Genomic DNA, 57,671 nt, shown 5'->3' with positions numbered 1-57,671 from the left:
CCGGGCACGGCCAGACAGCGCGACGCGCAACAGGGTTTGTCGCCGCGCGAACGGTTCCGGCAATGCGGCCTTCAGCGCTTCAACACCGTCTTCCGATGCCAGCAGAGGAAGGTGCAATGTCTGCCAGGAAAAGCTGGCGGTCGTCACCGCCGTCGTTGTCGGCATCGCCCCCTGTCCGGCAATGGAAACGACCATCGCCTGCCCTGGCCGGTCATGCTTGAAACGGTCCGGCTCGGGAGCGCCGCTGTAGTATGTTCTGGCGTCCACCGTTACCGATCCGTGCCAATCGCCAAGCGCCATATAGTCGAGGCCGGCCAGCGCCGCGCGGTTCGGCACAATCACGTTCGTGGCCGTGGCATCCTCCGAAAATTCCTGGATAGGGCCATGGGCGAGGCCGATGCGGATAGCGCCGTCCGGCGTGGCGGCACCCGTCATCCATTCGGTCAGGTCGCGGCCCGGCCTCCTGGTCGTGCAAGGCGCCGGCAGCAGGACGGCGTCAGGTCCAAGCGCAAGGGGTGCTGCTTCCGTCGCCAGAATGACATTGTCGGGCAACACGCCGCGCGCCGCGCTCCAGAGCTGGTCCGCCAGCAGCGAATCGTGATTGCCCGGAAGCAGGACCCAGCGCAGCGGCGTATTACGGGCCATCTCGCCAAGCGCCTGCCGAAGCACGGCGGGTGTCGGCGTCTCGGTATCGAATGTATCGCCCGCGAGCAGGACAACGCCCGCCCCATGCTCTCGCGCCGCATTGGCAAGCCTGGTGATCACGCCATGCCGGGCCTCACGCAGGCGCCCTCTCAAATCCTCCGGAAGATTGCCAAATCGCTTGCCAATATGAAGGTCCGAACTGTGCAGAAAGGAAAACATTAGCCAGCCATGTCTACGATGTGCCGCGAGCTTCCGAGCATGGCCAAGGGCTTCGCCCGCAGTGTCGTGATTCCGTTGTTCAGGGACAGACCATGCCTCCCGATAACTGGCGAGGCAAGCTTATCCTGGACAAACGCACTGTTATCCAATGCTTGTCTAACTCTCAGCGATATACGACATCGCATTGCCCAGCCGCCACCGTCCCTTGTCCGCTATTGTCAGCTGCCAACAGCGACGGAATGCCGGCGTTGAGGAACCTGGTCGAACACCACCAGCGCTCAGCTCACCTGCTCGTCCTGCCAGGAATCGAACGTTGCCGCCTGACCGTGACGGCGTCCGTTGCGGTCGACGAGATTCCAGACGATGGCTTTCTCGATATAGAAACGCCGCCCTGACTTGGCGATGCGAAGTCCGCGGTAGTCGGCGATAAAGCCGTTGGCTGCCACGGCATTCAGCAATCTCTCGCGCTCCGCACGGTCCGGCGCCTCTGCGGAAAGACGCGACGGCAAAGTGATGAACTCGTCCCATGAATATTCAAAGCAGGCCTGGGCCGCACGGTTGGCGTAGATGAAGCGTGGATCGGCTTCGGTGTTGTGAGCAAGGACCACGGCCGGCGACGTGTGGTAAAGCCATTCGGCCCCTTGGCCCTCCGGCGCCAGGCGGCGTCCCACGTTTCGTTCGAAGCTTTCCGCCATCAGGGCGTAAAATTCGAGATCGCAGGACAAGTCGAGTCCGGCGTCGTGATAGTTGGCAATCATGCTGCGCATCCTGGATTGCGACGAGAGATCCTGAAGGGAAGTTCTCGCATGAAAAGGGACTAGGAAATCCTTTCGCGCTACAAAAAAGTGCAAGCTCCAAATGGGACGCCGTAAAAGCTGGGCATCCGGGATTTCAGGTGTCGTCCCGGAGGTAACGCTCCGCGAGCCTTGCCCACATTGCCGCACCGACCGTCAGGCTGGCATCGGCGAAGTCATATTTGGGGCTATGCAGAATGGCGGAATTCATGCCGTTGCCGAGGCGCAGGAAGCTGCCCGGCTTGTGCTCGAGAAAGTGTGAAAAATCCTCGCTGCCGGGAATGAGCGGGCAGGTCGCGACCTTGTCTTCGCCGATTAATTCTCTAGCGACGATGCGGGCAAAATCCGTCTCGGCAGGCGAGTTGACGACGACAGGATTGCCGCGATCGTAGTCGATGTCGATCGAAGCACCGTGACCCTCGGCCACCGAGTGGGCGAGCTTGGTGATGCGCTCCTGTAAGAGATCGCGAATGCCAGGCTCGAACGAGCGCACGCTCAAGGCGAGCTTGGCATATTCCGGAATGACGTTGACGGCATCGCCGGCATGGATGGTACCGACGGTGATGACCGCCGTCTGGGTTGGATCGAGGTTGCGCGAGATGATCGTCTGCAGCGAGACGACGAGGTTGCACGCCACGACCACCGGATCGATGGTCAGGTGCGGCCGTGAGGCATGGCCGCCTTTGCCCTTGATGGTAATCTCGACGGTATCGGACGCCGCCATCATCGGGCCGGATCGCAGCAGGATGGTGCCTTCGGGAGCACCGGGATGATTATGCAGGCCGAAGATGGCGTCGAACGGAAACCGCTCGAACAGGCCGTCGGCGATCATCGCCTGGGCGCCGCTATTCTTGCCCGCCTCTTCCGCCGGCTGGAAAATCAGCGTCACCGTGCCGTTGAAGCGACGGGTGCGGGCAAGATATTCGGCCGCCCCAAGCAGCACAGTGGTGTGGCCGTCATGGCCGCAGGCATGCATCTTGCCGGGCGTGCTGCTGGCATAGGGAAGTCCGGTTGCCTCGATGATCGGCAATGCATCCATATCGGCGCGAATGGCGATGCCCTTGTTACCCCGGCCTGCGCTGAGCCGCGCGACGACGCCATGGCCACCGACATTGCGGGTCACATCATAACCCCAGCCTTCCAGCTTTTCCGCGACGTAACGCGCCGTTTCCGCCTCTTCGAAGGAGAGTTCCGGATGGGCATGCAGGTACTGGCGGGTCGCCTTCAACTCCGCTTCCATGGCTTCGAAATCGGAAAGGCGGGCATAGGCATTGTCGAGCGTGGGCATGAAAACATCCAGTATTGATCGAAAGAACCGTTGCTCCGGCCCGAGGGTCGAAGCAACCGACTGACATCGCTCAGAGAAAACGGGCGAGAAAGGCCTGGGTCCGGGGATGTTGCGGATTGCCGATGACATCCTCGGGCTTGCCCATCTCGACGACATTACCGCCGTCCATGAACACCACCCGATCGGCCGCCTCGCGGGCGAAACCGATCTCGTGGGTAACGACGATCATGGTCAGGCCCTGTTTGGCGAGATCGCGCATGGTGGACAGGACTTCGCCGACGAGCTCCGGGTCGAGCGCAGAGGTGGGTTCGTCGAACAGCATCAGCTTCGGCTTGATCGCAAGGGCACGGGCGATGGCGACGCGCTGCTGCTGACCGCCGGAGAGCTGGCGGGGATAGCTCCCCGCCTTTTCCGACAGGCCGACCCGCTCCAAAAGCCGCATGGCGTTCTCGGTCGCGGCCTTGCGGCTTTCTCCGTGCACGCCGACCGGGGCCTCGATGATGTTCTGCAGCACCGTCATATGCGGATAGAGATTGAACTGCTGGAACACCATGCCGATCTTGCGCCGCTGATGAGCGATCCTGTTGCTGGACAGCTTTTCCAGCCGGTCTTTGCGCAGGCGATAGCCGATCTGTTCGCCATCGACTTCGATGAACCCTTTATTGATCGCTTCGAGATGGTTGATGCAGCGCAGGAAGGTCGATTTTCCCGAGCCGGACGGGCCGAGCACGACGACGACTTCACCCGGCATGACGTCGAGGTCGATCCCCTTCAGCACTTCGAGCTGGTCGAAGGACTTGTGGACGTTGCGGGCTCTGACGAGCGGCTTTGCAATCGCGGCGGCGGTCAATGGCTTGCCTCCTCGACAAGAGTCTCGGATTTGGCGGCGACGGCATTGTTGCGCCGTTCGCTGCGGCCGTAATAGGCCTCGATATAGCTCTGGCCGAGATTGAGGATCGAGGTGATGAACAGGTACCAGAGGACCGCGACAAGCAGCATCGGCACGATCTCGAAGGTGCGATTGTAGATCGACTGGACGGAATAGAGCAGATCGGCCATGGCGATGACGCTGACGAGCGAGGTCGCCTTGATCATGCTGATCAGCTGGTTGCCCGTCGGCGGCACGATCGAGCGCATCGCCTGCGGAATGATGATCCGCCACAGCGCCCTGCCCTTGGTCATGCCGAAGGCTTCCGCCGTCTCGAACTGGCCGCGATCGACCGAGAGCAGGCCGCCGCGAATGATCTCGGCCATATAGGCCGCTTCGTTCAAGGCAAGACCGACGATCGCCGCCGTCATCGGCGTGATCACCGAATTGGTCTCCCAGCTCGCCAGCGTCGGGCCGAACGGAATGGCGATCGAAAGTTCAGGAAAAAGGGTCGAGAGATTGTACCAGAAGATCAGTTGCACCAAGAGCGGCGTGCCGCGAAAGAACCAGATGAACAGCGATGCCAGCGAACTTGCGAGCCGGTCGTTCGACAGCCGGGCGATTGCCAGCCCGAGGCCGAGAACGATGCCGATGGCCATTGCGATCACAGTCAGGCCCAGGCTGACATAGAGGCCGCTGATGACAGTCGGATCGAAGAAATAGGCCGCGACGACGGGCCAGCCGAAATTCTCGTTATGGGCGACGATCCACAGAAAGTTCGCCGCAATGAGGAGCACGGCCATCCATAGGACGAGCCGACCCGTTCGAAAGGGCTTGTGGGCGTGGGCAACGTCCCGGAAGTCCGCACCGCCCGAAGGCGATGCGGCAGTCACGCCGTGATTGCTCATTTCGGCAGGGCTCCACCAAGATTGAGGCCGGGCTGCTTGATCATGTTGTTCTCAAGACCCCACTTCTTCATGATGGCGGCATAGGTGCCGTTATCCATCAAGGCCTTGATCGAGTCGAGCAGAACGGGGCCGAGCGGCGAGCCTTTCGGCACGACGGCGCCCTGGTAGAGATCGTCGAAGCCGTTCTTCTGGCCGACGCCGCTCAGTTCCAGCTGGCCGTTTGCCTGAGACACGAAATAGGTCAACGGTGCCTGCGACGAGAAGAAGGCATCGGCGCGTTTGGAGCGGACCGCCAGGATCGAGCTCGGCTGGTCCGTATAGGACTGCACTTCGGGCGCGGGCTTGCCTGCCGTCTTGCACTTTTCGACCTGGGCCTGGATCACCTTTTCGGCGGAGCCGCCGGCCATGACGGCGATGCGATTTCCGCAGGCGCTGTCGAGCGAAGCGATGGCCTTCGGATTGCCCTTCTGGACGGAGAAGACCACGTATTCCTGAACCCAGTCGACGAAGTCATTGGCCTCTTCACGGGTCTTGAAGTCACCGATCGGGCCGAAGGCGAACTGGTATCGGCCGGAATTGATGCCGGCGAGCAATGCGGTCAGTCCGCTGACGGTTTCGTGCTCGATCGTGACGCCGAGCATCTGGCCGATCGCATCGGTCAGATCGGCGCTGGCGCCGGTCAGTTCCGTGCCGGTGACGATCTCATAGGGAGGAAAGGAACCATTGTTGACGGAGATCATCTTGCCGTCCGTGCGGATCTTCTCCGGCAGGCGGGCGCGAAGCGCGTCGTTGACGGTCTGCTTGGCAACGGCGGACTCCTCGGCGAAGACCGACGTCGTCATCATCAAGCCCATCAGGGCGGCGGAAGCGATCAGTTTCGAATGCATGTCATTCCCCTTTTTTGGTTTTGCGAAAATGTTAATTCAACGTCGAGGCCTGTGAGGGAGTTTCGCTGGCCTCGTTCACCGGGCCTTGGCGTGCCACGGAAACAGCTCGGCCGGCGTCAAACGGCGCGGCATGATCTTCTGTTCGTAAAGTTCTTCGGCGAAGTCGGCGATCATTGCCTCGTTTTCGGCAAGCCCGCTGACGTTCCAGTTCGGCGGCAGATCGGCCGCGCAGCGGCGCAATTCGTCGATCATCCAGGGCGTGGTGTCGGCATATTTCTCACGCTTCTCCAGCCAGAGACGCTGGGACTCGTCGATCAGCCCGCTGAGTTCATCTATGATCCAGGGATGCTCCCTGACGATATCAGCCTTGAAGCCGATCAGATGCATGCCCGGGACGTAACCGACCTCGTGGAAGTAGGCGACTTCAGCGGCGCGGAAATCATCCAGCACTTGGCGCAGGGGCGATTCCTGATCGAAAAAACCCTTCGGCATGAAAGGCGTGAAGACGGCATCCAGCCCGCCATCCAGCAAGAGATCGACCATCGGGCGCTCGCCGGGGGCCGCCTCGATGCGGCCGGGCCGTCCAAAGCCATCGAGCCGGTCGGCGATCGGATGGGCCTCCGTCAGGCGTCCGGCATACCACATGGCATCCTCGACTCCGACGCCTTCGCGGCGCAGCGCGGCCCGGGTCCATGTATTTCCGGAATCGCGCCAGCCAGTCACGCCGATCTTCTTGCCGGCCAAATCGGACAGCGTGCGGATCGGGCTGCCCTTGGCGGTGATGATGCAGCGATGGCGGAAGCCGCGCATGATGAAGTTCGGCATGCCGAATATCCGATCATCGCCGTCATGACGCATCTGCGAATAGCGGCTGAAGGACATTTCCGCGGCGTCATGAGCCTCGTCATCGCCAAGGCTGGAGACCAGCGTGCCGACGCGATCCACTTTGATGTCGAGACGGGACGAACTGACATCTCCGAGAACAAGCGGCGTCATGTAATCCCAGTCTCTGAGGGCGATGCGAAGCGTCACAGGCATGCAAAAACTCACTGAAATGGCTCGACGAGCGGGAAATTAAATGTTCAAAATGGTGAGTACAAATGTTATTACGTTATTGAACATTTAAAGTGAGAGAAAAATGGGCGACACGGTCGAGGCTTCCTGGTTTGCCGAAAAAATAGCCGATCGCAGCATCCGGGGGATCGCCCTCGAAACGAGTGCGCTGATCCGCGCCGGCACCCTGCCGGTCGGCACGCGCATGCCGGCGATCCGCGATATCGCCTACGAATTGCGTGTCAGCCCGGCGACGATCTCCCAGGCCTGGAGTGAATTGCGGCGACAGAAAATTATCAGCGGCCGGGGGCGAAACGGCACCTGGGTCAGCGGCGACCGCTTTGTCGCCAGGCCGGAGCGTCTTGCGAGCTCGGGAAATTATGCCGCAGGTGTGCTCGACCTCACCTTGGCCGGGCCGGATGCTGCACTTCTTCCCCGCCTTTCCGAAGCCATGGCCTATGGCGCGTCAGCCGCCGACCTCAACAGCTATGAGCGCAGTCGTATCGTGCCGGAGCTGAAGGACGCCGTTTCTGTGCGATGGCCCCATGAGGCGGAAGCCTTTCTGGCCACCAATGGCGGCTACAACGCCGTCTATACGGTATTGCATGCGCTGGTCTCTCCGGGTTCGTCAGTCGCGATCGAACATCCGACCGCGATGCGGCTGCTCGATATCCTGGAAGATCTCGGGGTAAAAATCATCCCCGTCGCCTGCGACAGCGACGGCCCCTTGCCGGATTCGCTGCGCGAGGCGTTGCAGCAACGTCCGGCGGCCTTCCTGTTCCAGCCGCGGCTGCATTCCGTGACCGGCACGACGGTCAGTGCATCCCGCCTCCATCAGCTCGGAGATGTGCTGGAAGGCAGCGACACGCTTGTCATCGAGGACGACGGCGTCGGCGACGTGTCGGCGGCACCTCCGCATTCGCTCGGCGGCCGATTTGCGGAGCGGACGATCCATATCGTCTCACTCTCGAAAAGCCTCGGTCCGGATCTGCGGCTCGCCGTCCTGTCGAGCTCCGCGCCGATCGTCGACCAGATCCAGTCCTACCGTTCCTTCAGCGCCGGCTGGACCAGCCGCATCCTGCAGAGTGCCGCCGCCTGGCTGTTGCGCGATCCGGCAACCTGGCGCCTCATCGGCGAGGCGCGCGCGATCTATCAGCAGAGGCGCGACGCTCTTGCCGACGCACTCTGCGAACGGGGAATGGCGATACCCCCAGGCCAGGGCCTGTGCCTGTGGGTGCCCGTCGTCTCCGAACCATTCGCGATGGTGACGCTCGCCGCACGCAATATCGCCGTCAATCCGGGCAGCAAATTCTCCGTCCTGCCCAGCAGTCATATTCGCGTTGCGACCAGCACGCTTGTGGATCGTTGCGAGGAAGCTGCCGACGCGATCGCGCTGGCGCATGCGCCGTGAAAGGCAGACGCCGCGGGGACACTACTTTCCGTCAAGCCACTCCTGCAGCTCTGCCTCCGCCCGCTCCAGCGCGCTGTAATTCAGCAGTTTGCGCAGGAAAGCGACGGTGACGGCGCGGGCGCGCAGATTGAAGCGGCCGTCCTCGTGGTCGTCGCCGGCGCTCTGGTAGACGTCGAGCTTGTCGTAGAGCTGTTGCAGGCGGTTCTGGACGCTGCGCAGCGACAGACCCCGGCGTTTGGCGATGGCCCGGTCGGTGAGGCCGAGCGCGATATCAACGAGGATCTCATATTCGGAGTCGGTGAAGCCGTTCGTCTGGCCGAGGCTCTTCTGCTGCAGGCCCCGCACCTCGCGGTCGATGACGCATTGGCTCTCGATGAAGATCGAGCGCAGCGCAAGCTTCAGCCGTTCGTCGGAGGCGGACTTCAGCACATAGCCATAGGCGGCGCCATCCGGCACGATGCGCGAGACGCCGCGCACATAGGCTTCGTCCGAATAATTCGACCAGAACAGGATGCGGGTCTCCGGCCGCTCCTTCCAGATGGTGCGCGCCGCCTCGATGCCGTTGCGGTTCGCCATCTGCAGGTCCATGACGATATGCGCAGACTTGTGGTCGCGGGCGAGCTTCTCGCCGACGGTTCCGTTCTCCGCCTCGATCACCGTGTCGCATTCCGGCAGGGCCGCGTTGACGGCCTCGTGCAGATAGGACCGGTGCAGCGGGTCGTCCTCGACGATCAGAACTTTCATCGTGCCCTTCTCCTCAGTTTGGCCCGTTCGCCGGGTCATGTGGGCCAAGCGGCAGCACGACACGCACCACGGTGCCGCGATTGTTGTGGCCAGGCCCGGTCGTGAAGCGCGCCGAAATCAGCCGCGCCCGGGTCTTCATATTGTCGATGCCGCCGCCGATCCGTCCCCGCGCCTTGGCGAGCCCGGTTCCGTCGTCAAAGATTTCGATCGACAGCCGTTCGTCGTCGGCCTCGAGCCGCACCGTGACGGTGAGCGGAGCTGCATGGCGCACCGCATTGTTGATCGCTTCCTGGGCGATGCGAAACAGCGCGACGCTGACGGTCGGCTCCAGTCGTTCCAACGCGCCGTGGGTCTCGTCGACGAGGCCCCATTCGATGGCCGATCCGGTGTCGCGGGTCGACCGGTCGAGATGATGCTCGATCGCCTGGGCGAGGCCGAAGAGCTGGAGCACCGAGGGTTTCGCCTGCTCGATGATCTGCCGCAGATCCTGCATGCAATGCTGGAGCGAACGGGAAACGGGCTCCAGTGCCTCGGACGCCACTTCGCCGTTGCGCGACAGCCGATCGATCCGCCGGGCAAGCCGCGTCAGGTCGGCAAGCGTTTGGTCGTGCAGGTCCATGCCGATGCGTTGGCGTTCCTGCTCCAGGGCTTCGGTAAGCTTCAGCGCACCTTGCCGCAATCCCTCCTCGCGGGCGCGGGCTTCGGCCTCGACGATGGCCGAGCGTTGCGCCTGCTCGGCCGCCTGCAGCGCGAAGAAATAGGGCGTCAGCAGGTCGGCGATGATGCGGGCGCGTTCAATATCCTCCATCGTATAGACGCCCGCCCGGTGCGACGAACAGGACAGTGCCGCGATGATCGTGCCCTGCACCTTCATCGGCACATGCAGGCGGCTCCTCAGCGATTGTTCGACGATCGGCCGCTTGAACGCACCCTCGAAGTGGAAACGCGGATCCGTCATGGCGTCGTCCGCCAGCAGAAAGTCCACCTCGCCCCGGAGCAGCGAGCGGATGGGGCTGTTGACGACGGGCGCGCCGGCCAGATCGCCCCAGGCGGTCTCGATCCCCGTCTCGTAGGCCGTGTGGTAATTGCCGCCCTCCAGCAGCACGCAGACATCGAGATGGTCGTGCGGGATGATATGGGCGACCTCGGCGGCGACGGAACGGATAGCCGAGCGGAAGTCGAGCTGGCCCGCGAGCAGCCGGGAAATGCCGAGATAGTGGTCGAACATGACTGCGGGTGAAAGATGCAGCATCGTCAGTTCCTCCCCGAGATGGCAGCAGGCTCCTCGACCCGCAGCGATCCCTTCCCAGTAAGCGCCCGCGGAAGGGCCGCCGTCTTGCGTAAACCCGCAGCTTGTTGCGCAAAACCCGCAAACGACTTGCCGCCTTGCCACTGTACAGGCCGGTCGATCTCCCGCATCCTGCCCTTACTGAGAGGAGGAAGCTCAGTGCAAGAACAATTTTCACTCGGGCCCGATTGGGCCGGCAGGAGTGAAGCGATCCGCCGCCGGCGCGATCATCAGGGAGGAAGACATGACAATCCGCAAGATGCTTCTGGCATCGGCCGCTATTGCTTGCGCCGCGATGCCCGTTTCCGCCTTTGCCGACACGTCGGCCAAGAAAATCGCCCTTTCCAACAACTATGCCGGCAACTCGTGGCGCCAGGCCATGCTGACGAGCTGGGGCAAGGTGACGGGCGAGGCCGTGAAGGCCGGCACCGTTGCCGCAGCCGACCCCTTCACCACCGCCGAGAACCAGGCGACGGAGCAGGCCGCGCAGATCCAGAACATGATCCTGCAGGGCTATGACGCCATCGTGCTGAACGCCGCCTCGCCGACGGCGCTGAACGGTGCGGTCAAGGAAGCCTGCGACGCCGGCATCACCGTCGTTTCCTTCGACGGCATCGTGACCGAACCCTGCGCCTGGCGGATCGCCGTCAACTTCAAGGAAATGGGCCGCAGCGAAGTCGAGTACCTGTCGAAGAAGATTCCGGACGGCGGCAACCTGCTCGAGATCCGCGGCCTTGCCGGTGTCTTCGTCGATGACGAGATCTCGGCCGGCATTCACGAGGGCGTCAAGCAATTCCCGCAGTTCAAGATTGTTGGCTCCGTTCACGGCGACTGGGCGCAGGACGTGGCGCAGAAGGCTGTTGCCGGCATTCTGCCGAGCCTGCCCGACATCGCCGGCGTGGTGACGCAGGGCGGCGACGGTTATGGCGCCGCACAGGCGATTGCCGCGACCGATCGGAAGATGCCGATCATCATCATGGGCAACCGCGAAGACGAGCTGAAATGGTGGAAGGAGCAGAAGGACGCGAAGGGCTACGAGACCATGTCTGTGTCGATCGCGCCCGGCGTCTCGACCCTCGCATTCTGGGTGGCGCAGCAGATCCTCGACGGCAAAGAGGTGAAGAAGGACCTCGTCGTGCCCTTCCTGCGCATCGACCAGGACAATCTCGAAACCAACCTCACCAATACCCAGGCCGGCGGCGTCGCCAATGTGGAATACACGCAGGCGGACGCAATCAAGGTCATCGAGTCGGCAAAGTAAATCTCCCGGCGACTGCCGCGCGGCCGCAATTGGCCGCGCGGCATTCTTTGCGAAGCAGGCATGGCGGGCAGCATGGATGAGGTTTTGAAGGCGGTGATCGCCGTCGAGGGCGCCAAGGTGAGCTTCGGCGCGGTCAGGGCACTCGACGGCGTGACCCTCCGCGTCATGCCGGGCGAATGCGTCGGGCTGGTGGGACACAATGGCGCCGGCAAGTCCACCATCGTCAGCGTGATCAACGGCGGCCTCACGCCGCACGAAGGAAGCGTGGCGAGCGACGGCGAGCGGCTGGAGCGCTACGGTATCAACGCGGCGCGTGCCCGCGGCGTGCGCTGCGTCTTCCAGGAGCTATCGCTCTGCCCAAATCTTTCGATCGTCGAGAACACGCGTATCATGCATCGCCATCTCGGCGGCTTCGGCTGGCGCAGGCGCGCCGCAGAGATCATCGAGAAAAGCCTCGATGCCGTCTTTCCCGGCCACGGCATCGACAGCAGCCGGACTGTGGGCGATCTTTCGATCGCCGAGCGGCAGATGGTCGAGATATCAATGGCCTTTTCCGACGCCGGCATTGCGCCGCGTCTGGTGATCCTCGACGAACCCACTTCGTCGCTCGATGCAAGCCTTGCCCGGCAGATGCTCGATCATGTCCGCCGCTTCATCGCCACGGGCGGGTCCGTCATCTTCATCTCGCATATCCTGCACGAGATCCTCGAAACCTCCGATCGCATCGTCGTCATGAAGGACGGCCGTGTCGTCGCCGAGCGCCCGGCGCAGGGCTTCGACCATCACGGCCTGGTGGAAGCGATGGGCACCGTTGCGAAGGAGGAGACCAAGCAGCGCTCGGCGCGCGAACAATCCACCGCCCCGCTCATTCTCTCCCATCAGGCGAAAGGCCTGCCCTTTGCGGCGCGCAAGGGTGAGATCATCGGACTGGCGGGTCTGGCCGGCCACGGGCAGACCGAGCTGCTGCTCGCCCTGCATGCCGCCCAATCCGGCAATTGGCTGCCGGAGCGCGATCCGCTCGTCACCTTTGTCGCCGGCGACCGACGCCTCAACGGCGTCTTCGAGCTGTGGAGCATCCTGCGTAATTTCTCCATCGCCTCGCTCGGTGACCTCTCCCAGCGCGGCCTCATCCGCGCGGGCGAAGAGGAGACGAAGGGCGCTGACTGGAAGCGGCGGATCGAGATCCGCACGCCCGATATGGACAATCGCATCCTGTCGCTTTCCGGCGGCAACCAGCAGAAGGTGCTCTTTGCCCGGGCGCTGGCGACACGCGCGCCTGTCGTCTTGATGGACGATCCGATGCGCGGCGTCGACGTCGGCACCAAGCAGGAGGTCTACGCGATTATCCGCGAGGAAGCGGCGCATGGCCGGACCTTCATCTGGTACTCGACCGAAATGGACGAGGTCCGCCTCTGCGACCGTGTCTATGTCTTCCGCGAAGGCCGCATCACGGCCGAACTCGCCGGCGACGCCGTCAACGAGAAGAATATCATCGCCGCCTCCTTCGAAGGGGTCGCCGCATGACGGTCCGGCTGTCGTCCGACGCCATGCGTCTTGCCATTCCCGCCTTGTCGCTGACGCTACTGCTTGCCGCCGTCTTCTGGCTGCAGCCGCGCGCCATGAGCTATGTCGGACTCAACCTGCTGTTCAACCTGGCTGTGCCGATCGCGCTGGCGACGATCGCCCAGATGATCGTGATGGCGGTGAACGATCTCGATCTCTCGATGGGCACATTCGTCAGCTTCGTCGCCTGCGTCACCGCGACCTTCCTGCGGGATGCGCCTCTGATGGGCGTGCTGATTCTTGCCGGGGCGATCGCAACCTATGCGGCGCTTGGCGTCGTCATCTATCTGCGCGACCTGCCCTCCATCGTCGTGACCCTCGGCATGAGCTTCGTCTGGGGCGGCCTTGCCGTACTGCTGCTGCCGGCGCCGGGCGGACAGGCGCCCGATTGGGTACGCTGGCTAATGACCGTCAAGCCGCCGCTGGCGCCGATGGCGATCGTCGCCAGCATCGTCATCGCCGTGGTTGCCCATCTCCTCGTCATGCGCTCCTCGCTCGGCGTGCTGATGCGCGGCATCGGCGGCAACCAGCGCTCGGTCGAGCGCGCCGGCTGGTCGATCGTCGCGGCGCGCGCTGCCGCCTATGGGCTTGCCGGCCTCTTTGCGGTGCTCGCTGGCATTGCCCTTGTCGGCCTGACCACCTCGGCCGATGCCAATATCGCGCTGCGCTACACGCTGCTGTCGATCGCCGGCGTGATCCTCGGCGGCGGTGAGTTCATCGGCGGCCGCGTCTCCCCGATCGGCGCCGTCATCGGCGCGCTGACGCTGACGCTCGCCGGCTCGTTCCTCTCCTTCCTGCGGATCTCGCCGGACTGGCAGATCGGGGCTCAGGGCGCAATCCTGATCATCGTGCTCGCACTTCGTCTGATGCTGAACCGCCTGGAAAAGCGGGAGAAGCGCCGATGACCCCTCTCCTTCGCCTCTTTCGCAAACCCTGGATCTGGTCGTGGCTTGCCGCCTTCATCGTCTGGTTCCTGACGATCATGGTGACGCTCGGCGCCAGCACGCTCGGCCTGTCGCAGGCAGCCCTCACCTTCGCGGCCTTCTCGGTCATCGTCGGCATCGGCCAGATGTTCGTCATCACGCTCGGCCCCGGCAATATCGACCTCTCGGTTCCCGCCACCATGACGCTTGCCGGCACGGTGGCGCTGAAGCTGATGAACGTCGAAAACGGCATGATCCTGCCCGGTCTTCTCGTCGCCATCGTCATCGGCCTCGTGGTCGGCCTCGGCAACTATGCGCTCATCAAGGCGCTGCGCATTCCGCCGATCATCGCCACGCTGTCCATGAGCTTCATCGTGCAGTCCGCCGCGATCTGGACGAACCGGGGACTGCGCATCAAGCCGCCGAGCATGCTGGCGGAATTCACCACGTCGCACACGCTCGGCGTGCCGAATGTGGCGATCGTCGCACTCCTCATCTCGCTGCTGGCCTGGTTCCTGCTCGAGAAGACCATCTATGGGCGCTGGATCTCGGCGATTGGCCAGAGCATGCCGGCAGCCCGCATGGCCGGCATTCCGGTCGACGGCACGCGTTTCGTCACCTACCTCTTCTGCGCCGTTCTTGCCTCGGTCGCGGGCTATCTGCTCGCCTGCTTTTCCGGCGGCGCGGCGCTCAACATGGGCTCGGAATATCTCTTGATGTCGATCGCCGTCGTCGTGATCGGCGGCACGGCGGTCGCCGGCGGCGATTCCAACGTTCCGGGCATCTGGGGCGCATCGCTCTTCATGTTCCTGGTCGTCTCCATGCTCAACACCTACGGGCTCGGCGCGGGCATCCGCCTGATCATGACCGGCCTCATCATCATCAGCGTCATCATGCTCGCCGGCGGCCGCCGGGCCGGCATGCGATAATTGGGAAGACCGCCATGGCCGAGGCCAGCATCTACGAAATTCACGACCCGCGCTTCCGGCAGTTGATCGTCACAAGCGCCGGTCTCGACGAACTCTATTCCGGCTGCCGGTGGGCGGAGGGGCCCGTCTGGTTCAATGATGCGAACCAGCTCTTATGGAGCGATATTCCCAACCAGCGCATGCTGCGATGGACGCCGGAGGCCGGCGTCTCCGTCTACCGCCAGCCCTCCAACTTCACCAACGGCCATACACGCGACCGGCAGGGACGGCTGATTTCCTGCGAACATGGGACGCGCCGCGTCACCCGCACCGAGGTCGACGGCTCGATCACCGTGCTCGCCGATCGTTTCGAGGGCGCCAGGCTCAATTCGCCGAACGACGTGGTGGTGAAGTCGGACGGCACGATCTGGTTCACCGATCCCACCTACGGCATCATGTCCGACTATGAAGGCTATCGCGCCGAGCCGGAGCAGGCGACCCGCAACGTCTACCGGCTCGATCCGGCAACCGGCGCGCTTTCCGCCGTCGTCACCGATTTTACCCAGCCGAATGGCCTCGCCTTCTCGCCCGACGAGACGATCCTCTACGTCGCGGATTCGGCAGCCAGCCACGACGAAAACCTGCCGCGCCACATCCGCGCTTTCGACGTGGTCGACGGCCAACGGCTCGCGAACGGCCGCGTTTTCTGCCTCATCGACACCGGCATCCCGGACGGCATCCGCACCGACGTGAGCGGAAACCTCTGGTCGAGTGCCGCCGATGGCGTGCATTGCTTCGACCCCACAGGCAAACTGATCGGCAAGATCCGCGTCCCCCAAACCGTCGCCAACCTCACCTTCGGCGGGCCGAGACGCAACCGGCTGTTTATTGCGGCAACACGGTCTGTTTATGCGGTGTACGTTGCTGTGAGTGGGGCTCAGATGCCGTGAGGGTTTGGCCTCGACCGTATTCGAACCGCGGACCCTCAGTGACAACGTTCGCGGCTAGCCAGTTCTTTGTTTTAGGCTACTACCTTATCTCTAACCTCACCAGCATATGACGAGGCCTCAGGCGATCGCCCGAGGCCCGATAATATCAGGCGACTATGTGTTCTGCGCCATCGCTAATGCGAAAAGCCTGGCTTGTCTCTCAGCAAACGCGCGCGGGTTGGTCGGCCTGTCGCCGTCCAAGATTCGCGCTTCATCGAGGAGAAGCCAGGCAGCATCTTCCCGAAAGGCCTGATCTTTCATCGCGGCGATGGCCTTCACCAGACTACTCTGCGCATTGACCTCGAGGACCGGTTTCGATGCGGTCTGTAGCCTGCCTGCCCCCTGGAGTATTTTCTCGAGTTGTCGATCCGGGCCATGTTCAGAGGCGACAAGGCAAACCGCACTCTCGGTCAATCGGCCAGAGACGCGGACATCGGCGACTTCCTGCCCAAGGAAACCTCGAGCAAAGTCGATAAACGCGGCAACTTCCGGAGAGGCTTCATGCTTGCTGTCGCCGCCCTCATCGTTGCCGGCTATGTCGTCCAGATCGGACAGGCCCTGCGTGATCGATTTGAATGGCTTGCCTTCAAAGTCCCGGGCATTTGTTGTCCAGAAGCTATCGACGGAATCTGTGAGCAGGAGGACTTCGATCCCCTTGGCGCGGAAGCCTTCGAGCTGTGGCGACGCATTCAGTTGATCAAGGGAAAGGCCCGTGATGTAGTAGATCGCCGATTGCCCTTCTTTCATGTCACGCAGGTAGTCGGCCAGACTGCGCGTTGCCTCGCTCGACGCGGTGCTGCGGAAACGAGACAGCTTGAGCAGCTGGGAGCGGCGTTCAAAATCGTCGTAAATCCCCTCCTTGACGATTGCCCCAAATAGATCCCAGAATTTGCCGAACGTCTCGGCATCACCCTCGGCCATCTTTTCCAGCGCCGTTAGCACGCGACTGGTGACACCTTTGCGGATGGCAGCAAGGATCGGGCTATCCTGGATCATCTCGCGCGAGATGTTCAGCGGCAGATCCGACGTATCGACGATACCTCGCACGAACCGCAGATAGCGTGGCAGCAACTCTGCTTCATCGGTGATGAAGACGCGCTTCACGTAGAGTTTCATGCGACCGTGACGATCTGCATCGAAAAGATCGAACGGCTGCGAGCCGGGTATAAAGGCAAGCGCCGTATATTCATGGCGGCCCTCGGCGCGGAAATGGATATTGGTCAGCGGCTCGTCGTACTGGCCGGATACACCGCGATAAAAATCGTCGTAATCCTGCTTTGATATCTCGCTCTTGGGCTTGGTCCAGAGCGCCGCACCATCGGTGACTTGAGAAGCCTCGGCACCTTCCTTCTCCGCGAGGCGGATGGGAACCGGCACATGGCCGGACTGGTCGCGGATGATCTTTTCGACCGTCCATTTGCTGGTATATTTTTTTGCGTCGTCCATCAGATGCAGCACGACACGCGTTCCCGTGACGGGCGCTTCGCTGAGGTCAACAGCCACGATCTCATAGCTACCCTTGCCATCGGACGACCATTTCCAGGCTTGCCCCTCCCCGGCGCGCCGGGAGATTACATCGACCTTGTCGGCAACCATGAACGAAGAATAGAAACCAACGCCGAACTGGCCGATCAACTCGGCTTTCTCCCCCGCTTTGGCCGCCTCCAGCCGCTCCATGAAAGCGCGAGTTCCAGACCGCGCGATCGTGCCGAGCGCGTCGATCATCTCGTCGCGGCTCATTCCGATGCCATTATCCTCGACGACAAGGGTCGAAGCCTCATCATTGAGCGTGACCCGAATTTCCGGCTCAGCTCCATCTGTCGAGAGCTGCGGCCGGGAAATCGACTCGTAACGCAGCTTTTCGCAGGCGTCCGCCGCGTTGGAAATCAGCTCTCGGAGGAAGACGTCCTTGTCCGAATAAACCGAGTGCACCATCATGTGCAGCAGCCGGCTGACATCAGCTTCGAATGCATGTTGCTCAGGCTGCCGTTCTTGTACTGTGGTCATCGATAATCCCCATTTCGCAGAAACCGGGCGTCAGATGGTTTTTGTGCCGGTAATTGTCAAGCGGTGGCGGCGGGTAACTTATCGGTCGCCAGCGATGGCCTATCCTGCACCGTGAGCCTACCAGTTCGCGCCGTTTCGCAATGGCGCGCGAGACCCGCGAGCGCTCTACCTTGAACCCGACATCGTCGCTCTTGAAGAGATTCGAACTGTGGCAGCAGATCGCCGCGCAATTGGTCCATTCGATCAACTGAAGGGCCAAACACCCAAAACCAAGACGCAAGGCTGGATGGTACCGGAACCGAACCGCGCCCGTCAAATGACGGACGCGGCTCAGCGGGAGGCGCCGGAGGATCAGTCTATCCGATTGCCTTCGGCGGAGAAGAGGTGGATTTTCTCGGATTTGGGCGTGAGGTGGATTTGCTGGTCGGGCTTTAAATCGACCCGCCGGTGCAGCACGATGGTTGCCGTCTGCGTGCCGACACGCACCGAAAGATGGGTCTCCGCACCAGTCGGCTCGACAGTCAGCACGGTGGCCGGAATGCCTGTCTCAGCAATGTCGAGGTCTTCCGGGCGGATGCCGTAGGTGCACGCCGCGCTTTGGCTCAATTGCGGCGGAAGCGGTAGGGAAACGCCGCCTTCGATACGGAAGCCGCCGTCGCTGACGCCACCCTCGAAGAGGTTCATCGACGGCGAACCGATGAAGGCGGCGACGAAGGTGTTATCCGGGCGGTCGTAGAGATCGAGCGGCTTGCCGATCTGCTCGATCCGGCCGGCACGCATGACGACGATCTTGTCGGCCATGGTCATCGCCTCGATCTGGTCGTGGGTGACGTAAACGATGGTCGTGCCAAGGCGCTGATGCAGCTCCTTGATCTCGCTGCGCATGGTCACCCGCAGCTTGGCGTCGAGGTTGGACAGCGGCTCGTCAAACAGGAACACTTTCGGATGGCGTACGATGGCGCGGCCCATGGCGACGCGCTGGCGCTGGCCGCCGGAAAGCTGTTTCGGCAGGCGCTCCAGCAGGGGTTCAAGTGCGAGAATGCCGGCGGCTTCGCTCACCAGCTTGTTAATGGTCGCCTTGTCGCGTCCCTGCAGCTTGAGGGCAAAGCCCATATTTTCGCGCACCGTCATGTGCGGATAGAGCGCGTAGGACTGGAACACCATGGCGATATCGCGCTCCTTCGGCGCGACGTCGTTGACGACGCGGCCATCGATACGGATTTCACCGCCGCTGATATCCTCCAGCCCCGCCAGCATGCGCAGAAGCGTGGACTTGCCGCAGCCGGACGGTCCGACGAGCGTGACGAACTCACCGTCCTCGATATCCGCGGAAACCCCGTGGATTACCGAGGCTGCGCCGTATTGCTTCAGAACCCGGTCGATTGCTACCGATGCCATTGTCTGTCCTCCCTCACAGTTTCAATTGCCAGACGCCGGCCTTGGCAACGGCGCCGGTGAGCGTTGCCGAACGTGCGGCGGCAAAGCCCGGAATGCGTTTGGACCCCGTCCAGCGGCCGTTGTCAGCGAAGACCTCGATCGAGCCGGCATCGAGGAAGACGCGCAGGCTCGACGGTTTGGCGCCGGTGGCGATGTAACGTGGCGGCGTCTTATCGGTGCGGGCGTCGAAGACAATCGCCAGACCATCGGCATCGAGTTTCACGCCTAGATCGACATCCGGATGATCGAAGGTGAGATCGAAGGCGGCGCCCGGCTCGGTGAGATCAAGTGTGATCTCGACGGCGCCGGTGCCGAACGGCACGGTCTTGCCGGCGGCAAGCGCGGTGTCGTCCAGCAACTGATGGCGCAGGCTTTCGACGGCTGCGACCGGCGGGGTCAGCACGGTGTCGCCATCGAGAAGCACGCGGCGCGGCAGGGTCATGGCCGTCGGGAAATCGTCCTTCTTGGAAAAATCCGTCCAGTTGGCGAGCCAGGCGATGCCGACCGGCTCGTCGCCATCAACGAAGGCCTGGAAGGCATAGGCATCCGAACCGAAATCCAACTCCTGTTCGAACTCCGCGGTGAAGGTGCGGCCATCGAAACCGCCGACGGTGACGGAGGTGAGGTTGCGGCGGCCGGTGGCCGGGTCGCGGCTGGTGAGCAGACCGAAGATCAGCGCCCAGCGGGTTTGTCCGTTTTTCCAGGAAAGCGGCACCATGCAGGGGCATTCCGCCGCCGTCATGCCGAAACCGTCCTCGCGATGGATGATGCCGAGGAAGGTCCAGCCATCGGCACCTTGCGCGTCTGCGGTTTCGTAGAGCAGGACGACGCCGCCCTGCCTGTCGCGGCTGCCGAGCAGCATCTTCCAGCGGCCGTCCGGGCCTTGGAAGACATAGGGGTCGCGGAAATCGGTGGTGAGGTTCAAGCCTTCCGGACGCAGCGGCAATATGGTTTCCGGCGGGCCGGCGACGATGCCGTCGCGGCTGACGGCGGAAAGCTGGATTTGCTCTTCCGGTTGCCGGTCACGCACATGCTCGGTGTAGAAGACGCGGATTTCCTCGCCTTCCGGGCCGGTGCCGGGGATCGCTGAGCCGGAGAAGGCGCCGCCACGGCCATCGTCCTTTTCCGATAGATGCGCCGCCGGGAAGAGGAAGATGGGCAGATGCGTCCAGCGGACGAAATCCTTCGAGACGGCATGGCCCCAGTGCATGGTGTTCCAGCGCGGCTCATGAGGATAATGCTGGTAGAAGAGGTGACCGTTTCCGCCGAACCGTCCAAAACCGTTCGGATCGTTCATCCAGCCAAAGGGCGGGCGGAAGTGGTAGCTGTCGGGCACGTCGGGAGCGGCGGTGCGGGCATCGCTGTGGAGGACGCTGATGCCCTCCTTCATCACGGTTTCCGGCCGGAAGGCATAAGCGACGGAGAGCGCTGTGGTTGCCGCATCATAGGACAGCGTGGCCCAACCGCCTTTCGCGAGCGTCACAGCGAAGAATTCAAATTCCCCCGTGCGGCGGGTCGAGGGCTCGCCGATGTCGTTGCCATCAACGGCGACGAAGAGCTTCGCCTCACCGCCGGCATGGCGCGCCTTCAGCCAAAGATGCAGCACCGTGCCTTCGGGGAGCGCCGCTTCGATGGTTTCAGGTGCTGACGTTTCGGACTTGGCCTGCAGAGACATAATCAACCTTTCACGGCGGAGCCGACGAATGAACTGACGAACCAGCGCTGGAAAGCCAGATAGAGAATGAGGACCGGGATCATCATCAGCACCGAGGCGGCCATGGCGCGGTCCCAGTAGATGCTGTCCTGTCCGAAGAAGGTGGCGATGGCGACGGCAATCGGCCGAGCATAGTCGGTCTGGGTGACCAGCGTCGGCCAGAGATACTGGTTCCAGCTTTCGATACCCATGAGGATCGAGACCGTGGCGAGCGCCGGCAGGCTGAGCGGCATGTAGATCGACCGGTAGATGCGGAAGGCCGATGCGCCATCCATTTCCGCCGCTTCATAGAGTTCCTTCGGCAGCTGCGCGAAGAACTGGTAGAAGAGGAAGACATAGAGCGGGCTTGCCACCCAGGGCAGGATCTGCACCGCGAAGGTATCCGTCAGCCCCGCCCGCGACATCATGACGACGAGCGGCATGATGATGCTTTCCTGCGGGATGACATAGAGCGCGACGACCAGCGCCAAGAGGACCGCCTTGCCGCGCAGCGAGCCCCAGGCCAGAACGAAGCCCGCCATGGAATTGATGACCAGACCCGAGACGACTGTGGCGACGAGGATCACCAGCGAATTGAAGAGATATCGGCCATAGGCCAGCTCGCCGGAGAAATGGGCGATCTCCTTGTAGTTCGACAGCGTCGGGTCGCTGACCCAGAAGGCGCGGAAACTGCCCATGTCGGCGAGGATGCGGAAGCGGTCGTCCTTCAGGCTGGCGATCAGCAACATGAACAGCGGCGAGATCATCACCAGCGCGATGACCAGGATGCAGAGGCTCTGCACGATGCGCAGGCTTCTCTTGCCGCTGCCCGTTGCGATTGCCAGCGGGGCTGGCTGGCTCAAAGCGATATCAGACATCGAAGCGCCTCAGGAGTTTGCGTTGCAGGAGCGCGATCAGAAGAACGATGACGAAGAGGATGACGGAAACGGCCGATGCGTAGCCGAGTTTCTGCTCCTCGAAGCCGGCGCGCACCATGTAGTGGACAACGGTTTCGGTGCTTTCCTTCGGGCCACCCTGGGTGAGGATCGCCACCTGCGTATAGAGCTTGAAGGCCTGGATGGTGGTGATAACAAGCACGAAGACATGGGTCGGGCGAAGGCCGGGCATGGTGACGTGCCAGAAGCGGCGCAGCGCGCTTGCCCCGTCGATGCGGGCGGCATCGTATAGTTCTTCGGGAATGCCCTGCAGGCCGGCGAGATAGATGATCATCTGAAAGCCATAGGCCTGCCAGGCCGAAAGCAACACGATGGAGAACATCGCCCAGTTGGGGTCGCCGAGCCAGTCGATCGGCTGGATCGTGCCGCCGGAAAGTAACCCGACGATCTGGTTGAGCGGGCCGCTCGGATACTGAAACAGCGTGCCCCAGATGACGCAGACCACCACCATGGAGGTGATCGCCGGCAGGAAGAACAGGCCGCGCAGCAGGTTCTGCATCGGCAGCTTCTGATGCAAGAGCAGCGCGGTCAGGAAGGCGAGGCCGCACTGCACCGGCAGCACCCAGATGGTGAAGCGCGTAACGTTCCACAGCGCGGTCCAGAACAACGGATCGGTGAAGACGCGCTCGAAATTCAGGAGGCCGACGAAGCGCACCGGCGTCGGGCGCGGCACGAGCGGCTGGTTGGTCATCGCCGTCCAGAAGGACAAAAGGAACGGCGTGATCAGGAATATCGTCAGAAGCAGAACGGCAGGCGCGATCATCGCCATTTCCTGCCAGAGCCGCTGCTTGTCGCGGCGTCTTGCCGGACGCCGCAAAGCGGGCGTGGAGGTCTGTTGCAAAGTCACTGTTTCCTCCTCATCGGTATCGTCCGGAGATGGTGTAGGGCCGGCCCGAGAACCGGCCCCGTCAAAACCTCTTACTGCTGCTCGTCGAAGGGCGGGTAGCCGGCGTTGTCCTCGATGTCCTCGTCGATCTTCTTGGCAGCGGCCGTCAGCGCTTCCTGCGCGTCACCACCGTTGAATATCTTGTCGACGGCCTGCATGAAGGCCGAGGTGATCGTCGGATAGGCCGGGTGCGGCGGACGGGCGATCGCGGTCTTGGAAGCCTGCTCAAAGGCGATGGCGAGCGGACCGCCTTCCGCATAGAGCGGGGATGCGGCGGCGAAGCTCTTCAGGCCCGGATAGGCAGACTGGGTTTTGGCGTACTCCCGGTACTCCTTGTCCTTCAGCAGGAAGCTCAGGAACTTGCCGGCGATCTCAGGGTTTTCCGAGGTTGCGGAAATGCCCCAGATCCAGGTTCCGTTCGGGCTCACGCCCTTGTCGCCGATCTTCGGCAGCGGCATGACGACGATATTGTCCTTCATCGCTGCCGATGCCTCGGCGTAGAACCAGTGGCCGCCCATGGCGAGTGCGGCCGGCTGTCCCTCGGCGTAGAACTGGTTGGTGCCCGACGACGTCGGTACCACCCAGCCCTTCTTCACCCAATCCTGCATCATCGTCAGCGCCTTGACGCAGGCCTCGCCATCGAGCGTGCCGCTGGCCTTCCAGGTCTTGCGGTCGATCAGGTCGCAGCCGGCGCTTTCGAGCAGGGGGCCGTAGGCATAGGTGATCCACTCGGTCTTGATGCCGTAACCCCGGAAGGTGTCGATCGGCCACTTCACGCCGTCGAGCTTGGACAGCTTTTCGAGATAGCCTTCGAACTCCTCGCGGGTCCAGGCATCGTCGACCGATTTCGGAATGCGGGCGCCAATGGCTTCTAGATATTTCTTGTTGCCGTAGAGCACGACCGAGGAGTCGGTGAGGCCGAGCGCATAGAGGTCCTTGTCGATCGGATAGGTGCCCTGGGCGATATTCGAATCCGTCATGTCATCGAGCAGATCCTTGTCAATGAGCGGCTTGACGGGCTGCAGATAGCCGGACCAGACATAGTTGGCGAGGAACGGAGCATCGAGCTCCATGATATCGGGCAGCTGCTTGGCCATGACGGCGGCGCTGAACTTTTCGTTATAGGCATCATGCGGCGCGTAGATCATCTCGATGTCGACATCGGGATTGGCGGCCTCGAAGCGGGCGGCAACGTCGCCATAGGCCTTCACCCAGCCGGGATCGCCCTGGTGCATAACGTGGATGACGGTCTTCGCCTCGGCAAAACCGGCGGTTGCGACCAGCGCGGCGGACGCGAAGAGCGCGGAAAGTAAACGATTACCCATCGAAGTCTTCATTGATATTCTCCTCCTGTTAGACAGTATTCGATGTTCAGACGGATGCCCGTTCGACCAGATGGAACGGCAGTTTCCGCAGATGCGGCGGTTCGGGCTGCTCGGCCAGGAGGATCTCCATGGCAAGGCGGCCCATTGCGCGGTGCGGCAGGGCCATCGTCGTCAATGGCGGGTCCAGCCGCGAGGCAAGCTCGACCTGGTTGTCGAAGCTTGCCACCGCGATATCATCCGGAATGCGAAGGCCGGCGCGGGCAAGCGCCGCATAGACTTCCATCGCCACGCGGTCATTGCCGCACAGGATGGCATCAGGCCGTTGACCGGATTTCAGAAGCGCCTCCACATGAGAGGCAACAAGGCTGGGCGCGCGGTCGCTGTAGACGCTGCGGCGCACTGCCGGCAACACGCCGACGGGGTCGATGCCCCCCTCCTCAAGCGCCGCGCGAAACCCCATCTCGCGCAGCGTGCCGGCGAGAATGCCCGGCAGGTTGATGAAGGCGATGCGCCGTCGGCCGGCGGCGAGGAGATAACGCACGATCTCCCGCGCGCCGCCCTCTTCGTCCGGCACCAGCGCGGTGACGCGGCCGGCCGCCTCGCGGCAGTTGATCATGACGCCGACCGTGCCCGCCAACCTGTCCGACAGCGCCACCTCCTTGTGGTACATGGCGGCATAAGCAATGGCGCGCGGCCGAAACTGCTGCACCTCGTCGAGCACCGAGCCGATAGACTGGCCGCTGCTGTGGTTGACTGCAAAGACCGCCATGCCGGCGCCGCGGGCCGCTCCGTCGAGGCCGCGCACGATCTCGGTGGCGAAGGGCGAAGTGATGAGGCCGTCGGAGACGACGCCGACCAGCGGCAGCCAGCCCTGACGCACGCCGCGCGCCGCAAAGTTGGTCACGTAGCCGAGTTCTTCCGCGATGGCCTTGACCTTCTGGCGCGTATCGTCCGACATGCGGGCGGAGCCGCCGTGCAATGCGCCGGAAACCGTCTTCACCGAGACGCCCGCACGTTCCGCGATGTCAGAAAGCGATACTGCCACGATCCTCACCATCCTCCTTGGGTGATCGATTACCCAATAGTGGCGGCGGACACCTTTTGTCAAGCGGCTTTAATGCGCACGCTCGGCGTTCCGAACACCTATCTGTCGACATCAATCCTTACCGATCTCCTCGACAACCAGCGCCGACACGCTGCTTGCAGTGGCGCAGTTGGCGACGCCGTGAACGACAAAGGAACGAATAGCGGTCGGCGAGGCGGGGCTTTGTCGGTCATTTGCCTGGCATTTGCCCCACAACGCAGATCAAAACGTGACCGCCGCTTCCTCTCTGCCATACAGCATTCATATCTCGGGAATGTCACGTCTTGTTTGCATGTGGCATCGGCAGCTTGGACAGGCTTTCCGGAAGCCCCAGGAACTCGGCGATATTTTCGATCGTCTCGGCCGTGGTCATGTCAATTTCAAGCAGTTGATGTGGCCGGCCGCGAAAAAACCGTCTGATCAACTCGTTTCTGGTCAGATAGGCCCGGATATACTCGTCTTTATCGAAGAGTTTCTCCCATTCTATCGCATCCTCGCCGATGTCGAAAAGTGAATGAAACTTGTAGTCAGGCGTACGCATCAGGAAGGCGTAGGCATGGGCTTCCGCACAGTACCCCCTAAAAATATATTGGTCTTGCTGGATATGTTCCTTGGTTATCTGGCTGCCGTCGGCGAGGCCAAAGCGCTTGGCCGTAAAACGCATTTGGGAGCGAAACCAGTCTTCCGGATCTCGGACCGTCAGGATGAAACGCGAGTTGGGGAAGAGCGCGTCGAGGGCGATGAAAACTTCGCTTTCGGCAAACGGACTGTCCTGAAAAGCATCGGCATTTTGCACATAAGCAATGAGCTTACTGTAATCTCCCCGGCGAGCCGAGTAGCTTGTCAACTCGCCCTCAACCTGATTTCCGACTTTCAGGCCGCAGAGCGTAAAAACGTCGGCCAGAGTCGTCGTCCCGGTCTTGTGACCGCCTATCCCGAATACCTTGTTGAAACTCCGTCTGGATGCAAGGGCGCTTCGAGCTTCAGCAATATGCCTTGCTAATAAATTGTTCAAAAAACATCTCCTGTGCAATCGCTCCGCTGAGGGTGGGCGTCGAGCAATGTCTCGATCTGGATGGCAAGCTGATCGGGATCGGAACCCACCGTGCGAAGACAGAGCTCCGGATTCTCTGGTGGCTCATAGGGGGAGCTGATTCCGGTGAAGTGTCTGATCTCGCCGGCGATCGCGCGCTTATAGAGTCCCTTCGGATCGCGCTTGGCGCATTCCTCTATTGGTGTGTCGATGAACACTTCGAAGAACTCGCCTTTTTCCATCATCTCGCGGGCAAGCTGCCGTTCTGCACGGAACGGCGAGATGAAGGAGACGAGCACAATGAGGCCTGCATCGGCCATCAGCTTGGCCACTTCCGCAACGCGGCGGATGTTTTCGATGCGGTCCTCATTGGTGAAGCCAAGGTCGCGGTTGAGACCGTGGCGAATATTGTCGCCATCCAGCACATAAGTCGAGCGCCCTTTGCCGTGGAGCAGTTTCTCGACACTATTGGCAATGGTCGACTTGCCGGATCCTGAAAGCCCGGTAAGCCAAACGACGGCTGGTCGCTGATTCAGCAGGGCCGCACGCGACTTGCGGCTAACCTCAAGCGCCTGCCAACGAATATTTTCCGTTCGGCACAGGGAAAGATCGATCATAGCGGCGCCGACAGTCAGATTGGCCATCGGTCGATCAGAATGAAATTGCAGGCGTTACGTTTGCCATGATGGCGTTCACGCTGCAGCTTCCGCCCTCGATCCGGTGTTCAAGACGAAATGAGATGGACGACCAAAGATATGACGTGGCGGCGGATGTTGACGTGCTTGTGATCACGGGCGCTCCTCTATGATGGATAAGGGAGGTGTGAACGCATTACAGAACCTTTAGGTACTGTAAATAAGAAGCTACCCAATTGCAATAGCGATCTTTGGTAGCGCGGGCGTGAGGGAAGCGGCCCATTGTGTACCACGGCGTCGATTTTCGACCCCGGTAAACCGTTCTCTGCAGCAGTCAGAAAAGCCCTTTCAATTCTGAAGGATATGCTGCCGGACGAGTTCCTGCAACCGCTCGGTTTCGCCAGCGGCGATGGCGTCGATCATCATGTGATGTTGGCGGCCGGATTGCTCGATACGGGCGCGGGTGCGCCATTGGGATACCGGGGCAGACGAGGTGCGCTGGCGGATTTCGGTGATCAGGTCGACCAGTTCCAGATTGCCGCCGAGGACAAGCAGCTGGCGGTGGAAGGCGAGGTTTGCCTCGTAGAGCTCCAACATCGTGCCGTTCAGCACCATCTGGTCGAAATGCTCGGCAAGCGTCCTGAGCGTGTCGATGTCCTCGGGCGAGGCATTCTGCACGATCGTTCCGGCAATGGCCGTTTCGAGGATGATGCGGATCTCGCTGACCTCGCGGGCGCGGCGGCCATCCGGCTCGTAGACATGGTAGCCACGGTTCGGCACATGTTCGACCAGCCGCTTCTGTGCGAGGCGATCGAGCGCGCGGCGCACTTCCGGGCGGGTGCAATTGTAGCGCCGCTCCAGATCGATCTGCTTCAGCCAGGTTCCCGGCAACAGCACGCCGGCCAGAATGTCCTGAAGGACAAGGTCCGTCACATCGCGCGTGTCGGAAGCCGCCTGCTGCTGGTCCATCACGACGTCTGCCATTCCAAATCCCCTGTTTCGCATCACCGTTAACACGCCCGATCGAATTTTTGTAGGCGTTCGAACGTCTTAGAAAAATGTCCAAAATTTATTCATGCATACGGATTGCGCAGAAAAATTTTGTATCCTAAATTGGCGCCAATTTTGGATACTATGCGAATCGAAGTCGTTTTGAAAGCCATGAAAAACACCGAAGCCGTCTGGGATATCGTCGAGGCTAAGCGCGAGACCTTCTTTGCGCTGAGCGATCGGATCTGGGACATGCCGGAGACGAATTACGAGGAGTACCGCTCCGTCGCGGAGCATGCGCGCCAGCTCGAAGCCGAAGGTTTTCGCGTCGAGCGCGGTATTGCCGGCCTGCCGACCGCCGTCATGGGTGAAGCCGGCGAAGGCGGTCCTGTTATCGCCATCCTCGGGGAATTCGATGCCCTGCCGGGCTTGAGCCAGGAGGCGGGTGTCGCGGAAAAGCGCGAAGTCACGGCGAATGGCAATGGCCATGGCTGCGGACACAATATGCTCGGCGCCGGCTCGATGCTGGCGGCAGCCGCGGTCAAGGATTTTCTGGCAGCAAACGGCCTGAAGGGCCGCATTCGTTATTACGGTTGCCCGGCGGAAGAAGGCGGCTCCTCGAAGGGCTTCATGGTTCGATCAGGCGTTTTCGACGATGTCGACATTGCCATTTCCTGGCATCCGGCGGCCTTTGCCGGCGTCAACAATCCGGTTTCGCTCGCCTGCAACGAGCTCAATTTCCATTTCACCGGGCGCGCCTCGCATGCTTCGGCGACACCTCATCTTGGCCGCAGCGCGCTCGATGCCGTCGAACTGATGAATGTCGGCGTGAACTATATGCGCGAGCATATGCCGTCGACCGCCCGCATCCACTATGCCGTCACCGACACCGGCGGTTCGGCGCCGAATGTCGTGCAGGCGCGCGCCACCGTCCGGTATCTCATCCGTGCGCGCAACCTGCCGGAATTGCTGTCGCTCGTTGCCCGCGTGAAGAAGGTCGCCGAAGGCGCTGCGCTGATGACCGAGACGTCGGTGCGCAGCGAAGTCATCAGCGGCGATGCAAATCTGGTCGGCAACGCACCGCTCGAAGAACTGATGTTTGCCAACCTTCAGCGCCTCGGCCCCCCTGTTTTCGACGACGCCGACCGCGCCACCGCCCGCCAGTTTCAGACGACGATGAGCGCTGAAGACATCGCCTCTTCCTATGCGCGCTTCGGCCTGAAGCGGAAGAAGGATCAACCGCTCTGCGAAGAGATCTTCCCGCTCTACGCCGGTGACAGCACGATCGTCGGCTCGACCGATGTCGGCAGCGTCAGCTGGGTCGTGCCGACCGTGCAGATGCGTGGCGCGACCTATGCCATCGGCACCTCCGGCCACTCCTGGCAGCTGGTTGCCCAGGGCAAACTTCCGGCGGCGCACAAGGGCACCGAACATGCGGCCAAGGTCATGGCAAGCACGGCCATAGAGCTGATTTGCAATCCCGGCCTCATCGAGGCCGCCAAGGCCGATCTCAAGGAGCGCCTCGACGGCATGCCCTTCGTCAATCCGATCCCGGACGATGTCCAACCGCCGCTGCCGGAAAGGCAGGCGCCATGAGCCAGCCCGGCATCCTCGAGCTCATCAGCTTCGGCTCCGATGGTTGGGGCAAGGCGCTGCTTGCCGGCGCGTGGATGACGATACTGATTGCTCTGGCCGGCTATACGATCGGCGCCGTGATCGGCTCATTCGGCGCCTGGGCGAAAATTTCGGGCGGTCGCAGCCTTCGGATCGCCGCCGATGCCTATACGACGGTACTGCGCGGCATCCCCGATCTCCTGGTCATCTACCTCTTCTATTTCGGCGGCAGCGCCGTCGTCACGGCTGTCGGCCGGCTGTTGGGCGCCGAGGGTTTTCTCGGTTTTCCGGGTTTTCTTGCCGGGTCGCTCGCCGTCGGCGTCACCTCGGGCGCGCAGTTCACCGAAATCTTTCGCGGCGCCTTCAAGGCCGTGCATGCGGGTGAGATCGAGGCGGCGATTGCCTGCGGCATGGGCCGGTTGCTGCGCTTTCGTCGCATCATTGCGCCGTTGACGCTTCGCCACGCACTGCCGGGGATGGGCAATGTCTGGCAGGTGGTGCTGAAGGAATCCGCCCTCGTCTCGATCACCGGCGTTGCCGAGCTGCTGCGGCAGACGCAGGTGGCGGCCGGCTCGACGGGCCTTCCCTTCGACTTCTACGTCATTGCCGGAGCGATCTATCTGATGATCTCCACCGGTTCCGGCCTCTTTCTCAGGCGCGCCGAAAGGCACCTCTCGCGCGGCGTCAGGAGGGGCTGATGGACTGGCAATTCCTGTTCGAAACCTTCGTAAGCCTCATCTCCGCCATTCCGCTGACGCTGGAACTTGCCGCCACCTCGATTACGCTCGGCGCCGTTCTGGCGCTTAGCCTCGCCCTCTGCCGGCTTTCCGGCATCATCGTGCTCGAATGGTTCGCCCGTGCCTATGTCTTCGTGTTCCGCGGAACGCCGCTGCTCGTCCAGATCTTCCTGATCTATTACGGGCTTGGCCAGTTTCCGGAGGTGCGCCACAGTTTCCTCTGGCCATTCCTGCGCGAGCCCTACTGGTGCGCGGTCCTGGCGCTCACCCTGAATACCGCCGCCTATGCCGGCGAGATCATCCGCGGCGGGCTTTTGTCGGTGCCCTTCGGCCAGATCGAAGCCGCGCGCGCCTGCGGCATGCCGCAATTGATGCAGTTCCGGCGCATCGTCCTGCCACTTGCCATCCGCCAGGCACTGCCAGGCTACAGCAACGAAATGATCGCCATGGTAAAGGCCACCTCGCTCGCCTCGATCATCACGCTGATGGAAGTCACCGGCGTTGCCGCCAGGATCATTTCGGAAAGCTATCGGGCGATCGAAGTGTTCATCGTCGCTGGCGCCATCTATCTCACGATCAATTTCCTGCTGACGCGTCTCGTCCATCTCGCCGAATATTGGCTGAGCCCGCATTTGCGCCAGCCCGCTCCATACCATCCGGTTGCGACATCCGTATCTCCACTTGAAGGAAACGCCCGATGATAGCGGCGAATGCTTCCCCTTCCCCGATCGCGCTCAGCGTCAAGGATCTGCACAAGAGCTTCGGCCCGGTCGAAGTCCTCAAGGGCATCTCGCTCGACGCTCGTGAAGGCGATGTGGTGTCGATCCTCGGCTCCTCGGGTTCGGGAAAATCCACTTTCCTGCGCTGCATCAACCTGCTGGAGACACCGAATTCCGGGGAAGTCACCGTCGCCGGCGAAACGATCCGCATGCTTCCCGACGCGAGAGGCGGCAGTCGGCCGGCCGACCGCAGACAGGTGGACCGCATCCGTTCGCAGCTCGGCATGGTCTTCCAGAGCTTCAATCTCTGGTCCCACAAGACCGTGCTCGAAAATGTCGTCGAGGCGCCGGTTCATGTGCTCGGCCGCTCCCGGAGCGAATGCATCGAAGAGGCGGAAGCCCTGCTTGCCAAGGTGGGCATTGCCGAGAAGCGCAATTTCTATCCCTCGCATCTTTCCGGCGGCCAGCAACAGCGCGCTGCAATCGCCCGCGCCCTGGCGATGCGGCCGAAGGTGATGCTGTTCGACGAACCGACCTCGGCGCTGGATCCGGAGCTCGTCGGCGAAGTGCTGCGGGTCATGCGCGCGCTGGCAGAAGAAGGCCGCACCATGCTGGTCGTCACCCATGAAATGGGCTTTGCCCGCGATGTCTCCAGCCGCGTCGTCTTTCTGCACAAAGGCGTCGTCGAGGAAGACGGCAGGCCGCAGGATGTCTTCGCCCATTCGCAGTCGGATCGTTTCCGGCAGTTCATCAGCCAATAATTCCATCAGCTCAAACGAAGAAAAGGGGAGCAAAACATGACATTCATTTCACGGGTTCTGACCGCCCTGTCGGCTACCGCGGTACTGGCCCTGTCAGGCACGGCGCATGCGGAAGACAAGACCTGGAAGACGGTGACGATCGCCACCGAAGGCGCCTTCAAGCCCTACAACTTCACCAAGCCGGACGGCACGCTCGACGGTTACGAGATCGAGCTGACGAAATATCTTTGCGACCATATGAAGGTCGAGTGCAAGATCGTCGTGCAGAACTTCGACGGTATGATCCCGGCGCTCCGGCAAGTTCGATGCCATCATCTCCGGCATGTCGGCAACGGCCAAGCGCGAGGAAGTGATCGCCTTCAGCGATTCCTACGGCTCCACCGGCCAGGCCTTCGCAACCTCCAGGGAAAGCGACCTTGTCAACCTGCCGGAAAAGGGCGAGGTCTTTTCGCTTGGCAGCAACGAAGCCGGGGCGATCGCCGAGATCGACAAGATCAAGCCGATGCTGCAGGGCAAGACGATCGGCGTGCAGACCGCCTCCACCGGCGCCGCCTTCGTCGATAAATATCTCAAGGGTGTGCTTGAGGTGCGCGAATACAAGACGACCGAGGAGCACGACCTCGACCTCAAGGCCGGCCGCGTCGATCTGGTGATGGCATCCATGGCCTATCTCACCACCGCTTCGCAGAAGCCGGGCAATGAAGACATGACGACGGCCGGTCCGCGCTTCCAGGGTGGTTTCCTCGGCCGCGGCAGCTCCGTCGGCCTGCGCAAGGACGACACCAAGCTGAAGGCGATGTTCAACGACGCGATTGGCGCGGCAAAGGCCGACGGCACGATCAAGACGCTGTCGGAAAAGTGGTTCGGCTTCGACGTGACACCGAAGTGAACGGCTGATCCTTCAAACCTCAAGCCCGGCGAACAGCCTCGCCGGGCAACCGTGGGCGCCCAAGCGCCCTATGTAACGACCCCCAAAAATTCTTCGGTCTCCATGAGTTCGAGCTGCACGGAAAACCGATCGTGCAGGAGTTCCAGTGACGCGTCATGCGTATCGTCGGCGCCGCTGCAGACGGCGTCCTTCAGCACGATGACACGATAGGCGAGATCGATCGCACCGAGCGTCGTGGCCAGCACGCAGACATCGGTTTCACCGCCTGTTATGACAAGCGTGTCGACTTGCTCCGATTGAAGGATCGGATGCAGGCGGCCGTCGATCCAGGGGGAATAGGTGCGTTTGTCGAAGTGCCTTGCCGGCGGAACCAGTGCTGCCAGCGACGAGGCCAGATCGATGAAGCCGCGGGGAAGATGTTCGCCCGTCATCATCCACCATTTGCGGTAATAATCCCGCCATTTCCCCGGCATGTCGTCGGCGCGCTCGGGTGGCAGGAAGCGGGTGAAGATCGTTCGGGACGGATGCCGCCCGGCCAGTTCTTCGATCTGCGGAGAGATCCGCACCATCCAGGGAACGTGCCACGGCGTGTCCTCGGCAAACATCCGCTGCATGTCGACGCAAAGGTGCCGCCACTCCCCGACCTCGCCCATCAGATCCTCCATCCGGTCTTCGGGCGTCAACCGCCGTGCGCGGCGAAAGTTCCTGGCGGAAGATCAAAAGCCTCTCAGGCGACGGCGCTCTCGGCTTTGCGAAAACAATCGAGGTCGCCAACAGGAACCGGTTTGGAGAAGAAATAGCCTTGGAGATCGGTGCAGCCGAGGGCGGCTAGAAAGTCGCGTTGATATTCGGTTTCGACGCCTTCCGCCGTCGTCGAGATCCCGAGGTTGCGGCTGAGCGCGACGATGGCGCCGATGATGGCCGCTCCGTTGGCTTTTGTGCCGAGTTGCGAGACGAAGGATCGATCGATCTTGATACGGTCGATATCGAAACGCACCAGATGGCTGAGGCAGGAAAAGCCGGTTCCGAAATCATCCAGCGAAATCTGAACACCTCGGCTGCGCAGCGACCTCAGCACGGTATAGACATCCGAATTATCCTCGATGAGCGAGGACTCGGTGAGCTCCAACTCGAGCCGGGACGGCGGCAGGCCGCTCTCCTGCAGCACGGCGAAGACTTCCTCGGCAAAATTCGGCCTTCTCAACTGGGCGGGAGACACGTTGACCGCAACAAATGTGCCTTCCGGCCATTTGCGGGCAGCCCTGCAGGCTTCGCGCAATACCCAGAAACCGAGGGCGTCGATGAGGCCGCCTTCCTCGGCGACAGGGATGAAGCTCGCAGGCGTCAACAATCCGCGCTGACTGTGACGCCAGCGCACCAGAGCCTCCGCGCCAGACGCCGTATATCCCGGCTCTGCACGATGTACCGTCTGGTAGTAGACCTCGAGCGATCCGTAGTCCGGCCTGTTCGCAAGCGGTTCGGATGGTGAACCGTCCGCGGAGGAGGCCGCACTTTTGGCCAGAACGTCCCGCAATTCGTTCTTGAGAATGTCGCGCGCATTCCTGCCGCCGTCCATGGATGGGGAATAGATGCGCCACTGGCCTCTCCCGCCCATCTTTGCCTCGTATAGCGCGACGTCGGCGTAGCGCATGATGTCATCGGCATTCCGCCCGGCGTCCGGTACGACGGTCACGCCGATCGAGCCGCCGACCCGTGCGACGGCCTCGCCCCGCAAAAGCGGGAAGGGCTTGCCGAGTTCGGCAACGATCGCGTCGCATATTGCCGGCAAAACCTGATCATCATCCTTGATATCACGCAGAAGCAGGGCGAACTCGTCCCCTCCGAGCCGGGCAAGCGTGTCGCCCGGACGAAGCAGGGCGCGAATCCGTTCCGCAGCCATCCTGATGAGTTCATCGCCGGCGGCATGGCCGAACGTGTCGTTCACGGCCTTGAAGCGGTCGAGGTCGAGAAGTGCGACCGCCGAGCGCTCGGTCGAATTCTGCGTCTCGGCCAGGCACTCCTCAAACCGCATCGCGAACAAGGCGCGATTGGGAAGGTTGGTCAGCACATCATGCAAGGCGAGCTGCCTTGCGTGCAGCTCGCTTTTCTTCAACTCGCCGAGACTGCTTCGCAGGCGCACCAGCAGGACCGAGAACAGGATCGCGATCACCAGGGCGGCAATCGAAAGCGCCGGCATCAACCGGCCGATCACCCTCGAACCCGGAAGATCGGGCCGCCACACGATGAAGCCGATCGGCTCGCCGTTTGCCGTGGCGTCGATCTGGAAGGCAACTTCGTTTTCGTCTGCGTCGGCCGTGCGCGCGAAGCGCGCGCCGTTGAGGCCCTGTTGCCGGCTCAATTCGTCCAGCGCCGCACCGTCGATAAACCGCACGACGATCAGGAATTGCCGCATCGTCTGCCGTTGCCCCTCATCGGGTTCGTTGATGGCGACCACGCCGACGATCGTCGGCCGACCTTCCAGCCGCATCAGATTGGCGAGCGCTGGGTTGGAGCTGCCAGTGCTTGCAAGGCGGCTTTCCATTGAGGACGGTGTTCTCTCGTTGGAAACCGTGCCTTGTCTCAACCCAAGGCGGGCATCCTGAAGCAGCGGCAAAAACAGAGGCTTCATCCAGCGATAACGCTTTTCCGTTTGGGCGTCCGCCAGCATGAGCAACTGCGCCTTCTCGTCGACGACGAAGGCCTGATCGTAGCCGAAGGCGGACATTGCGGTCTGGCTGATCGCACTCCCGGCCGCCGCCGTCAGAACCGCGTCGAGGCTGGAGGAACCTCCGGCCGAACGGGCGGCGGGATAAACACGGGTGAGATAGCCGTTGCCGAACTGGCCGATGACATGCGCGACTTGATCGACCTGTTCGCGCAAGCGGGCATTGACAAGGTGGCGCTGTCGATCAAGGGCGGCAGCATCGCTCTCGGTTCCCGCCCACAGTGCCGACAGCACGACCAGTCCGATCGCTCCAAGCCCGCTGACGGCAATCAGAAACAGAATTCTCCCCGAAGCAATCCAGGACTGCTGAAACGTGTTGGAGCTGGAAGGAAGAACGATGTGCAAGCCTGGACCCCTGAACACCACGACACGGGCGCATTGGCCGAGGCTAACAAAGAAGCGTTCACGTAGAATTAAAAGCTGCGGCGCACTATGGGCGAGATCGATACGCCCCAAGGAGCTCCCGACGATGCGCATATCCATTCAGACTATCGTGCGCGGCGCGCTGATGACGGGCGCGGTGGGTGTCTTTCTGGCGATCTCGCCGCTCGAGGTGGCTGCGCAAGATCGCATGCCGATGAGAATTGCCGTCGAAGGTGCATTTCCGCCCTTCAACTATCTCGATGCGAATAACAAGCTGCAAGGCTTCGACATCGATATAGCCAATGCCCTCTGCGAGGTCGGCAAGTTCGAATGCGAATTCATCATCGAGAAGTGGGACGACATCATTCCCAATCTCGTTGCCGGGAAATACGACTCGATCATCTCATCCATGTCGATGAGCCTTGAGCGGCGTCAAAAGGTTGCCTTCACTGAAAAATACTACAACAGTCCGTCGGTATTTATTGCCCGGAAGGATTCCGCAATCAGCGATGTCAGCCCCGCCGCTCTCAGCGACAAAATTCTTGGCGTGACGTCGTCGACGGCGCAGGAATCCTATGCCAACCATCTTTATCCGGACATGAAAAAGACGGTGTTTCGGTCTTCGCCGGAATTATACAAAGGCCTGGCGGATGGGAGCGTGGACATTATTCTCGAGGATAAACTCGCCATCTACGACTGGATTGCCAACACGAAGGCGGGAAGCTGCTGCGAGTTCAAGGGGCCGGATCTGGTCGATATCACCTATTTTGGCGAAGGTGCCGGGATCGCGCTGCGCCTCGATGACAAGGAGCGCCTTGCGCGCCTGAACGAAGCGTTGAAGAGCATCAAGGCGGACGGGACCTACGACATGATCAACGCAAAATATTTTCCGTTCAGCATTCAGTAGTTCGTCAATCAAATTGTCATGTGACAAATGCGGAATGGCCGGTTTTCCGCCGGCCATCCCTGTCAGGTAAAGTTCCTCGGTCGCCATTGCTAGGCGGCTTTCGCGACCTCGCCGTGCGGATCGAGGACATATTTCGTCGCCGCGCCCTGGTCGAAGCTCTCATATCCACTGGCGGCATCGTCGAGCGGGATGACCTTGGCGTTGACGATATCGGCAATCGGCAGCCGGTCATGGAGGATCGCCTGCATGAGCTGGCGATTGTATTTGAGCACCGGGGTCTGGCCGGTGTGGAACGACTGCGCCTTGGCCCATCCGAGACCGAAACGCAGCGACAGATTGCCGTGTTTGGCGGCATTGTCGACGGCGCCCGGGTCTTCAGTGACGTAGAGGCCGGGAATACCGATCGAACCTGCGGCGCGGGTAATCTCCATCATCTGGTTGAGCACGATCGCCGGCTGTTCGCCGCCCGAGTGGCCGCGGGCCTCGAAGCCGACCGCATCAATGGCGCTGTCCACCTCGTTGGTGCCGACGACCTGCGCGATCATGTCGCCAAGACGGTCGCTCTTCGACAGGTCGATCGGCTCGAAACCGACCTTGGCCGCATGCGCCAGACGATCCTTGTTGAAATCGCCGATCATCACGACAGCAGCGCCGAGAATGCGAGCCGAAGCTGCAGCCGCAAGGCCGACAGGGCCGGCGCCTGCGACATAGACGGTCGAGCCGACACCGACGCCTGCCCGCACAGCGCCATGGAAGCCGGTGGGCAGAATGTCGGAGAGCATGGTGAGATCGCGGATCTTCGCCATCGCCCTGTCCCGATCGGGGATTTTCAGCAGGTTGAAATCCGCGTAGGGAATGGTGACGTAGCGTGCCTGCCCGCCGATCCAGCCGCCCATGTCGACATAACCGTAAGCACCGCCGGCGCGAGCCGGGTTCACCGTCAGGCAGACACCGGTGTCTTGAGACTTGCAGCAGCGGCAACGGCCGCAGGCGACATTGAACGGCACCGAGACGATATCGCCGACGTCGAGCATCTCGACGTCGATGCCTTTCTCGATGATTTCGCCGGTGATTTCATGACCGAGGACCAGGCCCGGCATCGCCGTCGTGCGGCCGCGGACCATGTGCTGGTCGGAGCCGCAGATATTGGTCGAGATCACCTTCAGGATCACGCCGTGCTCGATGCGGCGGCCGTCGGGCGCTTCCAGCTTCGGGTCGTCGATGTCGCGAACTTCGACCTTGCCCGGCCGGAGATAGACGACGCCTCTATTCTTGCTCATGGATTCCTCCCACTTGTTTGAATGCCTCGATCTGCAACCGATGCAGCCGATGGCAACCTTCCCTCCGGCCTGCCTCCTCTGCAGCCCGGTCTACAACACAGGATACCGCCGCATCGGGCGATATTCGGATTTTGCAAAAACAGATTGGATGGAGAAGAGAAGTGAACGCCCGGGTTTTGCCTGTCGTTCTGCTCGCGATCGCCCGCCGCAATCCGTCGATTTGCTGTGCCAAGAGCTGGTTTCCGGCTCCAGAATCTCCTTTCGATCCGTCTCGATATCTCTCCGGATCTCTATCCGGCGATTTCCTTGAGGATTTCAGTACTTCTACCGCTGCGGAACAGCGCCGGCGTCAGGCCGGTGTCCCAAGGTCCATTTCGCCAGTTTGCGAGATAGCGCTTTGAACACCACAAGCAAACCACGACTGACGGAAAACAGCGATCAAGAAAACGACATGGGCGCAACTCAAAGACGACAGTCGGCAAGGTCGCAATGGCTCGCTGCGTAGCGGAAATAATTGATCCCGCGAATACGGCGGTTTTCCGGATCGTCGGGGAAGATTTGATATGGGAGACTTAGGCGCGATGTGGCCGCCGACTGCGGTTGACGTCGATGGCCGTATGCCAGAGCACGGCGCCGAGGATGATCGCACCGCCGAAAAAGGTGGCGACGGGCGGCTCTTCGGAAAACAGCAGCCAGACCCAGAAGGGCGTGAGCACGATTTCCATCGTGCCGATCAGCGCCGCTTCTGCCGGCGGCATCCGCTTTGCCCCGGCAAGAAAGAGCACCAGCGCCAGGGAAAAATTGGTCGCGCCGAAAGCGGCAAGGACGATCCAGTTGTGCAGGTCGAGCGAGCCGACCGAACCGAACGGCGCGAAGAGAACGAGGGTCAGGAAAGCGCTGACCACGGTTGGCGGCAGGCTCGGCACCTCCGGACTGATACGCGGAATGATGATGACGAGCGCGAAGGACGCCGTCATGCCGAGCGCCAGCAGATCGCCCCACCCCGTCCCGCCCCCGATCGACGAGGCGACGATGACCGCGACGCCGAGCAGCGAGACGCCGCCGGCAATCAGCGTCCGCCTGGCGACCCTCTCCTTGAGGATGAGCCAGCCGAGCAGAGCCGCGATGAAGGGCGCGGTCGCATAGATCATCGTCACATTGGCGACGGTGGTCATGTAAAGCGACCCGATGAAGCATCCCTGACTGAAGGTCTGGCATGCGATCATCGCAAGTCCGGACGGATGGAAGACGGAACGCCATTGCTGCCGTGAAATACCCCCCTCGAGGAAAAGGCAGGGGATCAGCAGGAACAGGCCGCCGAACAACGACCGCCAGGCGATCGCCGTCCATACGTCAGTGGTGAGCAGCCGCGAATAGACGCCGCTCGCGCTCCAGGCAAGCGTCGCGGCAATGATGAGAAGCACACCCTTCTCGTGCTCGCTGCCTGCGAGGTGTCTGGCCGGATTTTCAATGGTCACGCGGATATTCTCAAAGAAGGAAGTCGAACGCGGCTCTTTTCTGCCTCAAGAATTGACATTAGACAAACGAATAGTAGAGATAGCTATCATCGATTTTTTCTATGGCTATTCCCATGCACGAGCCGATTGAGAGCGACCTGCTGAGGACCTTTCTTGTCGTCGCCGAGACCTCGAATTTCTCCGCGGCTGCCCAGCGCATCGGGCGGACGCAGTCGGCTGTCAGCACCCAGATCAAGAGGCTCGAGCAGACGATCGGCGAAGCTCTGTTCGAGCGCGGCGCCCGCGGTGTGCTGCTTACACGCCAGGGCATACAACTCGTGCCCTATGCCCGCCGGATCATCGACCTCCTAAGCGAGGCCGCCGCGACGATCCGCAGCAAACCGCTGGATGGGCCGGTGCGCATCGGAATTCCCGAGGAATACAGCCAGACGGTGCTGCCGGCGGCCCTTGCGGCTTTCGCCGTACGCCATCCGGCCGTCGAGGTCACGGTGTCCTGTGACTATACCGTCCGCAACCTCGCCGCCCTCGAGCGGGACGAACTCGATCTGGCCGTGGTCTTCGACTGGAGCGACCAGACGAAAGGCGAGGTCCTCTGTATCGACCCGACCGTCTGGGTCACATCCATGGTTCACCGGCTGCACGATATCGATCCCCTGCCGATTGCGACCTATCGTAACTCCACCTGGTCGCGCGATTATGCGCTCCGGTCGCTGGAGCAGATCGGCCGCCATTACCGGATCGCCTTCATCGCCGATACCGGCTCAGGGCTGAAGAATGCCGTGACCGCGGGCCTTGCCGTCACCACGCTGTGTCGCAGCAACATTCCGCCCGGCTGCCGCGAGTTGACTGCCGAAGACGGTTTTTCGCCGGTCGATTCCTCGAAAGTCGTGCTCCGGCGCAATCCCTACCGATCCAGTGAGGCAGTTCGCGAACTCGCGGATATGTTACGAGACGCCTTCCAGCCTACGTCGGGATAATGCGGCGGCGCAGACGGCGCCGGGTCTCGGACGGGCTTTCTGAAAAACTCGCGCGGTAGCTTCTCGCAAATGCCGAGGCCGAGTTGAAGCCGGTCGCCGCCGCGATGTCGGCGAAGGAGGCGGTCGTCTCGATCACCTTGCGGCGCGCCGCGTTCAGACGCAGCGCGAGATAATGCACATGCGGCGGCGCGCCGATGTTCTGCTGGAAGAGATCCTGCAGATGCCGGGCGCTGATGCCCACCCTGCGGGCGAGCCGCGTGAGAATCAGAGGCTGCTCGATATACTCCTCCATGAGCTTTACTGCCTGCGCCACGCGGGGATCGTGCATGCGCAATCCCGCCGAGGCTGCCGAAAGCGGCTCATCGGCATGGAAGGACGGTTGCTCGTAGCGGAACAGCCGGCTGACTTCGAGCGCCAGCGAATAACCCTGCCGCTGCCGGATCACCTCCAGCATCAGGTCGACGGTTGGAAGCGAACCTGAGGTCGTCAGCCGCTTGCCGTCGATGACGAAGCGATCCTTGACCGCTCGCACTTGCGGATAGGCCAGCGCAAAATCCTCGTAGTCCTCCCAATGAACGGTCGCCGGCAGTCCGTCGAGCAGGCTTGCTTCCGCCAGCAGCCATGTGCCGGATTCGATGCCGGCAATCACCGTACGGTAGCGGGCAGCCTGGGAGAGCTGCATCTTCAGCGCCGGCGTAGCACTTCGGCGCCAGTTGTAGCTGGCAAGCACGAAAAGCGGCGTATCCTCGGTCGTCGCCTTGAAAGCGCCTTGGGCGGGCACGGCAATATCGCTGGTGGTCGGGACCGGTGCTCCATCCGGCGTCAGCAGCCGCCAGCGATAGAGCTCGCTGCCGGAAATGCGGTTGGCGCCGCGCAGCGGCTCGATGACCGAGGCGATCAGGATCAAATTCGCGTCCGGCAGGACGAGAAGATCAATATCGAGCCGTTCCGTCGATCGCTGCAGCAAGGTCGCCTCCGTCGAGTTCCGATAATGTATCGATTACTTCCGAAAGTGCAACGCATCGCCATCCATCCTGTCGCGTAATGCTGACAAGACGAGGGAGAACAAAAACATGCCTCTTGCGATGAACCGCGATGTTTTCATCACCTGCGCCGTCACCGGCGCCGGCGATACGGTTTCCAAATCCAGCCACGTGCCGATCACGCCCAAGCAGATCGCCGAGTCCGCCATCGACGCGGCAAAGGCCGGGGCTGCGGTGGTCCACTGCCATGTCCGCGACCCGGACACGGGTGCCGCCAGCCGCCGCAACGACCTCTACAGGGAAGTCACCGACCGCATCCGCTCGGCCGATATCGACGTCGTCCTCAACCTCACCGCCGGCATGGGCGGGGACCTGATCTTCGGCGATGTCGAAAGCCCCCTTCCCCTCAATCCGAAGGGCACCGATATGGCCGGCGCCACCGAGCGCGTCAGCCATGTCGCCGAATGCCTGCCTGAGATCTGCACGCTCGACTGCGGCACGATGAACTTCAACCTCGGCGACTATGTCATGACCAATACGCCGGCCATGCTGCGGGCGATGGCGAAGAAGATGACCGATCTCGGCGTGCGGCCGGAGATCGAGGCCTTCGACACCGGCCATCTCTGGTTTGCCAAGCAGCTTGCCGAGGAAGGCCTGATCGAAGACCCGGTGCTGATCCAGCTCTGCATGGGCATTCCCTGGGGCGCGCCGGACGATCTCAATACCTTCATGGCGATGGTCAACAACGTTCCGCAGAGCTGGACCTTCTCGGCCTTTTCGATCGGCCGTAACGCCATGGCCTATCCGGCGGCCGCGGTTCTCGCCGGCGGCAACGTGCGCGTCGGCCTGGAGGACAACCTTTTCGTCGGCAAGGGCCAGCTCGCCACCAATGCGCAGCTCGTCGAAAAGGCGGTGCAGGTGGTCGAAGGCATGGGTGCCCGGATCATCGGTCCGGAAGACGTTCGCAAGAAACTCAAACTGACGAAGCGCTGAGGACGGCATGACACGGATCAACAAGGCGGCCTGTATCGGCGGCGGCGTCATCGGCGGCGGATGGATCGCGCGTTTCCTGCTGGCCGGCATCGACGTCGATGTGTTCGACCCGCATCCGGAGGCGAACCGCATCGTCGGCGAGGTGCTCGCCAACGCCGAAAAAGCCTATGCCATGCTGACCGGCGCACCCCTGCCGCCACGCGGCAGGCTGACCTTCTGCACGACGCTCGCGGAAGCCGTCGCCGGCGCCGACTGGATTCAGGAAAGCGTGCCGGAACGGCTCGACCTCAAGCGCGGCGTCCTGACCGAGATTGATGCCTCGGCGCGCCCGGACGCCCTGATCGGCTCTTCCACTTCGGGCCTGCTGCCGACCGATCTGCAGCGCGACATGAAGCATCCCGAGCGCCTCTTCGTCGCCCATCCCTATAACCCCGTCTATCTCTTGCCGCTCGTCGAAATCGTCGGCGGCGAAAAGACCTCGGCGGCGACCATCCAGGCGGCAATGGAAAGACTGGCGCCGATCGGCATGAAGGGCGTCCACATCGCCAAGGAGATCGAGGCCTTTGTCGGCGACCGGCTGCTCGAAGCGCTCTGGCGCGAGGCCTTGTGGCTGATCCACGACGATATCTGCACCGTCGAGACGCTCGACGATGTCATCCGCTATTCTTTCGGCCTGCGCTGGGCGCAGATGGGCCTGTTCCAGACCTACCGCATCGCCGGCGGCGAGGCCGGCATGCGCCACTTCCTCGCCCAGTTCGGTCCCTGCCTCGCCTGGCCCTGGACCAAGCTCACCGATGTCGTCGATCTCGACGATCCGCTGATCGAAAAGATCGGCCGGCAATCCGACGAACAGGCGGCCGGCCTGTCGATCCGCGAGCTTGAACGCATCCGCGACGAAAACCTCGTCGGCATCCTGCAGGCCCTCAAGGGCGGCGATGGCGGCAAGGGCTGGGGCGCCGGCAAGCTCTTGAAGGACTTCGAGCAATCGCTCTGGGCACAAGGCGGCGGGACGACTGCGTCTGTCGACCTGTCGAAACCGCTGAGGCTCGTCGAGACGAAAGTCAGCCCTGCCTGGGTCGACTATAACGGCCATATGACCGAACACCGCTACCTTCAGGTTTTCGGCGATACCTCGGATGCGCTGCTGCGCCTCATCGGCGTCGACGTCGCCTATGTCGAGGCGGGGCACAGCTACTATACGGTGGAAACCCACATCCGCCATCTCGGCGAGGCAAAGCTCGGCCAGACGATCCATTCGACCTGCCGGATCCTCTCCGTCGACGACAAGCGGCTGCATGTCTTCCATACGTTGCACGATACGGCGACGGGCGAGGCCATTGCCACCGCCGAGCACATGTTGCTGCATGTCGACAGCAAGGCCGGCAAGGCCACGCCGGCGCCGGCCGTCATTCTCGACAAGGTCAAGGCGATCGCCGAAGCGCATGCGATTTTGGCCGCGCCTGAAGGCGTCGGCCGTCACGTCGGCCAGAAACGGTAGGAGGATCGGCATGGATTTCGGATTGAGCGAAGAACAGGAAATGATCGTCGAGACGGTCCGCGCCTTCGTCGAGACCGAAATTTATCCGCACGAAAACGAGGTCGAGCGCACAGGCATCGTCCCGCCGGAGCTCGGAGACGAGATCCGGCGCAAATGCATCGATCTCGGCTTCTACGCCTGCAATTTCCCGGAGGAGGTCGGCGGCGCCGGTCTCGATCACGTCACCTTCACGCTGGTCGAGCGGGAGCTCGGGCGCGGTTCCCTCGGGCTGACGGTTTTCTTCGGCCGGCCCTCCGGCATCCTGATGGCTTGCGAGGGCGAGCAGCGAGAGCGCTACCTCCTGCCCGCCGTGCGCGGCGAGAAGATCGACGCGCTTGCGATCACCGAGCCGGACGCCGGTTCCGATATGCGCGGGATGAAATGCGCCGCCCGCCGCGACGGCGGCGACTTCGTCCTCAATGGCACGAAACACTTTATTTCGCATGCCGATGTCGCCGATTTCGTCATTGTCTTTGCCGCGACGGGTGAGGAAGAAACGCCGAAAGGCATCAAGAAGAAGATCACCGCCTTCCTGGTGGATCGCGGCACGCCGGGCTTCGAAATCCGCAAGGGCTACGATTCCGTTTCGCATCGTGGCTACCACAACTCGACGCTCAGCTTCGAAGATTGCCGGATACCCGAAGCCCAGGTGCTGGGCGAGGTGCATCGCGGCTTCGATATCGCCAATCAATGGCTCTACGGCACGCGGCTGACGGTTGCCGCCACCTGCGTCGGCCGGGCACGGCGCGTCTTCGACATGACGCTGCCCTATGCCGCCGAGCGCAAGCAGTTCGGCAAGCCGATCGGCGCAAATCAGGGTGTGTCGTTCAAGCTCGCCGATATGATCACCGAGATCGACGCAGCCGATTGGCTGACACTTGCCGCCGCCTGGCGGCTTGATGCCGGGCTGCCTGCAGACCGGCAAATCGCCTCGGCCAAGCTTTACTCCTCGGAAATGCTCGCCCGGGTCACCGATGAGGCGATCCAGATCTTCGGCGGCATGGGCCTGATGGACGACCTGCCACTCGCCCGCTTCTGGCGCGATGCGCGCGTCGAGCGCATCTGGGATGGCACCTCCGAAATCCAGCGGCATATCATCAGCCGCGACCTGCTTAGACCTTTGGGAGCGTGAGCCGATGACATCTCGCCCGCTCGACCGCCTGCTCAGACCGCAAACGATCGCCGTCTTCGGTGGCCGCGAGGCGCGCAGGGTGATCGAGCAGTGTGATCGTATGGGTTTTGCCGGCGAGATCTGGCCTGTCCATCCGAAGCTCGACGAGGTGCTCGGACGGCGCTGCTATCGCTCGGTCTCGGATCTGCCGTCAGCGCCGGATGCCGCCTTCGTCGGCGTCAACAGGACGCTGACCGTCGAGATCGTCCGCAGCCTTTCTGAAGCCGGTGCCGGCGGGGCGGTCTGTTATGCATCGGGTTTCAGCGAGGCGACGGGTGAACTTGAGGATGGCGCCGAGCTGCAGCACGCGCTGCTGGAGGCAGCGGGCGATATGCCGATCCTCGGGCCGAATTGCTACGGGCTGATCAACGGTCTGGACGGCGCGCTGCTCTGGCCCGATCAGCATGGCATGCAGCGCATCGAACGTGGCGTCGCGATTCTCACGCAGTCCTCGAATATCGCCATCAACCTGACCATGCAGACCCGTGGGCTGCCGATCGCCTATGTGGTCACGGCCGGCAACCAGGCGCAGACATCGCTTGCCGATGTCGCCTGCGCATTGATCGACGACCCACGCGTTACAGCGGTCGGCCTTCATGTCGAAGGCTTCGGCGATCTCGCTGCTCTCGAACGCCTGGCCGCCATCGCCCGGTGGTCGAGGAAGCCGGTCGTCGTGCTGAAGCTCGGCAGATCGGAACAGGCAAAACGTGCGGCCGTATCACACACCGCCTCGCTTGCCGGCAGCGATGCCGTCGCCGATGCCGTACTGGCCCGTCTCGGCCTTGGCCGTGTCCAGACCTTGCCGGCACTGCTCGAAACCCTGAAGCTGCTGCATGTCGCCGGCCCGCTTGCAAGCCATTCGATCTCGTCGATGAGCTGCTCGGGGGGCGAAGCCTCGCTGATGGCGGATGCCGCCGTCGGTCGCAAGGTGGAATTCCCGGCGCTGCAGCCGCAACAGCTACCGCGTCTGCGGCGGGTGCTCGGCGAGATGGTGACGCTTTCCAATCCGCTCGACTACCACACCTTCGTCTGGGGCGATCTCGCACGCCAGACCGAAGCCTTCGGCGCCATGTTCGAAGGCGGCTATGCCCTCAATCTCGTCGTCCTCGACTTCCCGCGTGGCGACCGCTGCGATGACTCCGAATGGGCGATGACGGCGGATGCGGTCATTGCGGCCGCCGCCGCAACCGGTGCGCTGGCCGGCGTGCTGGCGACCCTTCCGGAAAACATGCCCGAGCCGATCGCAGATCGGCTGATGGCGAATGGCATCGTCGCCTTCTCGGGCATCGACGAAACCATCATTGCGGCGGAAATCGCCGCCGGTATTGGCAAGGTCTGGGAAGCGCCGCCTCCCTTGCCGCTGCTCGACGTGCCGTCCATGGGCGGCGAGATCGAAACGCTGACGGAAGCCGATGCAAAGACGGAACTTGCTGCCTGCGGCCTCCCTGTTCCTCGGGGGCTGCAGGCTTTTTCGTCCCGGGAAGCTGCCGAGCAGGCCGAGCGGCTCGGTTTCCCCGTTGTGCTGAAAGCGCTCGGTATTGCCCACAAGACCGACGCCGGGGCCATCGCACTCAACCTTAGGGATAGTGAGGCAGTGTCGGATGCGGCGGCGGCCATGCCGCCGAATTTAGGTTATCTCGTCGAGAAGATGATCAATCCGCCGGTTGCCGAGCTCATTGTCGGCGCCATCCGCGATCCCGTCTTCGGATTGTCGCTGACCCTTGGAGCGGGGGGAATCTTCGTTGAATTGCTTGAAGATTCGATCATTTTGCCGCTTCCAGTGACGAAAATCGAGATTCGCGCGGCGATTTCGCGTCTTAAACTTGCAAAATTGATCTATGGCTATCGCGGGAGACCAAAAGGCGACCTCGAGGCTGTTGTCGATGCTGTCTCAGCAGCGGCAGATTATGTCGTAATGAACGCGGCACGCCTGGAGGAACTGGACATTAATCCGTTGATGGTTCTTCCCGAAGGGGGCGGCGTTGTCGCAGTCGATGCCCTGATACGGCGGAGGAGGTAGCATAAGTTGAGCGATCCCATTCGCACACGACAGGACAGCGGTGTCCTCGAAGTCGTCATCGACCGGCCGAAGGCGAACGCCATCGACCTTTCGACCAGCCGCGCCCTGGGGTTGATCTTCCGGGATTTCCGCGATGATCCAACGCTACGTGTCGCCATCGTCTCGGGTGCGGGCGAGAAGTTTTTCTGCGCCGGATGGGATCTCAAGGCGGCGGCATCGGGCGATGCAGTCGACGGGGATTACGGTGTCGGCGGCTTCGGCGGGCTGCAGGAGCTGCGTGACCTCAACAAGCCGGTCATTTGTGCGGTCAATGGGATCTGTTGCGGCGGCGGGCTGGAGATCGCGCTTTCTGCCGACTTGATCCTCGCCGCCGAGCATGCCACCTTCGCCCTGCCGGAAATCCGCTCGGGCACGGTTGCCGATGCGGCCTCGATCAAGCTGCCGAAGCGCATCCCCTATCACATCGCCATGGACATGCTTTTGACGGGGCGCTGGCTCGACGTTCACGAGGCGCATCGCTGGGGTTTCGTCAACGAGGTCCTGCCGGCCGACAGGCTTATGGAAAGAGCATGGGAGCTTGCCCGGCTGCTCGGAAGAGGGCCGCCGCTCGTCTATGCGGCCATCAAGGAAATCGTGCGCGAAGCGGAGGGTTCGACGTTCCAGACTGCCATGAACAAGGTCACCAAGCGGCAGTTTGCGACGGTCGACAAACTCTATTCGAGCGAGGACCAATTGGAAGGCGCGCGGGCCTTCGCCGAGAAGCGAAGCCCCATTTGGAAAGGAAAATGACCAGGCGGCGGCAACCGCACTGTTTTCCCGCATGATGCGGGCACCGGAGGTGGAGAGGAAACCGCCTGCGGATCTGCCCGGAAGTTCTGTCAACGCACCATAAAGAAGGAACTGGGGAATGAACGACTACACCAAATATCTCGCAAGCCGTGTCACCGCCGGCGGGCTCAGCCGCCGCGAATTCATGGGACGCGCCATGGCGGCGGGCATCACACTTGCCGTCGCCGACAAGCTCTTCACCGAAAGTGCGCAAGCCGCCGAACCGAAACGCGGTGGCCACTTGAAGCTCGGCCTCGAAGGAGGTGCCGCCACCGATTCGAAGGATCCGGCAAAGTTCCTGTCGCAGGTCATGTTCTGTATCGGCCGCTGCTGGGGCGACATGCTGGTCGAGTCCGACCCGCTGACGGGTGCCGCCGTGCCCTCGCTTGCCGAATCCTGGGAGCCCTCGAAGGACGCTGTCACCTGGACCTTCAAGATCCGCAAGGGCGTCAAGTTCCACGACGGCAAGGAACTGACGATCGACGACGTCGTTGCGACGCTGAAGCGCCACACCGACGCAAAGTCGGAATCCGGTGCGCTCGGTGTTCTCGGCTCGATCAAGGAGATCAAGGCCGACGGCGGCAATCTCGTGCTGACGCTCAGCGAAGGCAATGCCGACATGCCGCTTCTGCTGTCGGACTACCACCTGGTCATCCAGCCGAACGGCGGCGTCGACGATCCGCTGGCCTCGATCGGCACCGGCCCCTACAAGATGACGAGCTTCGAGCCCGGCGTCCGCGCCACCTTCGAAAGGAACAAGGACGACTGGCGCACCGACCGGGGCTATGTCGATTCGATCGAAATCATCGGCATGAACGATGCCACTGCCCGCATCGCGGCGCTTTCGTCCGGTCAGGTGCACTACATCAACCGCGTCGACCCGAAGACCGTCAACCTGCTGAAGCGCGCGCCGAATGTCGAGATCCTCTCGACCGCCGGCCGTGGCCATTATGTCTTCATCATGCATTGCGACAAGGCGCCGTTCGACAATAACGACCTGCGCCTGGCTCTCAAATACGCCATGGACCGCGAGACCATGGTGCAGAAGATCCTCGGCGGCTACGGCAAGGTCGGCAACGACTTCCCGATCAACAGCACCTATGCGCTGTTCCCCGAGGGCATCGAGCAGCGCGTTTACGATCCCGACAAGGCCGCCTTCCACTACAAGAAGTCCGGCCATAGCGGCTCGGTCCTCCTGCGCACCTCCGAAGTCGCCTTCCCCGGCGCCGTCGACGCGGCCGTCCTCTATCAGGAAAGCTGCAAGAAGGCCGGCATCGAGATCGAGGTCAAGCGCGAGCCGGGCGACGGCTACTGGACCAACGTCTGGAACGTCCAGCCCTTCTCGACCTCCTATTGGGGTGGCCGTCCGACGCAGGACCAGATGTATTCCACCGCCTATCTCTCGACGGCGGATTGGAACGACACCAAGTTCAAGCGTCCTGACTTCGACAAGCTGCTGCTGCAGGCCCGCTCCGAATTGGACGAAGCCAAGCGCAAGGACATGTACCGCACCATGGCGATGATGGTGCGCGACGAGGGCGGGGTGATCCTGCCGATGTTCAACGATTTCGTGAACGCCTCCACCAAGCAGGTGAAGGGTTATGTCCACGACATCGGCAACGACATGTCGAACGGCTACGTCGCAACCCGCGTCTGGCTGGACGCCTGAGGATAAAGGGGCGTTTGCCCCCTCCGATCTCCAACGAAGCCGGGACCGTGGGATGAAACCCGCGGTCCTCCCGCCGTTTTAGCGCGAGGTCCTCGCCATGACCAATCCTGCCCCCAGCATCTTGCCCGGCCTCGGGTTGCGGCAGCGTTTTCCGCTGCTGGCCCTCATCCTCGAGCGCTTCGTGCTCAGTCTCGTCCTGCTTTTTGCCGTTTCCATCCTGATCTTCGGCGGCCTGGAAGCCCTGCCCGGCGATTTTGCCACCACCTATCTCGGCCAGTCGGCGACGCCGCAGGCGGTTGCCAATATTCGTCAGGATCTCGGGCTGAACCGTCCGGTCACGACGCGCTACGTCGAGTGGCTCGGCAATGCCGTCCAGGGGGACTTCGGCACCTCCTGGGCCAGCAAGAATTCGGTGAGCGAGCAGATCGGCAAACGCCTTGGCAATTCGCTTTTCCTGGCGGGTTTCGCAGCGGTGATCTCCGTGCCGCTCGCCGTCGGCCTTGGCATGCTGTCGGTGCATTTCCGCAATCGGCTGCCGGATAAGATCATCAACGTGATCTCGCTTGCGGCGATCTCGCTGCCGGAATTCTTCATCGGCTACCTGCTGATCCTCTTCTTCGCGGTGAACCTTGGCATGGCGACTTTCCCGGCGACGGTCTATGACAGCATGGGTTTCGTCGAGCGGTTGAAGGCGATCGCGCTGCCGACGGCGACGCTCGTGCTCGTCGTGCTTGCGCACATGATGCGCATGACGCGGGCGGCGATTCTCTCCGTCATGTCGTCGGCCTATATGGAGACGGCAGAGCTGAAGGGCCTCAGCGCCTTCCGCGCGATCGTCAAGCATGCCGCTCCCAATGCGCTCGCCCCGATCATCAATGTCATCGCGCTGAACCTTGCCTATCTCGTGGTCGGCGTCGTCGTTGTCGAAGTGGTCTTCGTCTATCCCGGCATGGGGCAATATATGGTCGATGCGGTCACCGTGCGCGATATGCCCGTCGTACAGGCCTGCGGCCTCATCTTCGCAGCCGTCTACATCTTCCTCAACATGACGGCCGATATCCTTGCGATTATCGCCAATCCCCGGCTGAGGCATCCGCGATGAGATTGAGAGACATCCCCATCACCGCCTGGATCGGCATGGCCGGTATCGCCATCGCCTTCATCTTCGCTATCTTTGCACCCTGGCTCGCCCCCTATGGCGAGACGCAGGTCGTCGGCGACGTCTGGCAGCTGCCGGATAATCAATATATCTTCGGCCTCGACAATCTCGGCCGCGATATCCTCTCGCGCCTGATCTACGGCGCGCGCACGACGCTGCTGGTCTCGTCCGCCGCCACCGTCATCTCCTTCTCGCTCGGCATTATCCTGAGCTTCACCGCTGCCGTCTCGCGCGGCATCATCGACACGGTGTTTTCCCGCTTCAACGATCTGATGATGTCGATCCCGACGCTGATCTTCGCGCTGGTCGTTCTGGCGGTCCTGCCGCAAAATATCGTCGTGCTGATCCTTGTCATGGCGATCCTCGATTCCACCCGCGTCTACCGTCTCGGCCGCGCTGTGGCGCTCGATGTCGCGGTGATGGAATTCGTCGAGGCGGCCAAGCTGCGCGGCGAAGGCAAGCTCTGGATCATCTTCCGCGAAATCCTGCCGAACACGCTGTCGCCGCTGCTCGCCGAGTTCGGGCTGCGCTTCGCCTTCTCGATCCTGTTCCTCTCGACGCTTTCCTTCCTCGGCCTCGGCATTCAGCCGCCGGCGGCCGATTGGGGCGGCATGGTCAAGGACAACAAGGACGGCATCATTTTCGGCATATCGGCAGCGCTGGTGCCGGGCACGGCGATCGCCGTGCTTGCCGTCTGTGTCAACCTCGTCGTCGACTGGCTCCTGAAACGCACATCCAGCCTCAAGGGAGGGCGCGGCGATGCCTGAGCTTCTTTCCGTTCGCAATCTGAAGATCGAAGCAACCAGCTACCCGCCGGGCGAACCGCCCAGGCGGGTGACGATCGTCGACGGCGTTTCCTTCGATCTGCAAAAGGGCAAGGTTCTCGGCCTCATCGGGGAATCGGGCGCCGGCAAGTCGACTATAGGCCTTTCCGCACTCGCCTATGGCCGGGGTGGCGCGGAAATCACCGGAGGCGAGGTCTTGCTCGACGGTGCCAATATCCTGGCGCTCGGCAAGAACGGCATCCGTCAAATCCGCGGGGCGCGGGTCTGCTATGTGGCGCAGTCTGCGGCCGCTGCCTTCAATCCCGCCCATCGGCTCGGCGATCAGGTGATTGAAGCCTCTGTCAAGCATGGTTTGATGACGAAGGATGAGGCGCGCAAGCGTGCGCTTTATCTGTTCGGGGTTCTCGGCCTGCCCAATCCCCAAACCTTCGGCGAGCGCTTTCCCCATCAGGTCTCTGGCGGCCAGTTGCAGCGGGCGATGACGGCGATGGCGCTCTGCTCCAACCCCGAACTCATCGTCTTCGACGAACCGACCACGGCGCTCGACGTCACCACGCAGATCGACGTGCTGGCGGCGATCAAGCATGCGATCGAGGAAACGCATACCGCCGCCCTCTACATCACCCACGATCTCGCCGTCGTCGCCCAGATCTCGGACGACATCATGGTTCTGCGCTATGGCAAGCAAGTGGAATATGGCAGCGTCCAGCAGATCATCGAGGCACCGCGGGAGGATTATACGCGCGCCCTCGTCAATGTCAGACAGGCCTATCGCGAGGAAGCCGCCGATCAGTCCACGGCACTCCTCAAGGTGGAAAATGTCAGCGCCGAATATTCCAACGGCTTCAAGGTACTGCACGATGTCTCGCTGCACGTGCCGAAGGGCCAGACACTCGCGGTCGTCGGGGAGTCCGGCTCGGGCAAGTCGACCCTGGCGCGCGTCATCACCGGCCTGTTGCCGCCGAGCAGCGGACGCATCGTCTTTGACGGCAAACCGCTGATGCCAGGCCTCAAGAGCCGGCCGAACGACGACCTGAGGCGCATCCAGCTGATCTACCAGATGGCCGATACGGCGATGAACCCGCGGCAGACGGTCCGCGACATCATCGGCCGGCCGCTGACCTTCTATTATGGCCTCAGAGGTGCCGAGAAGACCGCCCGGGTCAAGGAACTGCTCGACCAGATCGAAATGGGCAAGGGCTTCGTCGATCGCTACCCCGCCGAACTCTCCGGCGGCCAGAAGCAACGCGTGGCGATCGCCAGAGCGCTGGCCGCCAGGCCCGAACTCATCCTCTGCGACGAGCCGACCTCGGCGCTCGATCCGCTGGTGGCGGAGGGTATCCTCAAGCTGCTCCTGCGCCTGCAGGAAGAAGAGCAGCTTTCCTATGTCTTCATCACCCACGATATCGCGATCGTCCGGGCGATCGCCGACAGCGTGGCGGTGATGCATCGCGGCAAGCTGGTGCGGTTCGGCCCGAAATCGACGGCGCTGTCGCCGCCCTTTGACGATTACACCGATCTGCTGTTGAAATCCGTACCGGAAATGGAAATCGGCTGGCTGGAACGGGTGCTCGCCACGCGTCGCATGGAGAGCGCCGGTAACTGACTTGACTAGGTGACTTGACGAGGGGCGGAACCCTCGTCGCATGCAATATGCATCAAGGAATGAGCATGACCTCGCGCGGCTTTACCACCATCGAGAATGAATGGATCATGCTGAAGGATGGGACGCGGCTTGCCGCGCGCATCTGGATGCCGGACGGCGCGGACGAAGATCCCGTTCCCGCCGTCTTCGAATTCCTGCCCTACCGCAAGCGGGACGGAACCTGCCTCAGGGACGAGTCGACCTACCCGGTCTTTGCCGCGGCCGGTATTGCCGGCGTGCGCGTCGATATCCGCGGCTCCGGCGAATCCGATGGTGTCATCGATGGCGAATATACAGAATGCGAGCTTGCCAATGCCTGCGAGCTGATTGCCTGGATTGCCGCGCAGCCATGGTCGAACGGCGCCGTCGGCATGATGGGCATCTCCTGGGGCGGCTTCAACAGCCTGCAGGTCGCGGCATTGCGTCCGCCGGCGCTGAAGGCCGTCATATCGATCGCCTCGACCGTCGACCGCTACAATGACGACATCCATTACAAGAACGGTTGCCATCTCTCCGCCCAGCTCTCATGGGCGGCGACGATGCTCGGCTACCAGTCGCGCCCGCCCGATCCGGCACTGGTCGGCGAGCACTGGAAGCAGATGTGGCTGGAACGCCTGGCAGGCGAACCCTTCTTCATGGAGGCGTGGCTGGCCCACCAGCGGCGCGACGATTTCTGGCGTCACGGCTCGATCTCAGAGGATTTTTCGAGCGTGGAGATTCCGGCACTTGTCATCGCCGGCTGGGCGGACGGCTACCGCAATACGCCTCTGATGGCGATTGAAGGTTTGGGCCGCAAAGCGAAGGCGCTGATCGGGCCGTGGGTGCACAAATATCCGCATTTCGCCTGGCCGAAGCCGCGCACGGATTTCCACGGCGAGGCGATTGGCTGGTGGAACAAATGGCTGCGCGGCGACGATAACGGGATCGACGGGCTGCCGCAGGCCCGCGCCTATATTCTCGATGCCATCCGCCCTGCCCCGCGACGTGACAGCGATCCGGGTTTCTGGGTTGCCAAGGACGTCTGGTCGCCGCCGCGGATGCAGTGTTTTTATGTCGAGCAATTCGGCAAGCTGACGGAAGGCATGCCGATCCCGCACGCGCCCGAGCATCCCGTCTATCTCCGCTCTCCGCTCGACACCGGGACGGCATCCGGCGAATATTTTACGCTGAAACCCGACGCCGAAATGGCGATCGATCAGCGTTCGGACGATGCCGGCTCGCTGGTCTTCGATACGATGCCGCTTGCCGGCGATTGCGACTATCTCGGCCGGCCCGTGCTGACGCTTGCACTGCGCTCCCGGGCGACGGGCGGAAATCTCTGCGCCCGGCTCGTCGATGTCCATCCGGATGGCACGGCAACGCGTGTCGCCTTCGGCGTCGTCAACCTCACCCACCGCGACGGCAATGCAGATCCCAAGCCGCTGGTGCCAGGCGAAAGGGTGTCGATCCGGCTCGTGCTCGATGCCTGCGGTTATCGCTTCCGCAAGGGACATCGCATCCGCCTTTCGCTTTCCACCGCCTATTGGCCGATGATCCTGCCGCCGCCTGATGACGAGGGCATCGAGGTCGACATCGCGGCACTCGGTCTGGGGTTGCCGATGCTCGGCGAGCATCAGAGGATCGACATCAAGGAACCGGCCAATCCCGATCCGCTGCCGAAATACATCGAGCACGCGGCGGCCGCGACGAAGCGGCAGGTCGTCCGCGATCTCTCGGCCAACCGGACGGAGTATCACATCCACGAGGATACCGGGCTCACCGAACACCCGGGGACAGGTCTCTCGACCCGGCAACTGCGGGAGGAAGTCTGGTCGATTTCACCCGATAATCCCCAGTCGATGACCGGGATGTCGACCTGGACCTGCGACATGCGCCGCCCCGGCTGGTTCGTCCGGACGGTCGCGACCGCGCATATTGCCTGCACCCGGACCGAGTGGATCATCAGCGCCGTCGTCACCGCGTTCGAGGACGACGTACAGGTCTTCGAAAAGGTCTTTGCGGAAAAGCGGATCGCGCGTGACCTGATGTGATCGTCAGGTCTGCGCAAAACGCCTTGTGGCCTCGCAGACGGCACGGAAGCCGTCGCGGGCGCCATCGCTCATGTGGCGGGCGCGCAGCCATGCATGCACCATCTGCGGCTCCTCCCGGAACCAGACGTCGACGCCCTCTTCGGTGAGCCGGGCGGCATAGTGCCGGCCGTCGTCCCGAAGCGGATCGAAATGCGCGACCGTGATGAAGGCCGGCGGCAGCCCTGCAAGCGAAGCTGCCTGCAGCGGCTCGGCGATCTCATTGCCTGCCGGCGCCTGCAGGATCTCGCGGTAATAGGCGACATCCGCCGTCGTCAGGCCGGGGGCTGCGGCCATTTCGATATAGGAGCCTGCGGCAAGATCGCCACCGAGCGCCGGGTAGATCAGGACCTGGCCGACGACACCGGACAGGCCCTCGTCGCGCGCCCGCAATGCAAGACCGGCGGCAAGATTGGCGCCGGCGCTGTCCCCGATCAGCACGACCTTGCTGTTGGCGGACAGCAGATGCTTCAACACTGCAAAGCCGTCATCCGTCTGTGCCGGCCAGCGATACTCAGGCGCCAGCCGGTAATCGACGGAAACGAGTTCCGCTCCGGCGAAATCGGCGATCTCGGCGCAGATGGCATGATGGCTTTCGAGCGAACCGACGACGAAGCCGCCGCCATGAAGATAGAGCAGAATGGTGCGCGTGCTGATTTTGCGCGGACGGTAGCGCCGGATCGGTATGCGCTGCAGCATGCCGTCGGCAAAGATCATCTCCGGGGGCAGCGGCCGGTCGAAACGCGCGCAAAGAGCATCGTACCAATGGCGTTGCTGCTCGATCGATGCTTGAACGGCGTCCGGCGGATAGAAGGAATCGCAAATCGCCAGAAACTGCAGGATGCCCTTTTCGGTGGGGACAGGCGGTTGAGCGGACATGGAGGTCCTTTCGCGATTTGGGGCATGACAGATCATGTCCCTGGCCGACTTTATCCTCATCATGCGCCTTTGTGACCGAGCCGATCTGTCTGGCCGCGACCCATGAATGTCGCGACTTTCAAAATTCGCGATAATTTTTTCAGCGCCGACCCAAGGAAAGCCATCCGAGAAACGTCTCAATCTCGAAATAGCATCTTGCTGGTCGGTTTGGGGTAGGTGCGGAATTGGATGCGGAGCTCATAGAACGAGCGCAGGGCGGCGACCGGGAAGCCTTCGGGCAACTGGTCTCGCGTCATTATGATTTCGTCCACGCGACGGCGTGGCGCTGGTCGGGCAGTTCCACGGATGCCGACGACATCGCCCAGGAGGTCTGCGTCAAGCTCGGCGCGGCCATCGGCAGCTTTCGCGGCGCCAGTCGCTTCAGAACCTGGCTCTATACGCTGACGCTCAACGCCGCCCGCGACCACAGACGCAAGCTTGCCCGAGAGGAGCAGACATTCCGCGCTTATGCCGCCGAACCGCAGCCGGATGCGCCTGATGGAAATGACGACGAGCTATCGGGCGAATTATGGGCCGCCGTGCGCGCCTTGCCGGAAAGGCAATGCGACGCGGTGCTGCTCGTCTATGGCGAAGGCCTCAGCCATTCTGCTGCCGCCGATGTCATGGGCTGCTCGGAGGCGACCGTGTCCTGGCAGGTCCACGAGGCGCGTAAGAGGCTGAAAACAGTGCTCGGCAAGGAAGAGGTATGACCGTGGACAAGGAACTGGAAAAGCTCTCCCGCCTCACACCGCCGGCACCCGATTCGGAGGCGCGCGCGCGTGCGCTTGCCGCAGCGATGCAGGCCTTCGACACCGCCGAAAATAATGTGCAGGCGCCCCAAGGAAATGCGAAAGGCTGGCGTCAAAGCTCCATCATCAACTGGATATGGAGCCCTGCCATGAACAAGAAATTCCTCGCCGGTTCAGCCCTTGCGACGCTGCTCGTCATTCCGGCTGCCGGTTATCTCACGATCGAGCTAACCCGCAACGGATCGCCGATCGTCGACCAGACCGAGATCGCCGACAACCTGTCGCGAGGTGAGGCGTCGAAACAACCGGTCGCAACTGCGGGCCAACCCGTCACGGTCACGCCGGAGATTCCGCCGCAAGCACCGGCCGAGAACGGCCCCCTGACTGAGCAATCTGTCGCTGACGCGCAAGGCCTGCAGGACAAGGAGTCTCAAATCCTCGCAAAGCCCGATGCGGGACGGACGTCCGAATTCGATGCCGACGACATCGCTGCCCTTACGAACAAGTCGGAGAGTTCTGCCGCGGCCCTCGAGGCGGCCAAACGCTCCGCGCCGGCCGCACCCGGCATCGCCCCCCAACAGCAGCTGGCCGAACCGATGGCCGTCGCCCCCTCGCCTGCGCCGCCGGCGGACGGACCTATCCAGATCCAGCGCGATCCCGGCCGCGAGCGGTTTGCCAATGCCGCGGCAAATCCGATCAAGAGCGTCGCGACGGATCCGGTTTCGACCTTCTCCGCCGATGTCGACAGCGCCTCCTATTCCTTCGTCCGCCGGTCGTTGACGGGTGGGGCGATGCCCGATCCGCAATCGGTTCGCGTCGAGGAGATGATCAATTATTTCCCCTATGACTGGCCGGGTCCCGACAATGCCGACCAGCCGTTCAAGGCGACGGTGACCGTCATGC

The 57,671-nt window shown here is 62.3% G+C and carries 48 protein-coding genes and 2 pseudogenes (2 of these 50 only partly in view); 25 read left to right on the top strand and 25 right to left on the bottom strand.

Annotated elements, in window-relative coordinates; genetic code table 11:
• The 7 genes from FHT75_RS18930 to FHT75_RS18900 form a co-directional block, all read right to left on the bottom strand.
• On the bottom strand, positions 1-864 hold the 5' portion of the coding sequence (locus tag FHT75_RS18930) for an exonuclease SbcCD subunit D (protein WP_047612086.1). It extends 261 nt beyond the left edge of the window; 864 of the gene's 1,125 nt are visible here — the first part of the coding sequence; the start codon lies at positions 862-864; the stop codon falls past the left edge of the window.
• Positions 865-1,142: 278 nt separating this feature from the next.
• Positions 1,143-1,622: an MEKHLA domain-containing protein gene (locus FHT75_RS18925; RefSeq protein WP_047613372.1), complete on the bottom strand. Its 480-nt coding sequence runs from the start codon at positions 1,620-1,622 to the stop codon at positions 1,143-1,145.
• A gap of 133 nt (positions 1,623-1,755) precedes the next feature.
• On the bottom strand, positions 1,756-2,946 hold the full coding sequence (locus FHT75_RS18920) for a M20 aminoacylase family protein (protein ID WP_047612088.1): 1,191 nt from the start codon (positions 2,944-2,946) through the stop codon (positions 1,756-1,758).
• Between the two features lie 70 nt (positions 2,947-3,016).
• Positions 3,017-3,796, bottom strand: coding sequence for an amino acid ABC transporter ATP-binding protein (locus tag FHT75_RS18915; protein ID WP_028757324.1), 780 nt, complete (start codon positions 3,794-3,796; stop codon positions 3,017-3,019).
• Positions 3,793-4,722, bottom strand: coding sequence for an amino acid ABC transporter permease (locus tag FHT75_RS18910; protein WP_047612090.1), 930 nt, complete (start codon positions 4,720-4,722; stop codon positions 3,793-3,795). Before FHT75_RS18910 ends, FHT75_RS18915 begins: the two co-directional genes overlap by 4 nt.
• The gene (locus FHT75_RS18905; RefSeq protein ID WP_047612092.1) at positions 4,719-5,609 is read right to left on the bottom strand and encodes an ABC transporter substrate-binding protein; all 891 of its coding nucleotides are present in this window, start codon (positions 5,607-5,609) and stop codon (positions 4,719-4,721) included. The genes FHT75_RS18910 and FHT75_RS18905 overlap by 4 nt, the downstream gene beginning before the upstream one ends.
• A 75-nt stretch (positions 5,610-5,684) precedes the next feature.
• The gene (locus FHT75_RS18900) at positions 5,685-6,647 is read right to left on the bottom strand and encodes a nitrate ABC transporter substrate-binding protein (RefSeq protein ID WP_047612094.1); all 963 of its coding nucleotides are present in this window, start codon (positions 6,645-6,647) and stop codon (positions 5,685-5,687) included.
• A gap of 100 nt (positions 6,648-6,747) precedes the next feature.
• On the opposite strand from FHT75_RS18900, the gene FHT75_RS18895 reads away from it, so the two are divergent.
• On the top strand, positions 6,748-8,073 hold the full coding sequence (locus tag FHT75_RS18895; RefSeq protein WP_047612100.1) for a PLP-dependent aminotransferase family protein: 1,326 nt from the start codon (positions 6,748-6,750) through the stop codon (positions 8,071-8,073).
• Between the two features lie 21 nt (positions 8,074-8,094).
• Here the strand turns inward: FHT75_RS18895 and FHT75_RS18890 are convergent, their stop codons facing one another.
• Complete coding sequence (locus tag FHT75_RS18890) at positions 8,095-8,817, bottom strand: response regulator transcription factor (RefSeq protein ID WP_008536437.1); 723 nt, start codon at positions 8,815-8,817, stop codon at positions 8,095-8,097.
• A 13-nt stretch (positions 8,818-8,830) separates the two neighbouring features.
• A complete protein-coding gene (locus FHT75_RS18885; RefSeq protein WP_028758885.1) occupies positions 8,831-10,069 on the bottom strand; it encodes a sensor histidine kinase in 1,239 nt (412 codons plus the stop codon).
• A gap of 280 nt (positions 10,070-10,349) precedes the next feature.
• Here FHT75_RS18885 and FHT75_RS18880 point away from each other — a divergent pair, with 280 nt between their 5' ends.
• The 5 genes from FHT75_RS18880 to FHT75_RS18860 all read left to right on the top strand — a co-directional run bounded on the left by FHT75_RS18880 (position 10,350) and on the right by FHT75_RS18860 (position 15,710).
• Positions 10,350-11,366 carry an ABC transporter substrate-binding protein gene (locus FHT75_RS18880; protein ID WP_047613375.1) on the top strand — a complete coding sequence of 339 codons (1,017 nt, stop codon included), beginning with the start codon at positions 10,350-10,352 and terminating at the stop codon, positions 11,364-11,366.
• Positions 11,367-11,438: 72 nt separating this feature from the next.
• Entirely contained in the window at positions 11,439-12,890 is a 1,452-nt protein-coding gene (locus tag FHT75_RS18875; protein WP_047613377.1) for a sugar ABC transporter ATP-binding protein, read from the top strand.
• Complete coding sequence (locus FHT75_RS18870) at positions 12,887-13,834, top strand: ABC transporter permease (protein WP_047612102.1); 948 nt, start codon at positions 12,887-12,889, stop codon at positions 13,832-13,834. The genes FHT75_RS18875 and FHT75_RS18870 overlap by 4 nt, the downstream gene beginning before the upstream one ends.
• A complete protein-coding gene (locus FHT75_RS18865) occupies positions 13,831-14,781 on the top strand; it encodes an ABC transporter permease (protein WP_047612104.1) in 951 nt (316 codons plus the stop codon). Before FHT75_RS18870 ends, FHT75_RS18865 begins: the two co-directional genes overlap by 4 nt.
• 14 nt (positions 14,782-14,795) lie before the next feature.
• Positions 14,796-15,710 carry an SMP-30/gluconolactonase/LRE family protein gene (locus FHT75_RS18860; protein ID WP_047612106.1) on the top strand — a complete coding sequence of 305 codons (915 nt, stop codon included), beginning with the start codon at positions 14,796-14,798 and terminating at the stop codon, positions 15,708-15,710.
• A gap of 153 nt (positions 15,711-15,863) precedes the next feature.
• On the opposite strand, the gene htpG is transcribed toward FHT75_RS18860, so the two are convergent.
• From htpG to FHT75_RS18810, 10 genes and pseudogenes are all read right to left on the bottom strand, one after another.
• Complete coding sequence (gene htpG / locus FHT75_RS18855) at positions 15,864-17,756, bottom strand: molecular chaperone HtpG (RefSeq protein WP_183845131.1); 1,893 nt, start codon at positions 17,754-17,756, stop codon at positions 15,864-15,866.
• Between the two features lie 351 nt (positions 17,757-18,107).
• Complete coding sequence (locus tag FHT75_RS18850; RefSeq protein ID WP_047614602.1) at positions 18,108-19,154, bottom strand: ABC transporter ATP-binding protein; 1,047 nt, start codon at positions 19,152-19,154, stop codon at positions 18,108-18,110.
• Positions 19,155-19,167: 13 nt separating this feature from the next.
• Positions 19,168-20,868: a beta-fructofuranosidase gene (locus FHT75_RS18845; RefSeq protein WP_047614604.1), complete on the bottom strand. Its 1,701-nt coding sequence runs from the start codon at positions 20,866-20,868 to the stop codon at positions 19,168-19,170.
• 2 nt (positions 20,869-20,870) lie between these two features.
• Positions 20,871-21,764, bottom strand: coding sequence for a carbohydrate ABC transporter permease (locus FHT75_RS18840; RefSeq protein ID WP_028757242.1), 894 nt, complete (start codon positions 21,762-21,764; stop codon positions 20,871-20,873).
• The gene (locus tag FHT75_RS18835) at positions 21,757-22,689 is read right to left on the bottom strand and encodes a carbohydrate ABC transporter permease (protein ID WP_183845130.1); all 933 of its coding nucleotides are present in this window, start codon (positions 22,687-22,689) and stop codon (positions 21,757-21,759) included. The genes FHT75_RS18840 and FHT75_RS18835 overlap by 8 nt, the downstream gene beginning before the upstream one ends.
• 71 nt (positions 22,690-22,760) lie before the next feature.
• Positions 22,761-24,053, bottom strand: coding sequence for an ABC transporter substrate-binding protein (locus FHT75_RS18830; protein WP_047613379.1), 1,293 nt, complete (start codon positions 24,051-24,053; stop codon positions 22,761-22,763).
• Between the two features lie 46 nt (positions 24,054-24,099).
• Positions 24,100-25,110: a LacI family DNA-binding transcriptional regulator gene (locus FHT75_RS18825; RefSeq protein WP_047612116.1), complete on the bottom strand. Its 1,011-nt coding sequence runs from the start codon at positions 25,108-25,110 to the stop codon at positions 24,100-24,102.
• Between the two features lie 304 nt (positions 25,111-25,414).
• Positions 25,415-26,152, bottom strand: a complete 738-nt coding sequence (locus FHT75_RS18820; protein WP_047612118.1) for a sulfotransferase — start codon at positions 26,150-26,152, stop codon at positions 25,415-25,417.
• Positions 26,149-26,864: pseudogene (gene cysC / locus FHT75_RS18815) on the bottom strand (adenylyl-sulfate kinase); the annotation flags it as partial. The pseudogene cysC and the gene FHT75_RS18820, both read right to left, overlap by 4 nt.
• 289 nt (positions 26,865-27,153) lie before the next feature.
• Positions 27,154-27,789, bottom strand: coding sequence for a GntR family transcriptional regulator (locus FHT75_RS18810; protein ID WP_183845129.1), 636 nt, complete (start codon positions 27,787-27,789; stop codon positions 27,154-27,156).
• A 177-nt stretch (positions 27,790-27,966) separates the two neighbouring features.
• On the opposite strand from FHT75_RS18810, the gene FHT75_RS18805 reads away from it, so the two are divergent.
• The 5 genes and pseudogenes from FHT75_RS18805 to FHT75_RS18785 all read left to right on the top strand — a co-directional run bounded on the left by FHT75_RS18805 (position 27,967) and on the right by FHT75_RS18785 (position 32,515).
• On the top strand, positions 27,967-29,391 hold the full coding sequence (locus tag FHT75_RS18805) for a M20 family metallopeptidase (protein ID WP_063476235.1): 1,425 nt from the start codon (positions 27,967-27,969) through the stop codon (positions 29,389-29,391).
• Entirely contained in the window at positions 29,388-30,107 is a 720-nt protein-coding gene (locus FHT75_RS18800; protein WP_047612126.1) for an ABC transporter permease, read from the top strand. Before FHT75_RS18805 ends, FHT75_RS18800 begins: the two co-directional genes overlap by 4 nt.
• Positions 30,107-30,847: an ABC transporter permease gene (locus FHT75_RS18795; protein WP_047614607.1), complete on the top strand. Its 741-nt coding sequence runs from the start codon at positions 30,107-30,109 to the stop codon at positions 30,845-30,847. Before FHT75_RS18800 ends, FHT75_RS18795 begins: the two co-directional genes overlap by 1 nt.
• Positions 30,844-31,626: an ABC transporter ATP-binding protein gene (locus FHT75_RS18790; RefSeq protein ID WP_047612131.1), complete on the top strand. Its 783-nt coding sequence runs from the start codon at positions 30,844-30,846 to the stop codon at positions 31,624-31,626. Before FHT75_RS18795 ends, FHT75_RS18790 begins: the two co-directional genes overlap by 4 nt.
• Before the next feature lie 36 nt (positions 31,627-31,662).
• Positions 31,663-32,515 (top strand): annotated as a pseudogene (locus FHT75_RS18785) (transporter substrate-binding domain-containing protein).
• Between the two features lie 68 nt (positions 32,516-32,583).
• On the opposite strand, the gene FHT75_RS18780 reads toward FHT75_RS18785, so the two are convergent.
• The gene (locus FHT75_RS18780; protein WP_028757428.1) at positions 32,584-33,168 is read right to left on the bottom strand and encodes a cysteine hydrolase family protein; all 585 of its coding nucleotides are present in this window, start codon (positions 33,166-33,168) and stop codon (positions 32,584-32,586) included.
• 74 nt (positions 33,169-33,242) lie between these two features.
• Positions 33,243-35,606 (bottom strand): putative bifunctional diguanylate cyclase/phosphodiesterase, encoded by a 2,364-nt coding sequence (locus FHT75_RS18775; protein ID WP_028757429.1) that lies wholly within the window; start codon positions 35,604-35,606, stop codon positions 33,243-33,245.
• Between the two features lie 103 nt (positions 35,607-35,709).
• Here FHT75_RS18775 and FHT75_RS18770 point away from each other — a divergent pair, with 103 nt between their 5' ends.
• A complete protein-coding gene (locus FHT75_RS18770) occupies positions 35,710-36,510 on the top strand; it encodes a transporter substrate-binding domain-containing protein (RefSeq protein WP_047612136.1) in 801 nt (266 codons plus the stop codon).
• Positions 36,511-36,599: 89 nt separating this feature from the next.
• Here FHT75_RS18770 and fdhA read toward each other — a convergent pair whose 3' ends face one another.
• Positions 36,600-37,790 (bottom strand): formaldehyde dehydrogenase, glutathione-independent, encoded by a 1,191-nt coding sequence (gene fdhA / locus FHT75_RS18765; RefSeq protein WP_183845128.1) that lies wholly within the window; start codon positions 37,788-37,790, stop codon positions 36,600-36,602.
• 572 nt (positions 37,791-38,362) lie between these two features.
• Positions 38,363-39,268, bottom strand: a complete 906-nt coding sequence (locus tag FHT75_RS18760; RefSeq protein ID WP_047612141.1) for a DMT family transporter — start codon at positions 39,266-39,268, stop codon at positions 38,363-38,365.
• Between the two features lie 113 nt (positions 39,269-39,381).
• Here FHT75_RS18760 and FHT75_RS18755 point away from each other — a divergent pair, with 113 nt between their 5' ends.
• Entirely contained in the window at positions 39,382-40,245 is an 864-nt protein-coding gene (locus FHT75_RS18755; RefSeq protein ID WP_183845127.1) for a LysR substrate-binding domain-containing protein, read from the top strand.
• Here FHT75_RS18755 and FHT75_RS18750 read toward each other — a convergent pair.
• Complete coding sequence (locus FHT75_RS18750) at positions 40,232-41,242, bottom strand: GlxA family transcriptional regulator (RefSeq protein WP_312865382.1); 1,011 nt, start codon at positions 41,240-41,242, stop codon at positions 40,232-40,234. The genes FHT75_RS18755 and FHT75_RS18750 overlap by 14 nt on opposite strands.
• 76 nt (positions 41,243-41,318) lie before the next feature.
• On the opposite strand from FHT75_RS18750, the gene FHT75_RS18745 reads away from it, so the two are divergent.
• From FHT75_RS18745 to FHT75_RS18700, 10 genes are all read left to right on the top strand, one after another.
• A complete protein-coding gene (locus FHT75_RS18745; RefSeq protein ID WP_063475777.1) occupies positions 41,319-42,221 on the top strand; it encodes a 3-keto-5-aminohexanoate cleavage protein in 903 nt (300 codons plus the stop codon).
• A gap of 7 nt (positions 42,222-42,228) precedes the next feature.
• Complete coding sequence (locus tag FHT75_RS18740) at positions 42,229-43,719, top strand: carnitine 3-dehydrogenase (protein WP_183845125.1); 1,491 nt, start codon at positions 42,229-42,231, stop codon at positions 43,717-43,719.
• A gap of 10 nt (positions 43,720-43,729) precedes the next feature.
• Positions 43,730-44,890, top strand: a complete 1,161-nt coding sequence (locus FHT75_RS18735) for an acyl-CoA dehydrogenase family protein (protein ID WP_063475779.1) — start codon at positions 43,730-43,732, stop codon at positions 44,888-44,890.
• 4 nt (positions 44,891-44,894) lie between these two features.
• Positions 44,895-46,949 (top strand): acetate--CoA ligase family protein, encoded by a 2,055-nt coding sequence (locus FHT75_RS18730; RefSeq protein ID WP_183845124.1) that lies wholly within the window; start codon positions 44,895-44,897, stop codon positions 46,947-46,949.
• A 6-nt stretch (positions 46,950-46,955) separates the two neighbouring features.
• The gene (locus FHT75_RS18725) at positions 46,956-47,738 is read left to right on the top strand and encodes a carnitinyl-CoA dehydratase (protein WP_183845123.1); all 783 of its coding nucleotides are present in this window, start codon (positions 46,956-46,958) and stop codon (positions 47,736-47,738) included.
• A gap of 118 nt (positions 47,739-47,856) precedes the next feature.
• Positions 47,857-49,446, top strand: a complete 1,590-nt coding sequence (locus FHT75_RS18720; protein ID WP_047612155.1) for an ABC transporter substrate-binding protein — start codon at positions 47,857-47,859, stop codon at positions 49,444-49,446.
• A 97-nt stretch (positions 49,447-49,543) separates the two neighbouring features.
• Positions 49,544-50,548: an ABC transporter permease gene (locus tag FHT75_RS18715; RefSeq protein ID WP_047612157.1), complete on the top strand. Its 1,005-nt coding sequence runs from the start codon at positions 49,544-49,546 to the stop codon at positions 50,546-50,548.
• Positions 50,545-51,372 (top strand): ABC transporter permease, encoded by an 828-nt coding sequence (locus tag FHT75_RS18710; protein WP_047612159.1) that lies wholly within the window; start codon positions 50,545-50,547, stop codon positions 51,370-51,372. Before FHT75_RS18715 ends, FHT75_RS18710 begins: the two co-directional genes overlap by 4 nt.
• The gene (locus FHT75_RS18705; RefSeq protein ID WP_047612161.1) at positions 51,365-52,996 is read left to right on the top strand and encodes an ABC transporter ATP-binding protein; all 1,632 of its coding nucleotides are present in this window, start codon (positions 51,365-51,367) and stop codon (positions 52,994-52,996) included. Before FHT75_RS18710 ends, FHT75_RS18705 begins: the two co-directional genes overlap by 8 nt.
• Before the next feature lie 65 nt (positions 52,997-53,061).
• The gene (locus FHT75_RS18700) at positions 53,062-55,065 is read left to right on the top strand and encodes a CocE/NonD family hydrolase (protein ID WP_047613383.1); all 2,004 of its coding nucleotides are present in this window, start codon (positions 53,062-53,064) and stop codon (positions 55,063-55,065) included.
• A gap of 3 nt (positions 55,066-55,068) precedes the next feature.
• Here the strand turns inward: FHT75_RS18700 and FHT75_RS18695 are convergent, their stop codons facing one another.
• A complete protein-coding gene (locus tag FHT75_RS18695) occupies positions 55,069-55,980 on the bottom strand; it encodes an alpha/beta hydrolase (protein ID WP_047612163.1) in 912 nt (303 codons plus the stop codon).
• Positions 55,981-56,204: 224 nt separating this feature from the next.
• Here FHT75_RS18695 and FHT75_RS18690 point away from each other — a divergent pair, with 224 nt between their 5' ends.
• Positions 56,205-56,729 carry an RNA polymerase sigma factor gene (locus FHT75_RS18690; protein WP_047612165.1) on the top strand — a complete coding sequence of 175 codons (525 nt, stop codon included), beginning with the start codon at positions 56,205-56,207 and terminating at the stop codon, positions 56,727-56,729.
• Positions 56,726-57,671 carry the start of a vWA domain-containing protein gene (locus FHT75_RS18685; RefSeq protein WP_183845122.1) on the top strand. It continues 1,184 nt past the right edge of the window, so 946 of the gene's 2,130 nt are visible here — the first part of the coding sequence; the start codon lies at positions 56,726-56,728; the stop codon falls past the right edge of the window. Before FHT75_RS18690 ends, FHT75_RS18685 begins: the two co-directional genes overlap by 4 nt.

It is taken from the genome of Rhizobium sp. BK112 (assembly GCF_014193215.1).
GTDB lineage: Bacteria > Pseudomonadota > Alphaproteobacteria > Rhizobiales > Rhizobiaceae > Rhizobium > Rhizobium anhuiense.
Note: the sequence above shows the minus strand (reverse complement) of the source record. Positions and strands in the feature narration are given on the sequence as shown.

What these genes read in the sequence shown, in the direction of transcription:
- FHT75_RS18925 (WP_047613372.1), bottom strand. Translation starts at nt 1,622, where the DNA reads ATGATTGCCAACTATCACGACGCCGGACTCGACTTGTCCTGCGATCTC.
- FHT75_RS18920 (WP_047612088.1), bottom strand. Translation starts at nt 2,946, where the DNA reads ATGCCCACGCTCGACAATGCCTATGCCCGCCTTTCCGATTTCGAAGCC.
- FHT75_RS18910 (WP_047612090.1), bottom strand. Translation starts at nt 4,722, where the DNA reads ATGAGCAATCACGGCGTGACTGCCGCATCGCCTTCGGGCGGTGCGGAC.
- FHT75_RS18905 (WP_047612092.1), bottom strand. Translation starts at nt 5,609, where the DNA reads ATGCATTCGAAACTGATCGCTTCCGCCGCCCTGATGGGCTTGATGATG.
- FHT75_RS18900 (WP_047612094.1), bottom strand. Translation starts at nt 6,647, where the DNA reads ATGCCTGTGACGCTTCGCATCGCCCTCAGAGACTGGGATTACATGACG.
- FHT75_RS18895 (WP_047612100.1), top strand. Translation starts at nt 6,748, where the DNA reads ATGGGCGACACGGTCGAGGCTTCCTGGTTTGCCGAAAAAATAGCCGAT.
- FHT75_RS18890 (WP_008536437.1), bottom strand. Translation starts at nt 8,817, where the DNA reads ATGAAAGTTCTGATCGTCGAGGACGACCCGCTGCACCGGTCCTATCTG.
- FHT75_RS18885 (WP_028758885.1), bottom strand. Translation starts at nt 10,069, where the DNA reads ATGCTGCATCTTTCACCCGCAGTCATGTTCGACCACTATCTCGGCATT.
- FHT75_RS18880 (WP_047613375.1), top strand. Translation starts at nt 10,350, where the DNA reads ATGACAATCCGCAAGATGCTTCTGGCATCGGCCGCTATTGCTTGCGCC.
- FHT75_RS18875 (WP_047613377.1), top strand. Translation starts at nt 11,439, where the DNA reads ATGGATGAGGTTTTGAAGGCGGTGATCGCCGTCGAGGGCGCCAAGGTG.
- FHT75_RS18870 (WP_047612102.1), top strand. Translation starts at nt 12,887, where the DNA reads ATGACGGTCCGGCTGTCGTCCGACGCCATGCGTCTTGCCATTCCCGCC.
- FHT75_RS18865 (WP_047612104.1), top strand. Translation starts at nt 13,831, where the DNA reads ATGACCCCTCTCCTTCGCCTCTTTCGCAAACCCTGGATCTGGTCGTGG.
- FHT75_RS18860 (WP_047612106.1), top strand. Translation starts at nt 14,796, where the DNA reads ATGGCCGAGGCCAGCATCTACGAAATTCACGACCCGCGCTTCCGGCAG.
- htpG (WP_183845131.1), bottom strand. Translation starts at nt 17,756, where the DNA reads ATGACCACAGTACAAGAACGGCAGCCTGAGCAACATGCATTCGAAGCT.
- FHT75_RS18850 (WP_047614602.1), bottom strand. Translation starts at nt 19,154, where the DNA reads ATGGCATCGGTAGCAATCGACCGGGTTCTGAAGCAATACGGCGCAGCC.
- FHT75_RS18845 (WP_047614604.1), bottom strand. Translation starts at nt 20,868, where the DNA reads ATGTCTCTGCAGGCCAAGTCCGAAACGTCAGCACCTGAAACCATCGAA.
- FHT75_RS18840 (WP_028757242.1), bottom strand. Translation starts at nt 21,764, where the DNA reads ATGTCTGATATCGCTTTGAGCCAGCCAGCCCCGCTGGCAATCGCAACG.
- FHT75_RS18830 (WP_047613379.1), bottom strand. Translation starts at nt 24,053, where the DNA reads ATGGGTAATCGTTTACTTTCCGCGCTCTTCGCGTCCGCCGCGCTGGTC.
- FHT75_RS18825 (WP_047612116.1), bottom strand. Translation starts at nt 25,110, where the DNA reads ATGGTGAGGATCGTGGCAGTATCGCTTTCTGACATCGCGGAACGTGCG.
- FHT75_RS18810 (WP_183845129.1), bottom strand. Translation starts at nt 27,789, where the DNA reads ATGGCAGACGTCGTGATGGACCAGCAGCAGGCGGCTTCCGACACGCGC.
- FHT75_RS18805 (WP_063476235.1), top strand. Translation starts at nt 27,967, where the DNA reads ATGAAAAACACCGAAGCCGTCTGGGATATCGTCGAGGCTAAGCGCGAG.
- FHT75_RS18800 (WP_047612126.1), top strand. Translation starts at nt 29,388, where the DNA reads ATGAGCCAGCCCGGCATCCTCGAGCTCATCAGCTTCGGCTCCGATGGT.
- FHT75_RS18795 (WP_047614607.1), top strand. Translation starts at nt 30,107, where the DNA reads ATGGACTGGCAATTCCTGTTCGAAACCTTCGTAAGCCTCATCTCCGCC.
- FHT75_RS18790 (WP_047612131.1), top strand. Translation starts at nt 30,844, where the DNA reads ATGATAGCGGCGAATGCTTCCCCTTCCCCGATCGCGCTCAGCGTCAAG.
- FHT75_RS18780 (WP_028757428.1), bottom strand. Translation starts at nt 33,168, where the DNA reads ATGGGCGAGGTCGGGGAGTGGCGGCACCTTTGCGTCGACATGCAGCGG.
- FHT75_RS18770 (WP_047612136.1), top strand. Translation starts at nt 35,710, where the DNA reads ATGCGCATATCCATTCAGACTATCGTGCGCGGCGCGCTGATGACGGGC.
- fdhA (WP_183845128.1), bottom strand. Translation starts at nt 37,790, where the DNA reads ATGAGCAAGAATAGAGGCGTCGTCTATCTCCGGCCGGGCAAGGTCGAA.
- FHT75_RS18755 (WP_183845127.1), top strand. Translation starts at nt 39,382, where the DNA reads ATGCACGAGCCGATTGAGAGCGACCTGCTGAGGACCTTTCTTGTCGTC.
- FHT75_RS18745 (WP_063475777.1), top strand. Translation starts at nt 41,319, where the DNA reads ATGCCTCTTGCGATGAACCGCGATGTTTTCATCACCTGCGCCGTCACC.
- FHT75_RS18740 (WP_183845125.1), top strand. Translation starts at nt 42,229, where the DNA reads ATGACACGGATCAACAAGGCGGCCTGTATCGGCGGCGGCGTCATCGGC.
- FHT75_RS18735 (WP_063475779.1), top strand. Translation starts at nt 43,730, where the DNA reads ATGGATTTCGGATTGAGCGAAGAACAGGAAATGATCGTCGAGACGGTC.
- FHT75_RS18730 (WP_183845124.1), top strand. Translation starts at nt 44,895, where the DNA reads ATGACATCTCGCCCGCTCGACCGCCTGCTCAGACCGCAAACGATCGCC.
- FHT75_RS18720 (WP_047612155.1), top strand. Translation starts at nt 47,857, where the DNA reads ATGAACGACTACACCAAATATCTCGCAAGCCGTGTCACCGCCGGCGGG.
- FHT75_RS18715 (WP_047612157.1), top strand. Translation starts at nt 49,544, where the DNA reads ATGACCAATCCTGCCCCCAGCATCTTGCCCGGCCTCGGGTTGCGGCAG.
- FHT75_RS18710 (WP_047612159.1), top strand. Translation starts at nt 50,545, where the DNA reads ATGAGATTGAGAGACATCCCCATCACCGCCTGGATCGGCATGGCCGGT.
- FHT75_RS18705 (WP_047612161.1), top strand. Translation starts at nt 51,365, where the DNA reads ATGCCTGAGCTTCTTTCCGTTCGCAATCTGAAGATCGAAGCAACCAGC.
- FHT75_RS18700 (WP_047613383.1), top strand. Translation starts at nt 53,062, where the DNA reads ATGACCTCGCGCGGCTTTACCACCATCGAGAATGAATGGATCATGCTG.
- FHT75_RS18695 (WP_047612163.1), bottom strand. Translation starts at nt 55,980, where the DNA reads ATGTCCGCTCAACCGCCTGTCCCCACCGAAAAGGGCATCCTGCAGTTT.